This is a genomic window from Limosilactobacillus reuteri (assembly GCF_020785355.1).
In the GTDB taxonomy this organism is placed as follows: Bacteria; Bacillota; Bacilli; order Lactobacillales; family Lactobacillaceae; genus Limosilactobacillus; species Limosilactobacillus reuteri_I.
Window position 1 is genome coordinate 1 of sequence record NZ_JAJGVH010000046.1, and the last position, 43,719, is coordinate 43,719.

The window sequence follows — 43,719 nt, forward strand, 5'->3', positions numbered from 1 at the left end:
AGATGCTCTCCCAACTGAGCTAATCCTCCAAAAGTGACCCGTGCGGGATTTGAACCCACGATACCAGCGTGAAAGGCTGGTGTCTTAACCACTTGACTAACGGGCCATATTAAATTAATTAAAAGCGGGTAACGAGAATCGAACTCGCGACAACAGCTTGGAAGGCTGTGGTTTTACCACTGAACTATACCCGCATATCAGCGACGAATATTATATTATCAAGTTATCCTATAAAAAGCAATACTTTTTTCAAAAAAAGTTTATTTTATTTCAAAAAACTAATTAATGGCTGCGTTAATACTGCTTATTACAAAGTAAAAATCAAATTTTGACTACAAAAAAACAGCTAAGAAAATTACCTCTTAGCTGTTTAGCCAGATCGGGAAAACAGGATTCGAACCTGCGACCCCCTGGTCCCAAACCAGGTGCTCTACCAAGCTGAGCTATTTCCCGAAATAGTGCCGAGGACCGGGATCGAACCGGTACGGTTATCACTAACCGCAGGATTTTAAGTCCTGTGCGTCTGCCAATTCCGCCACCCCGGCATAATAGAACTGACTAAGCGGAAGACGGGATTCGAACCCGCGACCCCCACCATGGCAAGGTGATGTTCTACCACTGAACTACTTCCGCAAAAGTGACCCGTGCGGGATTTGAACCCACGATACCAGCGTGAAAGGCTGGTGTCTTAACCACTTGACTAACGGGCCATTTTTAAATATATCAAACAATTTTTCTCAAAATTGTTAACTCGTCTTTCACAACGTTATTAATAATACCAACTGATCTATAAAATAGCAAGAACTTTTTTTAGTTTTTTCTAAAAAGTTCTTGCTATTGTTATATTTTCCTTCTAAAAGACAGCAAAAAGACTGAAAAAATCTCATTTCCCAGTCTTTAAAATTTATATTCTTAAATCAAGTGTACCCCCTTATCAACATAAATGGTGTCGCCAGTAACTCCAGTTGATAAATCGCTCATTAAGAATGCACACACGTTCCCAATTTCGCTAATAGTTACATCTTCTCCATCAACAGTTCTTGCTTGGGACATCTTTAAAAGTTCATCATGACCTTTAATACCTGTAACTGCTAATGTCTTAACCGCTCCAGCAGAGATTGCATTAACACGGATTCGTTTTTGTCCTAAATCCCGTGCTAAATAGCGAACACTAGCTTCAAGGGCAGCTTTAGCAATTCCCATTACATTATAGTTAGGAATAGCACGTTCAGAGCCAAAATAGGTTAAGGTAACAATACTTGCAGGATTATTTAATAAATCTAACTGATTAGCAACTTTAGTGACAGCAATAAGGGAATAAGACGAAATATCTTGCGCGATTGCATAACCTTTGCGACTAGCACCAAGAATTGAGCCAGCTAATTCTTCTTTTTTGGCAAAAGCAATTGCGTGTACAATCCCATCTACTTTTGTAAAACGTTCCTTGATAGTTGTAAAGGCTTGTTCAATACTTTCATCATCCGCTACATCACATTCAATTAATTGATTTTCATCATCTACTAACCGTTGTAGGCTTTTTTTCATTCTGAAATTCTGATAAGTATAGATAATTTGGGCGCCTTGTTCAGCCATCATTTGTGCACATCCCCATGCAATAGAACGCTTATTAGCTACCCCCATAACAACGATCTTTTTTCCTGTTAATATATTTCCCATATTATCCTCCTTAAAACTTTCGATAACGTTTTTTTCTATTTGCTAGAAGTTGATTTGGTGATAATTCTTGCAGTTTGTTTAATCGCTTTAGTAAAACCTGCTCGATATTTTTGCAAGTTTGTTGGTGTTTTTCGCTTTCTGAAATAATTCCTTCGATAATCCCTTGTTTTAATAAAGCTTGCGGCACCATTTGCATTAATTCTGCCGCTTTATCTGCCTTCGTACTATCTTTCCACATAATGGAGGCAAACCCTTCAGGAGATAATATAGAATAAGTACTATTTTCTAACATCCATACCTCATCTCCACATGCCAATGCTAAGGCTCCCCCACTACCTCCTTCACCATAAATAATCGTGATAATTGGAATAGCAAGCTGACTTATTTGTAAAATGTTTTGGGCAATCGCACTTCCTTGCCCATTTTCTTCGGCTTCCTTACTAGGAAATGCTCCTGCGGTATTAACAAAACAGAATACAGGTCGCTTAAATTTAGCTGCTTGCTTAATTAAACGGAGCGCCTTGCGATAACCACTAGGCATTGGTGAGCCAAAATGCTTTATGATTTTCTCTTCTGTTGTTTTTCCTCGATCAGTTGTAATGACGGTAACTGTTTGCTGATGGAAAGTAGCAATTCCACCGATGATTGCAGGATCATCCCCGCCTGCCCGGTCGCCATGTAACTCAACAAAATCTGGGAAAACATTTTGAATAATCTCCATCCCCGTAATTTTATTGGCACTGCGAGCACGTTTAACAATCTCGCTTGCTGATAATTGTTCATTCATTAGCAACGCTCCCTGTTTTTAATAGCCATTCAAGCAGCTGTTTTTCATCTTGACGTTTTACAATTCGATCAATAAACCCATGATGCAGGATGTTTTCAGCTGATTGGAGGTCGACAGGAATTTGCTGGTGAATCGTCTGTTCAATAACGCGACGGCCAGCAAAGCCAACAAGTGCATGGGGCTCAGCGAGAATAATATCTCCGTCCATCGCGAAACTAGCAGTTACTCCACCAGTTGTTGGATCGGTTAATATCACGATGTATAAAAGTCCTGCAGCAGCATGCTCATTTATTGTTTGTGAAACCTTCGCCATCTGCATTAACGACATAATTCCTTCTTGCATCCGTGCCCCGCCTGAAGCAGTGAATAATACTACTGCTTGGCGATGGGTAGTTGCATATTCAAATAAGCGCGTTATCTTTTCACCGGTAACAGTTCCGAGTGATCCCATAATAAATGTTGGATCCATAATGCCTAGTGAAAATAGCTGATCATTAATCGAAGCTTCACCAGTTAGGACTGAATCATTCAGCTTAGTTTGTCTTTGAAGTTTGCTGATTTTTTCTTGGTATCCAGGAAAATGTAACGGATTCTTTGTCTGGAGATCCTTATCGAATTCTTTAAATGAATCCACTAACCATGAAAGTCGATGGCGAGCAGGTATTCGTAATCCATAGTCACAGTTGGGACAAACAGCATATTGTGTTAACTGCTTAGCGAATAGCAATTGATGACAATGTGGACATCTTAGCCACATTTGATCTGGGACCCTTTCATCAGCATTTTTATCTGCTTTGATGTGCCGTTCACTTAAAGTATTATTTTGATCATATAATTTCACGCTGTCAGCTCCTTTTTCCATTGTGGCAAGAAGGAGTCTTCAAGAAACGTTGTTGAAGCTGTTCCTGCCAAAAATTTAGGATTGTTTAGGATTGCTAAATGGAAATTCTGATTGGTTGTTACGCCCATAATTACCATTTCATTCAAAAGTCGTTTGATTTTTTCAATGGCTTCTTGGCGATCTTGACCAAGTGCAATTACCTTAGCGATCATTGAATCATAATAAGGAGTGATCTTGCTGCCAGGATAAATAGCAGTATCAATTCGCATCCCCAAATTACCGACTGGAAGATACAAGTAATTAATCGTCCCCGTCACTGGCATAAAGTTTTGCTTAGGATTTTCAGCATTTATCCGACACTCAATCGCATGTCCATGAACCTGAATATCCTGTTGGGTAAAGGGAAGTGGTTCATTCGCAGCGACAATAACCTGTGCTTTCACTAAGTCAATCCCGGTTACCATCTCCGTCACTGTATGTTCAACCTGGATACGAGTGTTCATTTCCATAAAGTAAAAGTGATGGTCCTTGTCCATTAGAAATTCTATTGTCCCCGTATTATGATAGTTAATCGCATTAATGGCTCGCATGGCAATTTGTCCTAGCGTTTTTCGCTCTTGTTCATTTACTAGGACACAAGGACTTTCTTCAATCAATTTTTGTTTATTCCGTTGAATCGAGCAGTCTCGTTCAGGAAAGAAAACAGCATTGCCAAAATTATCACGAAAGACTTGGACCTCAATATGTTTAACATTCTCCATAATCTTTTCAAGGTACATTCGGTCATCATTAAACGAAAGACGGGCTTCGTTTTGGGCCTCGCTAAATATTTGCCGCATCTGGTTATGATCATTAATTCGTCGGATCCCTTTACCGCCACCACCAGCAGCCGCTTTTAACAAAATTGGATACCCAATCTTGTTTGCAACCTCAACAGCGTCATTAACATTGGTAATATAATCATCACTTCCAGGAATTACAGGCACCCCTGATTTTTTCATTTGCTCTCGTGCGTGCTCCTTGTTTCCCATTAAGTCAATAACTGAGGCTTGGGGACCGATGAACGTAATTCCGCATTCTTCACACATTGTCGCGAATTCCGCATTTTCTGATAGAAAGCCAAAGCCAGGATGGATCGCCTGGGCACCTGTACCAAGAGCAGCTTCCAAAATGTTTTTCGCATTCAAATATGAATCTTGGGCACGGGCGGTTCCAACGCATACAGCTTCATCCGCTAGTTGAACGTGAAGACTTTCGCGGTCTGCAGTTGAATAAATAGCTACTGTCTTAATTCCTAGCTCCCGTAATGACCGTATTATCCTGACAGCAATTTCACCACGATTAGCGACTAGTACTTTGGAAAACATCAAACCACCTACCCAATCATAAAAGTTAATTCAGCTGTACAGGCTTTTTTACCATCGACCGTTGCAATGCCTTTACCAATTCCAATATTTTTATGAACTTTTTCTAGGTTGACTTCTAATCTTAACGTATCACCAGGGCGGACTACTTTACGAAATTCTGCTGACCGAATTCCACCAAAATAGGCTGTTTCCCCTTGGAACTCTTCTTGAGATAAGAGAGCGACAGCACCTGTTTGCGCCAATGATTCAACAATCAATGCTCCTGGTAAAACTGGATTTTTGGGGAAATGGCCATTAAAAACCTCTTCATTGATCGTGACATTACGCCGTGCGATTGCCTTCTTACCGGGGATTAATTCATCAACTTGGTCAATTAGTAACATTGGGTAACGATGAGGAAGGATTTTTTGAATTTCAGTTATATCTAAAGTTTTATTAGTCATTATCTTTATCCTCCTGAACTGAGAAAAGTGGTTGTTCTACTTCAACTAATTCTTCATTGCTTACACAAATTGAAGTAATGATTCCGTTAAAAGGGCTTTTTATCTCTGTCATCATTTTCATTGCTTCAATCACACAAACAACATCCCCCTTTTTTACATGGTCGCCACTTCTAACATAGGGATCTGCATCGGGGGTTGGTTGGAGATAGACAGTTCCAACTAGGGGCGCAGTTATATTTTGCGAAGGTAAAGTTGGTTGTTCGTTTGCTTTTTTCTTAACTGAAGTCGTTTGCTCTGTTTTTTCGGTTGTTATAAGATTTTCATGCTTGTGAGTTTGCTTGTTTTTGCTTAAATAGAGCTGAAAGGAATCTTGATTTATTTCTAATTCACGAATATCAGAATCTTCAAAATTTTGCATTAATGTTTGAATTTCTTTAAATTCCAAGATAGATCACTCCCATTTCTTAAAGGCTAAAACAGCATTATGACCACCGAAGCCAAAAGAATTGCTTATTGCGTAACGGGCGTTTGATGCGTTACTATTTTCTGCCGTCACAAGGTTAACTGAGCACTTCGGATCTTGATTAAAACAACCTATATTCAACGGTAATTGTCCCTTTTGTAAAGCGGCTACTGTTAAGACCGCCTCAATTGCTCCTGCAGCTCCAAGCAAATGTCCAGTCATTCCCTTTGTTGAACTGACACGAACATTGCTATCGGAACCAAATACCTGATTGATTGCTTTAGATTCGCCTTCATCATTAGCATGAGTAGCAGTTCCGTGGGCATTAATATAGGAAATTTCGCTAGGATTAATTTCAGCTTCTTTAATTGCCAGTTCCATTGCTCTTGCCGCTCCTGCACCAGTTGGATCAGGGGATGTAATATGGTAAGCATCCGAGGTAGCACCATACCCGACAATCTCGCCAAGAATGTTAGCACCGCGTTTTTGCGCATGCTCAAGATCCTCTAAAACAAGTGTTGCACCACCTTCACCCAAAACAAATCCTTGACGTGCTTTATCAAATGGCAAAGAGGCTTTAAGTGGATCAGTTGCTTGTGATAGGGCTGTTAATGCCGCAAAGCCAGCAATTCCGATCTCATTTACCGAAGCCTCTGATCCACCGGCAATCATTACTTTAGCGCGTCTTTCTTTAACTTGACGAAAGGCCTCTCCAATTGCATTAGTTCCAGTGGCACAAGCAGTCACAATCGATGTACAAATATTTTGCGCATTAAAGTGAATTGAAATATTACCGGCTGCCATGTTAGCAATTGACATTGGAACAAACATTGGTGATACCCGTCTAGGACCCTTATCATGCATTTTGATAATTTGCTCTTGAATAGTTGTCAAACCACCAATTCCAGATCCATAGATAACGCCCATGTCGACTGGCTTGGTATTTGTTTCGTTAATCTCCGCCATTTCCATTGCTTCAATAGCGCTTTGTAAGGCGTATTGAGAATAAAGATCCATTCGGCGCGCAGCTTTTCTCCCGATGACATCATTAGGGTCAAAATCGTCAATTTCACCTGCCACGGTAATTCCTGTCGGCTTGGCAGCAAATTTCTTGATCGCTTTAATTCCAACTTTGCCTGCAAAACTATTACTTATAAATTCTTGAATACCGTTACCGTTAGGAGCAACAGCACCCATTCCTGTTATTACAACTCTTGTCATTTAGTTCCTCCTAAATTGTCATGCCACCGTCAACTACAATGGTTTGACCGGTCAAATAATCATTTTCTGCTAAAAATTTTGCGGCCTTAGCAACTTCTTCTGGCTGTCCTAAGCGGTTAAGGGGGATGCGACTGAGAATTTGTTCTTTTACTCGCTCAGATAATTTTTCAGTCATATCACTAGCAATCATTCCGGGAGCAATTGCATTGCAACGAATTCCGCGGCGCGCTCCTTCTTGGGCAATAGATTTAGTAAGGCCGATTATACCTGCCTTGCTTGCCGCATAATTAGCTTGTCCTGTATTACCATGGAGCCCCACAATACTAGCAAGGTTAATAATGCAACCGGCTCTTTTTTTGAGCATCTTCTTAAAAATAGGTTGCGTTAACATAAATGTTCCGCGTAAATTAACATTGATGACCTGGTCAAAATCGCTCGTTTTCATCCCCATCATTAACTTATCATTCGTAATTCCCGCGTTATTGATAAGAATGTCGATCTTCTCGTATATTTGCCACGCCGCTGCTGCTAATTCACTAACTGATTCTTCGTTTGCAATATCGCCCTTAAGATAGTGATATTCCGTTCCTAGTAGATCTAGCTTTTCTTTAAACGCTTTTGGTAAGTCATCTTGACGCCCATTGAGAATTAACCGACTACCAGCCTTAGCGAACTCTAATGCAGTAGCTGTCCCAATTCCGCGTGTGCTTCCGCTTATAAAAACGACTTTATCTGTCCGTTCCATCTTTTTGCTCCTTTATAAATTTTTCATAATCAGCAAGATTTTCAATGTGTTGGGTATTTAACTGCTGGTCAACTTGGTGAGCGAAGCGAGATAACGTCTTTCCAGGACCAATTTCTAATGTTGTATCAATTTTCGCGTGCTTGACTAATTCCTTAACATTAGCTCCAAAGTGTGTTGGAATAGCTAATTGTTTTTCAAGAATTCCTGGAAGATCCTCACAATGGAATAAGCTGTTAGTAGTATTGCTAATGACTTCAATCTGTGGCTCATGGAAGTCAACCGTTTGTAACCGGTTATGCATCTGTTGACGTGCACCGTTAAAGAAGGGTGTATGAAATGCACCATTAACTTTGAGCAGAATCGTTCTTTTAGCAAGCTTGTCTTCTTCCATCTTTTTAAGGGTAGCCTTTAGGTCGGTTAATGCCCCGCCTACTACGATTTGTCGTGGGGAATTATAGTTGGCGATATAAACCCGCTGACCATTTTCTTGTTGAGCGGTGATTAGTTCTTTTATCTCTTGAAGTTGAGGGTCAAGGACAGCTGCTAATGTACTTATTTCCCTGTCCGCGTCTTGTTGCATAAAGCGCGCACGGTCCGCGACTAGTTTGATTCCTTCTTCAAACGAAAGTGAGTTACTAGCAATTAAGGCAGCGTACTCGCCTAAGGATAGGCCGACCATCCCCTTAATTGGTAGTTGAGGTAAATCACGTTTTAACATTTGGTAGATTCCATAACTAACTGTTACAATTGCTGGTTGAACATATACTGTTTTATTCAACTCGTTATGCTCGTTTTTCATAATTTTGAGTAAATCAAGCTCACAAACATCACTTGCCCAACTAACAATCCTTGAAAAAAGGGAGTCGGCCATAAGCTCGACTCCCATTCCCGATCGCTGTGCACCTTGACCGCTAAATAATATTCCGTAGTACATTATTTTTCATCCAATTGTTTCTTTACGAAATCAACAACGTCACTAATAGTCTCGATTCCTTCATCGGCATCTAATTCAATCTCAAACTTATCTTCAAGTTCATTCATAATTTCGAAAACATCAAGACTGTCAGCATCAAGATCATCTTTAATTCGTGCGTTCATTGTTACACGATTTTCGTCAACATCTAATTCATCAACAGTAATAGTTTTTACAGTATCAAAAATTTCTTCTTTAGTCATATTCATTCTTCTTTCTCTATTAATAGTTTAAAATTATTGTTCCTGTACTTAAACCGCCGCCAAAACCACTCATTGCAATAATGTTACCTGGTTTAACCAGTTCATGAGTAACAGCTTGAGTCAATAAAATTGGTTCACTAGCGGCGCCCGTATTTCCATATTCACTAATATTCATTGGAAACTTTGTAATTGGTTGCCCTAGTCTCTTTGCAATTTGATTAATTATCCGTTCATTTGCCTGATGTAATAAAAAATAATCGATATCGTCTAATTTTAAATTAGCTTGTTGAACGGCAGAAGCAATTGAACGCGGTACTTCATGAGTGGCAAAACGATATACATCACGGCCGGCCATCGCAAAAGGTGAAAGGGATGTTAGTTGCTTAGGGAAGCCAGCTTTAGGCGTTGTTTTTCCCGCAACAATTTTATCTCCCAAGTCACCAAATGTATGGAGATCACGGCCAAGAATTAAAGGAGTTGCCGTAGTTGTCTTTTGAAGTAACACTCCACCAGCCCCATCGCCGAACAATACGGCAGTACTTCGATCTTTCCAATCAATCAGTTTTGATAATACTTCTGCACCAATTACCATTGCATTTTGCCAATTAGAGCTTTTCAACATTAATTCAGCTGTATTCATGGCATAGATAAAACCAGTACAAGCTGCTGAAATATCAAACGCAATTGCATTTTTCGCCCCTAATTCTCCTTGAACAATGGCAGCAGTTGACGGCGTATAGGCATCAGGAGACATCGTTGCAATAATAATTAAATCAAGTTCAGTTGCCTTCAAATTGGCATTAGTCAATAATTGGTTACCAACATTAAGAGCCAAGTCTGAAGTATTTTCAATATTGCTGATATAACGTTGATGAATTCCAGTCCGCGTTTTAATCCACTCATCTGAAGTATCCATAATAGTTGATAATTGCTGGTTATTAATATTAAGTGGTGGATGATAACTCGCAGTACTAGTAATTCTTAAATTTTGCAATGTTTGTCAATCCTTATCTCTAAGCATGCTCATCCACAAAATCTTCTAAGTTTTGCAAGGCTTTTTTAACAACCTTCATTTCTTCATCATTCATTCCTTCGAGAAAACGTTCAACCATCATGTTATGAAAGGCCCGATGTGCACGATATAGTACCCGTCCTCTTTTGGTTAAACGTAACCGAACAATGCGGCGATCATCTTTATCACGAATTCTTTCAACATATCCTTTTCGAATTAAACGATCAGCCATTGAGGTCATTGTTCCTGGAGTTAGATGAAGCTTTTCTGCTACTTGAGAAATTGTTTGATGGTTATACATCGTAATTGCATCAATTGCATGCATCTCTTTAATTGTTAAATCATTGAATGTACTTTTCCGTAACTCATTTTCTTCAATCCATAGAATTCCGGAATAGACTTTGATTAATCCTTTATTGATTTTTTCGTAATCATTATCTTTACTCATAATATATTTCTTCCCTTCAATTTTATTCTATAGCCCCGAATAATTTGATTATCAAAATATATTATAAATGATAATGATTCACCATGCTAAATCTTTTCTTCTCGTTCAGCAACGATAAAGACAAGTTCTGCATTACAAGCTATTTTGTCGTTCACAAGCGCTTGTGTTTCCACAATTCCCATTGATGATCGAACTTTTTTCATAACAACATTTAGTTTTAATACATCACCAGGACGGACCATTTGTCGAAACCTCGCTTTATGAATTGCGCCAAGATAAGCTGTTTTCTTATAAAAATGCGGTGATTTTAATATCAAAATTGAAGCAGCTTGGGCCAATGTTTCGATGATTAAAACTCCAGGCATAACAGGATTATTAGGAAAATGACCGCGAAAAAATGATTCATTAATTGTGACATTTTTTGTTGCGGTAATCTTTTCTTCAGGAACTAATTCGTCTACATAATCGATGTAGCAAATCGGATATCGATTAGGAATTAATTCCATAATCTCCTGCGCATTCATTATTGCCAAAAAGATTCACCTGCCTTCAAAAAAATATTTCGAGTATCAAAATATTCGATGATCAAATTATATTCAAAAATATTTTGATTGTCAAATTATTTTTTGAAAGGTATCTTTTATAACTAGTCGAAAATAAAATTATTTATCATCTTCACTAGATGTTAGAAAGGGATTTCGGTTAATCATGATTTTTTGTAATTAATAGGAATTTTACTAATATGTCATTTAATCATTAACTATTAATCACCTTAAATTAAAATATTCCTTTACTATTTAATTGAGAATTGGTAAAATAATATTTGTTCGTTATTAACGGGAAATAGCTCAGCTTGGTAGAGCACCTGGTTTGGGACCAGGGGGTCGCAGGTTCGAATCCTGTTTTCCCGATAGGGTTTAGAGAGTCGTTGAAAGTTTTCTTTCAAGCGGCTCTTTTTAGTATCAAGGAGGATATAAAAATGGAAGCAGATAAATATTTAAAGCTAATTCAAGAGGAGCTTCAGAACCTTCCTGATTATGTTAACGAGTATTATTTGGGGACCAACCATGCAGTCACAACAACCTATCAGTACTTAACTGAAATTCGGCGATTCTTTGATTGGTTACGGTCAAGTGGACTCGTCTCTGTTAACTCTAATAAGGACTTGCCAATTGATACGCTGGCTAATTTACGGCGTAGTGATGTAATGCTATATATCGATTATTTGCAGCATACTACCAATGCACAAGGACGGTTAAATTCTCCCACTTCAATTAATCGTTCTATTAATGCATTAAGGTCATTGTATAAATTTTTAACAGTCACCGCAGATAACAATAATGGCGAGTCTTATTTTGACCGTAATGTAATGTTGAAAATTGACTCCCTTAATGATACAAAAACATTAAATTATCGGGCGCATACGCTGGCTTCACACATGTACCGGGGACAAATGAAATTTGATTTTATCACTTTCATTGAAGAGGAATACCCTAATAAATGTGATAAAAGAGCCCTCCCCTCTTATAAAGTCAATAAGGAACGAGATATTGCAATTATTGCTCTTATTTTAGGAACAGGCGTCCGGGTATCCGAGGCAGCTAATGTAAACCTTGGGGATTTGAACTTAAAGCAATCACTGCTAGATGTAACAAGAAAAGGCGGCCAGAGAGATTCAGTACCAATTGCACCTTGGGCTATTACTTATATCAAAGCTTATCAAGCGATTCGTGCACAGCGATACCACGCTTTAAAAAAGGATACTGCTTTCTTCTTAACCGTTTATCACAAGCAAACTCGACGGATGACAGCTAATGCCATTGAAAAAATGGTCAAAAAGTATTCAACTGCATTTGGACATCCTCTTACTCCCCATAAATTACGCCATACCCTTGCTTCTGAAATGTATGAGGTAACGAAAGATCAGGTATTAGTAGCCCAACAGTTAGGACAAAAAGGAACATCTGCTACCGATCTATATACCCACGTTGACCAGAAACAGCAACGTGATGCTCTTAAAGAAATTAGTGAAACTTCATATAAAAAAACAAATGAATAAAAGGCTTTTCTATAAAGATAATCTTCGCTATAATGTTAAGCGGTGTATAAATTTTTTATGGAGGAGAAAATTTTGGGCTTTATTACCTCATTATTTGGAAAGAAGCAATATGTTTGTCCATTTTGTCATGAGCACTATACTTTTTCTGCGATGCACGCACGCAAGCTAGCCGACAAAGATGGGCAAATTCATTGTTACTACTGTCGTAAGGTCTTACAACAATTGCATTAGTATTAATGATAATTCGCTTTTTTACAATAAAAACTTTCAAAATAAAAAACCGTTAAGCTGAATTTAAGGCTTAGCGGTTTTATTTTAAAGTATTTAGTTAAATCGACGTTTGTTAATTCCTGCAAGACCAAACATACTAAGCAATGTTTATTCCCCTCTGAGACGAATTGTCACGACTTACTACTCATCAAAATGAATTTCAGTTCGTCTGAGAGGCAAAAGCTGTTTTTACCCCTATTTTTGCATTATTTTAAAATTAGTAAGACTCTTTTGATAAAAGAGTCTTACGTTAACCGAGAATAAACGTTGATATAACAAGTTTTTAAAATCCTATATTTTCGTGTAAGACTGTTGTATAATTTTATTGAAAAAGTGTCTCACTAAAAAATTAGGTCATTTTTGCTATTTTTGGCGGACAAAAAGGAGTTATTTCATTTTATGTTATATAATGCAGCATTAGTTTTAGAAGGTGGCGCATTCCGTGGCCAATACACTGCCGGAATTGTTGATACATTTCTCGCTCACCATATTGAATTTCGAAGTGTAATTGGCGTTTCTGCAGGTTCGCTTTGTGGAGTTAATTTCGTCTCTAAGCAATATGGACGCGCAGCCAATATTAATATTAATCATCGGCACGATCGCCAATATATCTCGATGGCTCGCGTATTTAAAAAGCAAATAATTAATCTTGATTACCTTTTTGAGGATCACGGATATTCTTGGCAGAATTTTAATGAAGCAGCCTATCGTCGGTCAGCATCTCATTTCACAGCCGTCGCTACTTCAGTAAAAACAGGAAAAACAGTTTTATTTACGGATCCTGTTGGTGAGGAGCTAACCAATGCCCTCAAAGCTTCCTCATCAATGCCATTTCTTTCAGATCCACAGGAAACTTCACAAGGTCCTTGCCTTGATGGTGGGATCACAGATTCAATTCCATTTGATATTGCACAACAACAAGGTTATGACAAGATTGTTGTTGTTCGAACCAGGGATGTTAACTACCGAAAGAAGCCGTCCAGTTCTGCTGTAAAGAAGTTATACGACATGGTATATAAAGATTATCCCGAATTTGCTAAAGCAGGGATTAATCGTCCCCTTCTCTACAACCAACAGATTGCTGAAATCAATCGTTTATCTTGTGAAGGAAAGCTCTTTAACATTGCTCCTTCTAAACCAATTAAGATTAAGCGGATTGAGGGAAATATCAAGAAGATTCGAGCACTTTATGAAACTGGGCGGAAAGAAGGAGAGGAAATCGTCCCTGCTTTAGTTGATTACCTCGCAAATTAACAAAGGAAGAAATATTATGTCAACTAAAAAACGAGTTTATATTCCCAAAAATAAGACTAATGGTCAAATCAAGGGTAAACGGAAAATATGGGTAGAAAATGTTAAATTTTTGACCCTTGAAGAATATGACCAGTTACGTGAAACAATTAAGTTGCATTCGCGTCCTGAATTGGTTAATCGTAACCTATTACTAATTGCAATTGCCCTTAATAATGGATTACGAGCATCAGACGTTGTAACATTAAGAGTTGGTCATGTTCTAAATAAAACTAAAACCCGTGTTATTGAACAAAAAACTGGTAAAGCTAAAACACTATTTTGGAATAATTGCCTTGCCGAGATTATTGATTACCTTAATGACTTAGATTATAAAGATGAAAATGATTACCTTTTCCCTGGGAAACAAGAAGGTCATTTTTCAGTACATGGTTTTTACGAGATGTTGCAACGAATGGCTAGAAAAACGGAAAATAATAAAATCGTTGCTAAGATTGGAACACACTCTTTTAGAAAAACTTTTGGTCGACAACTCTATAAGAAAGGTGTTAACGTTGAAATCATTTCGCAGTTATTTAATCACTCCTCTGAACGAAATACGCGCCACTACCTAGGGATTGAACAAGAAGACCTTGATAAAGTTGTTCAAAATTTCAAATTTGAATAGTTATTATTCTGAATATTATGTAAACTAAAATATTTAGTCATTTTCCTAATAGACTTAGGAATATAATTCATTAGGATTAAAGTAATAAAAAGTATTGGATGTGACTAAATGAATATAAAAAGTGTCCCAAAGAAGCAACTATGGGGAATTGAATTAAATCTGATTTCTCTCCTATTTAGTAGTATTAGTCCGGTTCTTAATAAATTTTCACTTACTAGCTTGAGTCCGGTTGTTGGGGGAATTTTCACTAGTGCGTTTGCTGCAATTTTTACTTTTGCAACAATCTTCATTACTCGTCAGCATGTTTCTTTAACCAATCTTAAGAGCCTGTGGTTATGGCTTTTGGGTGGAACAAATGCAATCGGAATTATTCTTCAATATATTGCTCTCTCAACCTTAAGTCCAATCACAGTTACCCTTATCGCTCGGATGTATTTAGTTTATGTTTTCTTCCTATCTTATATCTTCTTAAAGGAAAAGATTACAAAGTGGGATTACTTAGCAATTATTCTTTGCATTCTCGGTTCTTTCTTTATTTCAGGAAGCCGACTTCAATTTAGTGATAACCTTCTTGGATTGATTTGTGCATTCATCTACCCACTAATGTATGCCGCCAACAATATCGTGGCTAAGTATCTAGTCAGTGATGAAGAGCCAAATAATGTCTTATTCTTTAACCATTTTACTTCGGCTCTTTTACTTTTCTGCTATGCTCTCATAACAGGAACGTCATTTAGCCATATTTCTAGTCAAGCAGTTGCATTTAACTTTGGTGGAGCATTCTTTAATGGCTTCATGTCACTACTTCTTTTCTATACTAGCTTACAGTTTATTACAGCTGGTAAAGCAAATATTGTTCGTGCACTTGGTCCAGTAATTGTTATTATTTACTCTTCATTTTTCTTTCCTGTTCAGGTAACTCCTTCCCTAGTTTTAGGAGCTATTTTAGTAATTTTAGCTAGTACAATTGTTACCTTTACAAGAACAAATCACGAATAATCGTAATATAAAAGCATCAGAATTTCCCTGTAAAGAAATCTGATGCTTTTATTATATCTTCTTATATACTAATAAACCCTTGCACGGCGCCGATAGACAATAAAACGACGGAAAATATATTGCCAAGGTAGTGTTAAAGCGTGGACTAACCGGGTGTATGGGAAGTAACCAAAAATTGCTAATCCACAGAGAACGTGAATTTTATAAATTAATGGCACTGAACGCATCAATTGCCATTGAGGATTAAGAACAAAGAGGCTTCTTGCCCATGGACTAATCGTTGTTCGATAATTGTAATCGATAAATGCACCCGTAATAGTACATGCTAGACCTAATGCAATTGTAATCAGTAAAGCCCAGTCGACAATAATATCATTGATATCACTTGTCTTATAAACACGAGAACAAGTCATTCGTCGATAAGTAAGAATCGCAATTCCCACAAATGCAAGGACCCCTGCTGGAATTCCCATCATCAATGACCCAAAGATGTGGTACATATGTTCAGTGATCCCAAAATAAGCTGTCCAACTTGCTGGGATAAACATTCCTAAGCAGTGACCAAAGAAAGCTAAAATAATTCCAATGTGGAAAGTAACGCTTCCGATCATTAGCCATTTCTTTTCAAAAAGTTCGCTTGATTTGGCAGTAATTGAGGGATGGAAATATTTAAATCTAACAAATGTTCCAATGAAAAATGATGCCAACATTATATATGGATAAATAACCCATAAGAAAATTGACCAGCCATTATGCATCTTCTTGCACCTCCATTTTAATACACGAACCAATTAATGAACGTGTAAGCCTGATTAACTGAATATAGGGACTATCACTATCTATCACTGCATTTTTTAAAAGGGTATAAGTTCCATCTTCAATCACACTTAATGCTAATTGGATATCCTGACGACGCGGATCATTAGTATAATCGCCATATGCTAGAAATTCTAACAATAAAGGCAAATAATCAGAAAGTTCACTAGTCGCCTCTGATATACCAAACATCTCATATAGCATTTTCAACCGTGCTAAAATGGTTCCTCGTTCACGGGAATCAGTCATCTTGTAGTATGACATATAAAGAGTATAACGTCGGTTCATTTCAAAAAGGTGAGCATACATCTCTTGGACTTCGATTGAAGATAGTGCGGCTAATTCATCAAAAAGGCTTAATAATTCTCCCCGCGTTGCAGTTGATAATGCGTTATCTGTAAGTAATAATTGGCGAATCTCTGGTGAAAATGTTTCCGTCTCAGGATAGTCAATCAAGCGTGAAAGAATGGCAAATGTATCTTTTAAATCTGTCAATCGTCTAAAATCAATCACGCCAAATCCCTCCATAGAAACTATCAGCATAAATCTGATTAGTTGATTTGCCAGCTTCTGCCTTCTTAAACATACTCTTGTGTTGGGGAGCTAATGCACAGCCTTCACATTCATCATAACCAAGACTACCTTGTTCGGTTTGTGCATCTTCCATTTCTGCCTTTTGGCTACTTGGAATAACAAAGCGGTCTTCATATTTAGCAATTGCCAGTAAACGATAAAGTGATGTTGCACGTTCTTCTGTTAAGTCAACTCGTTCTAGTTTACTGCTATCAAAATCCCGACCACTAGTCTTAGCACGCATGTATAGCCGCATCATTGCTAGTTTGTATAAGGCTTTCTTGATGACAGGAACGTTTCCAGCAGTTAATAGACTTGCCAAGTATTGAACAGGCACCCGCATTTGATCAATTCCTGGGAAGATCATTTCAGGATTCTTTATTGAGTCCCGTCCCTCAAAGTAACTCATAACTGGTGATAGCGGCGGAATATACCAAACCATTGGCATTGTCCGGTATTCTGGGTGAAGTGGGAAGGCAATCTTTTCTTTTACTGCCATTTTATAGATCGGTGACTTTTGTGCAGCTTCAATCATCTCTTCAGAAATGCCATCCTTGAGTGCTTGCTTGACAACTTCAGGATCGTTGGGATCGAGGAATAAGCCAAGTTGTGCTTCATACAGCTTACTCTCATCAGGATTTGATGCTGCCTCTTCTACTCGATCAGCATCGTATAGAATGGCACCAATATATCGAATTCGACCGACACAGGTTTCGGCGCAAACAGTTGGTTGACCTTCTTCAATTCGTGGATAACAAAAAGTACATTTTTCAGCCTTATGAGTCTTCCAGTTAAAGTAGACCTTCTTATATGGACATCCAGTCATGCAAAAACGCCATCCTCGACAGCGTTCTTGGTCTACTAAAACAATCCCATCTTCATCTCGTTTGTACATTGCACCTGATGGACAAGAGGCTACACAAGGCGCATTTAAACAGTGCTCACATAATCGGGGAAGATACATCATAAATGCCTGCTCAAAGTTATTTTTGATATCCCCTTCAATTTTTTGCATGTTAGGATCCTGTTGGACATATTCAGTTGATCCTGCTAAGTCATCATCCCAGTTAGGACCAGTGGTTAATTCCATTCCTTCGCCAGTAATTTGCGACTTAGGACGAGCAACAGGTTGGTGCTTTTGTTCAGGGCCAAATAACGTCTTATAGTCATAGGTCCATGGTTCGTAGTAGTTATCTAATTCTGGCATATCATTATTGTAAAAAATCTTGCCAAGAGCAATTTTATTTAATTTGCTTCCAGCACGTAATTTTAATTTACCTTTTGAATTAAGGGTCCACCCTCCATGGTATTGATCTTCATCTTCCCAGCGTTTTGGATAACCAACACCCGGCTTAGTCTCAACATTATTAAACCACATGTATTCAGCGCCTGGGCGATTAGTCCATGTATTCTTACAAGTTACTGAACAGGTATGACAACCAATACACTTATCGAGGTTTAAGACCATGCTGATTTGTGCTTTAATCTTCACTCCAGTTCACCTTCTTCAGTTTTCTTACATTTGCATAAAGATCACGTTGGTTTCCAGTTGGTCCATAGTAATTCCAACCGTAACTCAATTGTCCATATCCACCAACCATATGCGTTGGCTTAACGTGGATTTGCGTTGGTGCATTATGTGATCCCCCACGATTACCGGTAATGGTAGAAAGAGGTTCGTAAATTTCGTTATCTTGGGCGTGGTACATGTACATTGACCCCTCAGGCATCCGAACAGAAACAACCGCCCGCGCAGTAACAACCCCATTACGGTTATAAACTTCAATCCAGTCATTATCTTTTACCTTGATCTTATCGGCATCTTGGGGACTAATCCAAATAGTTGGACCACCCCGGAATAATGTCAACATTTCAAGGTTATCGTAGTACATCGTATGAATATTCCATTTACCATGAGGAGTCATATATTTAAGTGTAACTTCATCTTTTACTGGCGGAACATCAACATCTCCTGGGGCCATTACAACCGGTGGCAAAGATGGTTTATAAGTTGCCATATTTTCACCAAATTCACGGAAAATTTCATGATCAAGGTAGTAATGCTGACGTCCTGTAAGAGTAAATGTAGGAACATTTCGTTCAGTCATTAATGAAAATGGTGTGTAGCGAGCTTCACCATGTTTAGCAGAAGTTCCGATTGGTGTTGGATAGGCTTCTTGTGGTTGAGCAGTGATTTGCTTAAACGACATTGAATCATCAGCATGACCACGACCAATATCTGTCAAATGTTCACCAGTCCGTTCTTGCTTCTTTTCCCAAGCTCGATCAGCGAGTTTACCATTGGAAGCAGTTGACATCCGTAAGATTGCATCACATACTTTTTCGTCTTCATCAAGTAATGGACAGCCTGCACCAATGCCTTCACTAGCAATTCCATTCATGTCTTTGAGGTAATCATATTGATCATCAACTTTATAGTTATAATTATTTACTATATTAGGACCAAGAGTGATGTATTTGTCATAGATCTTAGTATAATCACGGGCAACTAATTTTAAAGAAGGCATGGTTTTTCCAGGGATTGGTTCTGTTTCACCGTTCTTCCAATCTTTAATTTCCCCGTATGGTTGAGCGATTTCCCCTTGAGTATTATGTCCTAGTGGTGCGCTCTTAAGATCATAGAAGGTTCCCGGCATGTATTTCTTTGCCATTTTAGAAACAGTCTTAGCCAAGAGCTTGAATTGTTGCCAGTCAGACTTTGATTCCCACATTGGACTAACTGCTGCATTAAATGGGTGAATAAATGGATGCATATCAGTTGATGAAAGGTCCTTCTTTTCATACCAAGTAGCAGCTGGTAGGACAACATCGGAGTACATTGGTGTTGAAACCATTCGAAAGTCCATATCAACAACAAGATCTAACTTACCAATTGCTCCTTTATCACGCCAAATCATATCCTGGGGCTTAACTCGATCATTAGGTTTAGCAAGCAATCCATTTTCAGCGCCTAATAAATGTTTCATAAAGTATTCGGCACCTTTGCCAGAAGAAGCAAATAAGTTTGAACGCCATAAGAAGAACGCTTTGGGTTGATTTTGGTTAGCATCAGGATCTTCAGCAGCAAAATGTAAAGAGCCCTTCTTCAATTCATCGACAACTTTCTTTGAAATTTCATTAATATCAGTTGTATTGTAATCTTTTGCAAAAGATAACGGATTACGATCAAATTGTGGGTATGATGGTAACCATCCTAAACGAATTGCCATTTGATTATAATCAGCATTATGTAAGTAGGAATGTTTACTCTTCCAAACAGGTGATTTTTGAGCTTGGTTATCAATTTCTTCATAACGCCATTGATCAGTTGCAAAGTAATACCAAGTAGTACCTTGCATTTGACGGGCACCACCTTTTTCCCAGTCATTAGCAAAAGTAATATTTGCCCAACCTTCTTGTGGACGGAGCTTTTCTTGACCAACGTAGTGAGCCCAACCACCACCAGTCATACCAACACAACCACACAACATCAGCATATTAATAATGTTTCGATAGTTCATATCGGCATTGAACCAGTGGTTGACCCCACCACCCATGATTACCATACTCCGCCCTTCATTTTCGGCCGCGTTTTGGGCAAATTCACGAGCAATTTGAATAACTTGCTCTGCTTTTACTCCCGAACGGCTTTCCTGCCAAGCAGGAGTAAAGTAGCTCTCAGCATCCATTGAATCTTTAGCAGCAAGTTCATCATTACCAGTCCGATTAATTCCCATTTGAGCCATCATCAAATCATAAACATTAGTTACCAAGTGTTCTTTGCCATCTGTGAATTTGAGCTTTTTAACTGGTAAATGACGTTGCACAACGCTGTTTCCGTCATTACTAAATGCTGGAAAATCAGCAATAATTTGTTCAGTTTCGCCATCTTGATCATTAATAGAGAGTGCTGGATCAATCTTATTACCATTTTGGTCTAATAATTCAAGATTCCATTTTTCCTTAGCATTATATTCTTGTCCCATCGTTCCATTTGGAACAACAATCTTGTGGTTATTTTGGTCATAAACAACTGTCTTCCATGCTGGATTGACAATCGTATCATCAGCAACTAAGTCACTAATCCGGACGAAGCGACCTGGTGTATAGTGATCACCATTTGCTGTACTTGGTTCCAATTCAACCATGAATGGTAAATCAGTAAATCGCTTGGAATAATCAATGAAACGTTTAACTGGGTGCTTTTGGTAGAATTCATCTAAAATTACATAAGTCATCGCTTGAGCAACAGCAGAATCACTACCTGGTTCTGGTGCAAGCCAGTCGTCAGCAAATTTCACATTTTCAGCATAATCAGGGCTAACTGCCACAATCTTTGTTCCTTTGTACCTAACTTCTGTCATGAAGTGTGCATCCGGCGTCCGTGTTAATGGGACGTTTGATCCCCACATAATAATGTAGGAACTGTTATACCATTCCGCAGATTCAGGAACATCAGTCTGTTCACCCCAAACTTGGGGTGATGCAGGTGGTAAATCAGCATACCAATCATAGAAACTCATTTGTTCTCCACCCATTAAGGCAATGAACCGTGCTCCGGCACTGAAACTCATCATTGACATTGCAGGAATTGGGGTAAAACCACCAATGCGGTCAGGCCCATACTTCTTAATTGTGTATAAGCAAGCAGCTGAAATCATTTCTAATGCTTCATAACGATGAACACGAATTAAGCCACCGTGTCCTCGGACCTTCTTATATTTTTTAGACTTTTCTGGATCTTCGACAATACTTGCCCACGCATCTAAGGGATTTTCATGTTCTTCCTTGGCAGCAGTCCAAAGCTCCCATAATTTGCCACGAATATATGGATACTTAATTCGAACTGGACTGTATTCATACCAAGAGAAACTAGCTCCCCGAGGACATCCCCGTGGTTCATATCCTGGAATATTAGGGCCGCATGATGGATAATCTGTGGCTTGGTGTTCCCAAGTAATAATTCCTTGCTTGACATAAACATTCCAAGAACATGAGCCTGTACAGTTAACTCCATGAGTTGTTCGGACAACTTTGTCATGCGCCCATCGCTGGCGATAAAGCTTTTCCCAACGACGACTATTTTCTTCAAGTTGTGTAAAGGTTCCATTAAACTTATCAACCTTGTTAAAGAACCGTGACTTCATCGTTGATTGACCTCCTTTATTGAATGGCTTACCAATATTAAAAATAAAGTAAGTCTTTTCCCTAATGTAAAGATTAGCACCATAACTGCTATACTACGACTAGGGAAATACCTATATTTTGAACTAAATGAGGTGCTAATATCCATGAATCGTTACGATCGTCAAGAAAGGGTACATCAAATTGGTAGTATTGGTCAGCAAAAAATTAGCCATGCAACTATTATGATTGTCGGTGTAGGGGCATTGGGAAGTTATACAGCCGAGCAACTTGTCCGTGCTGGAGTTAAAAGACTTGTCTTGATTGATCCTGACACTGTTGACGTAACTAATCTTCAACGTCAATCGCTTTTCACCGAAGAAGATGCTAGCCAACAGCGGCTTAAGGTCGAAGCAGCTAAAGAACATTTACATAAAATTAATTCAGCATGTCAAATTACTGCGATCCCAGCGCCGATTACTGCTGACCTTATTGACGAATATCAGTTTACCCTTTGTTTAGACTGTCTTGATAATTATCAAGCACGGGATCTATTAAACAAATTAGCAATCATCAAAAATTTTGATTATCTGTTTGCCAGCTGTGCAGGAACCTATGGGAACGTAATGGCGATTTCGCCACAAAATCATCCCTGCTTGAACTGTCTTTTTCCTAATATTAATGAATTAAAACAAAACGATTGTGATTTAATTGGGGTTAATACTGCTTTAATTCCGATTGTAGCGGGACTACAGGTATCTTTAGCGCTTCATTATCTGGTTGACAAAACACAGGTTAATTTTAATGAATTGATCACGGTTGACAATTGGTCAATGCAATTTAGTAAGTTTGCTATTAATAAAAATCACCATTGTCCCGCTTGTGCTAAGCCTAGCAGTATTTCTTTAGAAGAAGAATCAGGATCAGAATTACATATGTTATGTGGAGAAAATGCATATTATACAGTCAAAGAGAAAACTATTAATTTTGGCAGACTTAAAGAATTTTTGGCTAAAAAAGAGCTCTTAATTAACGCAAATCGATTGTTTCTTCATTTTAAATGGGAAAATCGTCCAGTAAGTATATTCAAGAATGGTAAGATTGTTATGTATGACTTACCTACTTCGGCGATTGCCCAGAAACAGTTTAAGTCGTTAAATATTTTGATGAAAGAAGACCTATTATGAAAAAAATCGCAATTTTAACGGTTAGCGATAGCCGAACATTAGATAGCGATACTTCTGGAAAATTAATTGCTACGAAGATGGCTAACGCGGGCTTATCAGTAGTTGATCGGGTAATCGTTAATGATGATATTGTCAATATTCAAACTGCCTACCTTCAACTAGAACAACAAACTCCTGATATCATCATTACTAATGGTGGAACAGGAATTGCTCAGCGTGATGTTACTATTCCGGCTATTCGTCCACTCCTCAAACGCCTAATTCCGGGGTTTGGGGAAGCGTTTCGCCACATATCTTTTGATGAAATTGGTACTCGGGCGCTTGCATCACAAGCCCTAGCCGGATTTAATTTCCGCAATCAGCTTACCTATTGTTTACCTGGTTCCCAGAATGCCTGTCAAACGGCTATAAACAAACTAATTTTGCCAGAATATGAACATTTATTATTTGAAAGCAGTTCTCAACGAAAGGAAGTTCATCACCATGCTCACTAGAAGAATTCCAATCTCAGTTGCCGAGGCACAGAAAAAGATTAACGAAATTCCCCTTAAAACCGCTACAGAGATAATCCCGTTATCAGAAGCTAACCACCGTGTTTTAGCTAAAGATGTTCATGCTAATTATGATTATCCTCATTTTCGACGGGCTGGAATGGATGGTTATGCCATTTTAGCCAGCGATGATCATGATTTCCCTCGCGAATTTAACGTCCGAGGAGAGATTCAAGCTGGAGCAACTTGGGATCAACCATTACAATCGGGGGATGCGGTCCGAATTATGACTGGTGCATATGTTCCTTCTGATGTAGGGAAAGTAATTCGAATTGAAAAAACGCGGCCCGCTAAAGATGAAAATAAGGTTCAAATTATTACGACTGAAAGCAAGACTAACATTACGGAAGCTGGTACTGATGTAAAAAGCGGTGATATCGTTTTAGCAAAAGACCAGGAAATAAATCCCGGTGGCCTAGCAGTTTTAACGGCTTTTGGTGTTCAAGAAGTAACAGTTTATAAAAAACCACGGATTGCAATTATCGCCACTGGAACTGAATTATTAGGACCTAATGCCACGATTGAACCGGGAAAGATCTTTAATAGTAATGGTATTATGTTAAAAAATCTTGTAGAAGAAACTGGTGGGATTGTTGATTTTGAAACCCAATTACCAGATGATGCTGATCTTATCAAGCAGACTCTTGAAGAACAAATGGCAACGCATGAAATTGTAATTACTGATGGTGGTGTTTCAGTCGGTGATTTTGATTTTATTGGAGATGAAGCACGTAAAGCTGATGAATTGCTTTTTAATAAGATTAAGCAACGACCAGGAAGCGTTACGACTGCCTTTGTTCAAAATAATACGTTAATAATGGCCCTTTCTGGAAATCCAGGAGCTTGTTTTACTGGCTTTTACCTTTACATGGAACCACTGATTCGCCGTTATCAACACCAAGCAAGCCGAATTAAGCAAGTGCGGGCAATATTAGCAGCCCCATATAATAAAACAAATGGGTTCGACCGTTACCTTCGTTGTACTTATGAATTCAAAGAGAATCAATTTTATGTTTATCCAAATGGAATCAACAGATCTGGCTCATTAGCTAATCTCCAGACGACGACCTGTTTAGCACTGATTCCGCATAGTACGACTCCAATGAAGGTCGGAACGGAGACTGACGCATGGCTATTACCCTTCAAATAATCGGTCATAAGAAAAGCGGGAAGACTCTTATCACTACGACTTTAATCGAAAGACTTACAAAAGAAGGATATCGGGTAGCTGCTCTTAAACATGATGTCCATAATGCTACAATGGATGTGCCAAATACTGACAGTGCTAGAATGAGTAACGCTGGAGCTAAGCAGGTTATCTTACAATCTGCCACCGAATTTTTCTTTCATCAAAACAGTAATGTGCCGCCTTTAACGGAAATGGTTGAGATGTTAAGCATTGCTAATGATTTTGTCTTGATTGAAGGTCATAAGGAAGCCACTCAATATCCGCAACTTTTATTATTAAAGCCTGGCGAAGATCCTACTAATATTGTCCCTACTCCCCCTCTTAAAACAGGTAGTATCTTTAATGGAACAACCGCTGACTTGCTAGGAAAAGATGCAATTGTAAGTTGGTGCTATAACTACTTAAAACAAATAAAGGGGGATGCAGGATGATTGGATTAGTATATGCTGGAGGTAAATCTACCCGTTTTGGGAAAGATAAAGCTACTTATCATGTTCCAGGATTACCAGCTACCAATATAGAGCTAGCAGTCGAGAAATTAACACTCTTTTGTCAGCAGATCGTTGTTTGTGCTAATGAAATAAATCGAGCGCATATATTAAAGTTGGTTGGTCAAGTACCAACTGTGCAGATTATCTGTGATATTCCCCCTTATGATCATCATGGTCCCCTTTCAGCAATTATTGCTTGTACTAGTCATTTTTTAACTATTCAGGACTATTTAACTGTGGCTGTTGATTATCCTTATCTCACAAAAGATTCCCTTGCTGTTCTTGCTCGTACGTCCAACTCTTATATTGCAACAAGTCAGCATAGTCATTATTCATTAGCTCATTTTTCAATTAGCAATGAACAAGTTACTACTTGGGTCGCTGATAATGATGACTGGCGATTACGTAGTTTCATCACTAATAAATGCGTCTGTCACCCCCTCGTATATCGGTCAAGTGCCGAATTTTCAAATTTAAACTATCGTGAGGTTGATTTAAATGAAAAGTAAAGATTCAATGACAAATCCTGATTTTCAAAAACTCATTTCCCTTGTCTTAAATGACTTAGCAATCAGACGAACAATGTTAGAAAATCGGGAACAAGAAGTAAACCAACAAATGAGTTCACTGGAAAAAGATGCTGAATTAGAGCAATTGGATGACCAAATTCAACAAATTCAAGCTGATTTTGATCATTACCGCGAATTCCAGGATCCGGAATTTGATTTTAGTGCAACCAAGTATTTCCAGGGACCATCGATGGGGTTACCACGACATCCTTAAAACCTAGATGGTAGGGCTAAAGAAGCAGAGCTTTTCTTAGCCCTGCCTTTTAAGTTGTCTATCGTTGCTTCTAACCAAAGAAAGCGTTATTATATAAAATAGGAATATTATGATAACAATTGGGGAATTTTATTAGGGAGGAAGCAGATCGTGCTTGAAACAGCTAATTGGATACAAAAATATTTTAATCAATCACCAGATGCAATCTTCTTATTTAAAAATGATGATCTTTTAGTCAGTAATGAGCCGGCACAACGGTTAGTTACTATGCTTAATTTAGATGTTAATTACCTATTACAAATTGGCAAAAACGCTTGGTCACAACTAGAAAATGATGACTGTGCGTCATGTTTGATTAAAAAGCGGTTACAGGGAGCTGTAGTTCCGATAACATTTCATTCCAATGCTACTCATCCCCTTCACTTTTCAATGGTTTATCGTCCTCTTGATGATAAAGAAAATGTCTTTGCCTTGACTCTTGAAAATCGTGAGCAACAGCAACGCCTTTCGCAGATTGAAGAGCACCGAATTCTCAATCAATACATAAATGAAGCACACGAAAAGGAACGGCAAAAAATCTCACAAGATCTTCACGATAGTGTTGCACAGGGAATCTACGCCGCAATAATGGGCATTCAAAGATTAGCAACGGTGCAAAATCAAAGAAATACTGAGCAATTTCAATCAATGAGTGCTGCAATCGAAAAGCAGTTACAAACGACTCTTAAAGAGATTAAAGGGCTCGCACTTGATATTCGCCCCTCAGTTCTTGACAATTTTGGCTTAATTCCGGCAATCAAAGCTTTGGCGAAACGCCTTCAAAGTAGCACCGGAATCACGATTGATGTTATAGCCCTTACCTCCGCTGAAAAATTACAAAAAAATATCCAAAACGTTCTTTACCGCATTACACAAGAGGCAATTAATAACGCAATTAAACATGCTCATTCAACAGAAATAAGTATTATTGTTACGGATCACGATAATTACCTTCAGTTAGAGATTCTTGATAATGGAATTGGATTTGATATTGATCAGCATAGTGGATTTAATGGGCATTCACTTGGATTAATGAATATGAATGAACGCGTTAAGGCATATAACGGGGCCTTTACAATTACATCAAAAATTAATAAGGGAACGACAGTTAAGGTAAAGTTTCCCTATAATAATGCTTTAAATAAGGATATGGTGAGAACAAATGTATAACGTTTTAGTTGCAGACGACCACGCAATTGTTCGCTCAGGAATTTCATACTTAGTTAATCTTCAACCGAATTTTACGGTGGTTGATGGGACAGCGAGTGGAACTGATACATATATTCGAGTTGAACAAGGCGGAATTGATATCTTAATTATGGATTTAAGTATGCCCCCTGGCGAAAATGGCCTAATTACTACTCGTCGAATCCATGATAAGTTTCCAAAAGTTAAAATTATCATTCTCTCGATGCATGAAGAACAGGAATATATCAACAAGGCAATGGCAAATGGCGCAATGTCTTATATTTTGAAGAGTTCACCAGATAGCGAAATTGTTAATGCCCTAAAACATGTTATAAATGGCGAGAAGTACCTTGATGCAAACATCATTGTTAGTAAGACAGATATTAGAGAAATAAATGCATCTGGTAATACCTTAAAACTAAAGGGCTACAATAGTCTTTCAAAAAGGGAGAAAGAAGTCTTTCCGCTTATTGCTTTAGGGTATTCAAATAAAGAGATCTCACAAAAGATGTTTATTTCAACAAAGACAGTGGAAGCACATAAAGCAAATATTTCACGCAAACTTCACTTACATGGACGGGTTGAACTAGTACAATATGCTATTCATCACCATTTAATTGACCTTTAACTAGGCGGGGATTCTTAATTAGGAAGAATCCCCGATTTTATTTACTTCGATGTTTTTCTACAATAAAAGAAACACGATTAAAGGAGTGAATTTCTAATGGCTACAAACCTCAGTCGAGATGATGAGTTACAGGGAATTCTTAGTGATGTTGCTCGCAAACGTTTTACTAACAGTCGCCAAGTTAATCCCGTTTCCAACCTATTTTTAACAACTAAATACGCCGTTGAAAAACAATATATTTCAGGGGCCGTTATTGACGAGTCATTTAGTTCAACATTAGCAGAAATAAATTTAAAAAATGCTGTTTTAACTGATCATGGTCGCAATAAGCTTGCACAACTTCTCACTCAATCAACAAAGGAGAATTAATTAAGATGGATATTCAAGATAAGCTAAAACGAGATTACGAAAATAAATCGATCTATACTGCAGGCTTTTACGCAGACCCAGACAATGAACTTGCAAATCGCAAAAAATTGTTTGATGCCTTAAAATCATTAGTCAAGAATCAAGCAGCAACAACCCCGTTTGCTTTACAAATCATGCTTACAAATGGTGAAATTAATGTAATGCCCCTCGGACTTGTTGACCTTGAAGAACTTAAAAAATATGAAAGTGAACAACGATCCAAGCATGGATTAGATGAGCATAATGATGATATTCCTCTCCTAATTCAATATGCCCCTCATGCAGAGAAAAAAGAAGTAGTTAAAAAAAGAATAGGCACCGTTCAAGATCTTTTTACAAACTTTAACGAGCAAATTGAAAAGATATGGCAAACTGTTAAAGAATTTATGCAGGATAATTTTGCTTTATTAACAACTATCGAAAAGGATTTGATTGCAGATAGTCAGAATGTGATGCATGAGTATCGAATTACTTTTTCCAGGATGACTGAAGCGGAACGAAAAGAAAAGCTGGGGTTTAGTGTTCCGGAAGATGAAATTAGCCAATTCTGCCGCTACATGGCTGATATGCATGAAGTTCAAGCAATCGTATTATCTGCGGGGGCCTTTGCTAACCATGAGCTTCTTGGTAAAAATTCCTTTACTGAAATGATAAGCGATAATATTCGACGGAGTACTCTCTTTTGGGTTCTTGATAATACCTTCTACGAAATTTACTATTATTTCTACATGAGTAATGACAATGATAAACTCCATAAGCGACTTAAACATCAACGAGAAGCTCTCATCGTTAATATGCGTAATGATGCTTTTCATCGTGCACAAGAATTTACTGAGAAACAAATTAAAAATGTTGATTTTAATGAGTATTTCAGTGATATCTTCATCCCCGTTGCTGAACAAATAATTGCTGAAGTAAATAAATTTAAGGACTGATATTGTGAATTTAACACCAGATGAACGGTTGGTGGATGCATTAACAACCGTTATTTATCAATATCCTCCAATGGTTCGCGAAATGATTAGCTTGAGTACTGGTGAAGAAGAACGGCGGCTAAGGTTGTCGCTTTTTGAGGCTTTTAGTTATTTCAACGAAAAAGATCTCACAATTGATCAAATCACAGCTGCTCAACTACCAGAACTATTGGCATTAACAACTCATTTAAATCCTCCTTCTTTTCAACCAAATAACCTAACTCCTGGAGAATTCGCTAGTCAAAAAGCCTATTCATATGTTACGAGCTATTTAATGAATCGATTTGTCCGTTCACTAAGTACTGTGGGTAATCCTCCACAAGTAATTGAGGAGTTGACAACTGACGCTGGGGATGTGATGCTTGCACAGATTCAACGACTACAGTTTAACTATAATCAACAATTTAAGGTGGCTGACTATTTAGCGGATGTTAAAGCACGATTGGGATTGCTGGGAGCAATGACTGCAAAACAAAGTGCTGTTCTTAGCGGAGCAAGAAATGAAGTTGTTTCACTAGCTGGACAGATTGGTCAAGCCTTTGGTACTGCTAGTTATATTACACATGAGTTTCAACAGCTTAGTAATGATCTCAACTCGTTTGTAAAGATGATAACAAGTGGGCAGTATCCCCTAGCGCTTTTATTCGCTCGCCAACAAAATCCACAATGGTTTAGTAATTTCTTCGCTTCAGATCATCGTCCTTCACAAGCGATGTTTAAGCAAGCTCATCAATTAGCACTTGGACGAAGCGATGATGTCAAACAACTGATTGATGATATCTTCTCCCAGTTAATCCTTGATATTGAAGTATTACCGGCTGGTCAAACTCAGGATAAATTGCTTAGCCTAGCTGAAGAACTAAAAAAGGAATAATTTAAAACTGAAAATGGAGATTAAGGAAAAATTATCCTCATCTCCATTTTTTCAATGTATTATTTAACGATGTGAACATCACCATGAATATAATGTTTCCATAGAGCAAACCAGCAAATTACACCGGTTAACGCTAAGAGCGCAATTCCAAGCTCATAACTGCCTGTCCATTGGTAAATATAACCAATAATTAATGGCGGGAAGAATCCTCCTAGGCCACCAACAGCTCCAACAAAACCAGTAACCGCTCCCGTATTACCTTGAGATACATATGGAACCATTTTGAAGACAACCCCGTTACCGATTCCTGCAGAAAGACCAACCAAAACAATTCCTGCGATAAACATAAATTGATTGTGAAAACTAAGCATAATCCAAATAGCAAAAATAACAATTGCTACAAAGACCCATTGTAATAATGCCATTGGTCGCTTTCTATCGGCAAGGTAACCACCAAATGGACGAACTAACGTACATACAAAAGCAAATAATGCTGAATAAAGACCGGCAGTAACAGGAGTATAATGAAACATCCCGGTTAAGAACGTTGGTGTTAAGTTTGTAAATGCAACAAATAAACCGAATGTCAGAAAGTAAAACAGTGATAGGTACCATGTTCCACTGTCCGTAGCAACAGACAATGCTCCCTTAATCGTTTTACTTTTATCAACTGGCATTTCCTTACAAAAGACTGCAAAAAGAACACCAAAGATTACTGTAAGAATAATCAAAAAGTAGTAAACACTATCGAATCCCGCTGCCTTGGAAATGTAAGGTAAAGTCATTGCAGCCACAGCGTTCCCCATGTTCCCCATTGAAACAATTCCAAGGGCTAGCCCCTGCTGTTCTGGCGGGAACCAAACTGAAGCATAAGAAACTCCAACGGCAAATGATGTTCCTGACATCCCAATAAGCAATGCTGCAAAGAGTAACATTCCAAATGAATGGACATGCGGAATCATAATTAATGGAATTAAAATAAAGGCCATCAAAATCAAATAAACCTTTTTTCCACCGTAACGATCGCTTAAGATCCCTACTGGAATTCGCATAATTGATCCCAAAAGGACAGGCGTTGCTAATAACAACGTTCGCTGCGATACATCCAAATTGAACATCTCAGCAACTTGGGATGCAAGTGGCGCAAAGTTAGACCACGACATAAAACAAACAATCATTGCAAGCGTGGAGAGGATTAATGCAGTATAAGCATTTCGCCTACTCCCATGAGCAACATCTTTAACACTTGACATAATCAAGTCCTCCTCCTATGTAATTTAATTCTAACTATCTTCTAGAATAATCTAGCCACCACTAACCGGCGGAATGATTGCGATTTCATCATCGGCCTCTAAGGTAATTAGATCTGCGTTAACAAATTCTTGATTAATTGCTATCCGCGAATTTGCTAAAGTTGACGTCAGTTGTGGTGCTCGCTGGCTAATTTGCTTAAGAAGGTCGTCTACTCGAATAGGATTAGCAACATCAAGAGTGATAGATGGCCCTAACTGATCTTGTAAAAACGCAAACAATTTAACGTTAATTTCCATTAGTTTCCCCACCTTACCTTATCTGTATCATATTCCTTTTTCCAGATTGGTACTTCATGCTTAAGTGTATCAATCACATATTGGCACCATTTGAATGCTTCTGCACGATGAGGAGCCGCTACACCTACAAATACCGCGATATCAGTAAGCGCCAATTCGCCAGTCCGGTGAGCGACAACAACGCGACCTCCTTGTTTTTCAATCGGTGCTGCAATTTTTTCTAATTGTTTTTCTGCCATGGGATGATAAGCTGAATACTCAATCTTAGTAGTCTCGATCTCGCCAGTCCATTGACGAACAGTGCCAACAAACATATCAATTCCTCCGTACTCTGGAGCAACGAGCTGTTTATACATCTCACTTACATCGATGGGCTCATCACTTATTCGTAAATAATGCAACAATAATCACCCGCCTTTATCATGCTTATTATTACACACGATAGTAGCCCTTTAGAATTAGTCAAATCCCTAATAATAGGATTTTAAGAGACTTGTTATACTAGCACCTGAATGAAAGGACGATTAATCAATGAATACTTTAATTCTCTACGATACACTCTACGGTCATAACTTCGAATTAGGAAACTTTATTCACCAAACTATCCTTCCGTCTGCCATTTTTCTTTCTTTTAGGGAAGCCCTTCAAGTAAAATTGGATAGTATCGACTTGCTTATCCTCTGTCCCTGTACTTATGGCGAAGGACAACTGACGACATCTGGAGAAAAGTTCTATAATTATCTTTGTCAGTTTTCTGTTCCAAGGCTGGTTTATTATATTGCAGGTGTAGGAGATAAAAATTTTGGCTCAGTAAAATTTGCTAACGCAGTAAATACTTTTGATCACCAACTGCGGAAACATGGTGCCTCACCATTAGCATCTTCATTAAAAATCGACTATGAAGACCTGCCAACTGCTCAGCAAACAGTTACTGATGAAATCACTAATTTCTTAAGAAAAGGAAGAGATTCTAATTACTAAGCATCGTTATCATCTAACACTTTTTACTGCAATTTTATTGGTTATTATTACAGTAGTTTTCGCTCTTTCTTGTGGGCGAATCTATTATTCACCAATCATAATCCTTCAAACGCTATTTCATCCCCAAAGCAATCCTGCCGCAGCAAACATTATTTTTAACCTTCGCCTTCCCAGAATCATCGGTGCGCTGTTAATTGGCGCTGGCCTAGCAATGGCTGGTTGTTCTTTCCAGAGTGTTTTTCATAATCCTTTGGTCTCGCCTGATATTTTAGGGGTATCATATGGTTCGGCTGCCGGGGCTGCAAGCGCAATTCTCTTAGGTTATGGTATTGGACTTACCCAGCTCTTTGCTTTTGTTGGTGGAATTATTGCAGTCAGTTTGACTTTATTGATTGCCCATACCCTTCATCAACGGGGCACCTTAATTTTAGTATTAGCTGGAATTGTGATTTCTGGTTTTATGCAGGCATTGGTTGGATTACTAAAGTATATTGCTGATCCAGATTCACAATTGCAAAGTATTGTCTACTGGCAACTAGGTAGTTTAGCAAAAGTTGATTTTTCGAATATTATTGCTGTTCTTCCATTTTTGATTATAGGTACACTAATTCTGTTTGTTCTTCGCTGGCATATGACAATCCTTTCGCTCGGTGATCAGCAAGCCCGTTTAGAAGGAATTAATGTGGGGATGGAACAACTACTGATAATTACCGCCAGTACGTTTCTAACTGCTGCAACAGTTTGTCTTAGCGGAAATATTGGCTGGATTGGACTTGTAATTCCTCATATTGCTCGACTTTTAGTTGGGGATAATACAAAAGAAAACCTTCCCCTTGCAGCAGTTATCGGTGCACTCTTTTTGTTAATTGTCGATACAATGGCTCGATCCCTATCGGTAGGGGAAATCCCATTAAGTATCCTAACTGGCTTCATCGGCGCACCTTTATTTGTTTATATTCTAATTAAGAAGAAGGTGCAATTAAATTGAAAGTCCTCGAAGTTAATAACCTTAGTTTTGCCTATTCAAAAGCACATCCAGTCTTTCACAATGTTAACTTTAGCCTCGAAGCTGGAGAGATATTTACGATTCTTGGCCCTAACGGTGTTGGAAAATCAACTCTTCTCCACTGTTTAGTCGGACTTTTGGCACCAAATGAAGGAAACGTAATAGTTGACGGAAAAGAGTTTGGGACTGTGAAGTACAAAACGCTTGCACAACAAGTTGCCTATGTTCCTCAGGATTATCATATTAATTCCAATTTAACAGTGCTTGATTATCTATTAACTGGTCGTGCGCCTTACCTTTCTTTTCTTCAAACCCCGCATCAGAAAGACGTTCAACTTGCTGAAAACTATTTACAACGTTTTCATCTTTCGCCTTTTCGTGACCATCCCTTGATTTCATTAAGCGGTGGTCAGCAGCAGCTAATTGTGATTATTCGAGCCCTACTTCAAGAACCACGCTTGTTAATTCTCGATGAACCTATGGCCGCCCTTGATTTAAGTCGACAGTACGAAATATTAAAACTAATTCAAGACTTATCTCAGCAAAAAATCACCATTATCCTCACTACCCACCTTCCAGACCATGCCTTAATGTTACCGACTACAATTGGCCTTCTTGATTCGAATGGTTCCATGATTACTGGGCCGTATGAGGAGTTAATGACAACTGAAAAGCTAGAAACGATCTATCATGTCCCACTAACTCTTGCTTATCTTCCACAATTACAACGATATACTTGTCAAATTAAGATATAGTAAAAAAACTCTCCTAACTTGGATAATTTCCAAATCGGGAGAGTTTTTTAGACTAATTTTCACCGGCTAAAATTTGCTTTGCCTGTTTAGCTGTTAACTTGTAGTGGTAATATTTTTGATAGAATTTTTGCACTTCAGACACCATGTTAACATTCTTCATTTCTTGGGGATGAAGAGTCTTAGCTGCCCATAAGACTTGAAGTGCTTCTTCTGCACTATAACGATCCCATGGGAAGGTACCTTGAGGATTTCCGTATACTTTGTTTTCTCGCACAGCCTTCAATTGGTTTAGCTGACGATTGGCACGTAATGCTTTTCGCGCTTGGGCAGTAGACGTACTACCAACGATAATTACATCCGGATTTACTTTGATTAATTCTTCAGGCGTGACTGAAATCTGATTTCCCTTTTTAGAAATAGCATTCTTTCCACCTGCCAGTTTAATCCATTCGTTAACAATTGTTTTTTGCCCGTCAACCTTGGTGAGATCTGTTGAATTAACAATATGAAGAACCGTTGGCGTTGATTTGCGGCTCTTCAAATGCTGCTTAACAAGGTTAATATTGTTTGTTAATTCTTTGTTGTATTGTCGAGCAATCCTTGGAGAATTTCCCCCTAAAATATTTGCAGTTAATGTAACTGATTTCTTTAACCCAGCAAAATCGGTATACATTGCATTAACTGTTGGTAATTTTGCTTGACGGGATTCCTTTATTTGAGCTTGATCGGAGGCAATTACAACGTCCGGTTTTGTCTTTACCAATTCTTCAACTTGAATTTGATTGCCTGCTAATGGTGCAGCAACTTTAACAATTTTTGGATCTACTACTGTGAACCAATGTTGTTTCTTAACAAGGGGAGTAGTGGCGACTAACTTATTTTGTCCTCCTAATAACAAAACAACCTGATTATTAGCATGCCATAAGTCGGCAACTCGATTAACTTTATTGGGAATCTTTACTTTTTTTCCCGTCATATCGGTTACGGTTCTTGTTGAACTGGCCATCGCTGAACTGCTAACAATACTACTAAACAGTAAAAATATTGCTAAAAACTTCAATAATTTTTTCATCATAGTCTCCTATATTTTATTTATGTTTAATTATAGCTGCGTTAAATATAAATAAAATAAGGGTTTTTATCTAATTCCCTAATATTTTCTTACTTGTTTTCGTATTAAAATCAAAGAAAATGGAGGAATATTTATGAAGCGAAATCTTAAATCAGCAGTATATAAACACCTAAACTTTGCTAATGATTTTCAAAATTTCTTTGATTTTCCGGATTTTCGTGAAATGAGACCAATTATCCGAGAAGCAGTTCAGCAACTTGCTAAAGATCGCTTTTCACAACCAGTCTTACCTGTTAAAATTGAGCATCAAGCACTTGCGATTGAACAACAATTAGAACGAGAAACTAGAAAATATCAGCAACAAGACGGTTTCTATCCTAACCAGCAGTCTGAACTTCATAATTTAATTCGGCTCTATACTAACCTCTTACAAACGATCAGTAAGCGTAAAACAATTGACCAAGAGATTGAAGATGTTATCTATGCCGTCAACCAAACTCGTGAAAGTCTCCGTAAACTAAAAAGGCTTGAAGGTTCTGGAGATTTATATGAGGATAATCAAGATAAGGAACTTGTACCGGGAACCTTTTATGATATTGTAACGCGACAGCTAATCCGTCCTTACTTGTTAAATCCACAGGGAAAGATGATTCCGAAAAATGTTAATTATGAGGGCCGCCAATTAGTAGTTCAAATGATTACTTATTGTTACCGTGATTGGGATTCTTATCTTACTCACCAATACGATGAACAATATAACATCAAAAATGAACGTGGCCTAACAAGCAACGAGTATTACGATAAATTAGAGGAAAATGAATTGAAATATGCTGACCATGCCTATGCTGAGGTGATTGCAGATACATTTAACGAATTTAAAAAAATTCTTGTTCCTGAATATCTTGCCACTTTTGATATTATGTCAACTAACATCGAGAAAATTCTCATCCAATATCCTCGTCTCCGCCTGCAGTTCAATCAGGTAATCGCGAAAAATTTTAAGCTCGATACCCATGGGAAAATGCACGTAATGGATGCCCCACTCCAAGATATAAGAAATAAGTATAACTACTACCGTGAAAACTTTAGTTAGGAGATTTTAGATTATATGAAACCCAAAATTACACCTGAAATGAAATTGGGGATGAAAGAGTTTGAAAATACCATGTTTATGCTCAAAGCAATCCCTCGTGAAGAAAATATCAATCGTTTTGCGCTTCAAGGTAACCTCACCCCAGAACGATTAGATAACATTGCCTGGTTCTTACCGGCATATCTTTCAGCCGATTTCAACCTCTTCTTTGTTTTTGCTCCAAACATCAATAATCGTTGGGCAATTAGCTGCTCACAAGTTCATATTGAGAATGATAACCAAATTACAGCAATGAGCGAAACTGTTCCAACGGGCCTTGGCTTGAATGCAGTAAATGAATTAAGTCCTAGTTCCGCAATTGAACTGGTAGCTTATCTAAAAACACTCGAAGTAAATGGATTAGGTTATTTCGACGAAGAAGTAGGTAAAGAAGATGTTGATCGATAATTCTTAAATAGCTACTTTTTTACAATTAGTGCATAAAAAACACCCTTCACATTTTCGTGAGGGGTGTCATCATCCGTTAATATCAGATATCTAATGTGCCTGTTATAGTTGCCCTTTATTTGTCATTAAACTGACAATTATGTTCACAAAACAATATTAATCTCTAAACTTTAAATAAGATAACTTACAACTCTCTATATCGAACTTTTACTAAAAAACCACCCATAATTCAAATCATTCGATAATTTGAATCCCTAATAACAAGCTTTATTATAAAATTAAATAAAACAAGTATTCTCGAAGTAATTTTTGATGGAGCACCTTCAAATCCATCAAAAATCTTCCCCAATGAACTTTAGGTCTCTTTCTATCAACTATAAATAAAAATCAATTTAGAATGTAACTTTACCGAAAGTAATTTTTCTTAATTTAGCGCTATTAATCATAAATTACTTTATATATTAAAACTAACAATTATTTTATACGCATATTACAAGTTATTTAGTACGGTCGAAGGAGTATATGAACTGTATTCAGATACTCTAATTTATTTTTGGGGTAAATGTATTATCATTTAAGAATGGAGTTAACATTTTAACTAAATTGATTAATTTTATAGCATTCTCTAATGAATAAGTGATATTCAAAGGCCTATACTAGTTCATTTTACCCGTAGGTTTTCTAATAAAAATAATTAGTAAATATTAATCAACTCCTCTTAATTATTTTTAAAATTTATATTGCATTTTCTGGTCTATTATCGCATAATTGCTATACATAGCTGTTCGAAACATACAATCTCATATCCTGTGATAATTATAATTCATTAATAAATTCAAAAAAATGATGAACATCAACTTTTGAAATTTTAATAAAGGAATAATAGCTATGAAAAATAAAGATTATATACATCGTGTCCCACTATTTACTGATTTATCTAATGAGGGTAAGAAGTATCTTGAAAGTTTATTACATCACAAAACTTTTGACAAAGGAGATCTTATTTTTTCACCGAATTCACAAGATGAGCTAATTATTGTTGTTTTAGGCCAAATGAAAGTTTATAAGTTGAATAAAGATGGAAAAGAACATATTATCCGAATTATCGGCGCTGGAGATTACGGTGGAGAAAATTATTTGTTCGATCTGCAAAATACAACAGTTTACGGAATTGCTCTAACCAAGACTGAAGTATGCATCCTTTATAAAGCAGATTTTCATAAACTACTAAAAATAGACCATCAAGTTGGACAAAATCTTTTAAAATTAAACGCTAAAAAATCAGTTGAATTAGAAAGACAAGCACAATTACTATCTTTTTATCGCGTTGATGTTAGGTTAGTAGCCTATTTAGAAGATCTTTATAATATTAATGAAGAAGAAAATTCTATTACCCTACCGATGTCACTAAAAGACCTCGCAAGTTATTTAGGTACTAGTGCTGAAAGTCTCTCTCGTTATTTCAAGGATTTTGAAACAAAGGGCTGGATCGAACGACATCACAGAAAAATTATTATAAAGCCGGCTTTTTGGGAGGAGTTTAAGTAGGACTTATGCAAATAACATAATTTTAATAGCTATTTATATCCTAACTGTTGATATTAACTAAATTTAACATTGAAATAGAATGAATTTTGAAGAAGTCTTATCATTCAATTGATTTAAGCTCTTCATAAGCAAAAAGATGGCGACGTTGAGAAAAAACTTTTCTCGCATCTCCATCTTTTTTATAATTCTTCAGTTTGTTTATACAGCTTTGAGATTACTTTTGGCGGTAAATTACTATTTTCAAGGAAGTTAAGCAACTCATCACGGTTAATCATTCCTGCTTGAATTCCACTTATAATCTCATTTGACAGTTTAGGATCTTCCAAATTAATTTCCATTTCAGCAACCAGTTTAGCAATATCTTTGGTCCTTAACAATTCATAATTAGACCATCCCCGATTCCACGGACGCCGGATATTTGTCGCAATTAATACTAACAGTTTAATCAATGGTTCATTAGTTTTATCCTGTTTAACACTAAGACCGTGTTCCTCGTTTAAGAATGCAATAACCTTATTGATGGCCTCATTTACACTTGATAATTCAAGCCCATAAGCACTCATTTTCAATTGATAAAGTGATAGGAAAGCAGCGCCTTTAACATCGTCCCCAGATAATCCATATTGGTTAGCAAGCAACTCTTCTAAATCTTGTTGATAGTTACTGATATTGGCAAATGGATTAAATTTATTGTCAATTAAGACTTCTTTTTCTGGAATATAGTATGGAAGGCCCTGTTGATGTTTATAAAATGAAGGAAGCCTATCTCCATCTTTAATAAGAAGTGGACTAAAGATGAAAATTTCAGGAGCAATATCAACATCCCTAAATTCTTCTCTAAAGTCAATAATAAAATATTCCATCGTCATTTCATTGAATTTATTTTGAATGTATTGGTCGAATCGTTCTTTATCAATTGATGGATTTTGACCATGAATAATTTGGTAAGCCTGTTGTGCAGAAATAAGGCCATACAAGGCAACGAATGATTTGAGATATTCATCAATCATTTTATCAGTTTGTGGATCGAATACTACTGGAAGTTTATCTGATTCACTAAATAATGAAGCAAGAAAATCTTCTATCGTTTGATCTTCCTCCTCATCTTCATCAAAGTCGACCGGGTCTTTTTGCGTGTATACGAGAATGTCATCGTATTCATTGTCACTAATGATGTCTTTATCTTTTAAGTACTTTGCTAGTTTTTTCAACGAGGCCTTAATATTCGTTCGTTCTGTTTTGCCTACTCCGTGAAATTCTAATTCATCAACACTAGTCTGAACATAGATGTTGAAAAGAGTGCTCAAACGATAGGCAGCCCATTCATTAAGATAAAATTGCAGGTTATCTTGATAGCGGCGAACAGTTTTAGCACTATAATTATGTTTAGCATCAGCAAGAAAGAGGTCTAAGAGTTGATTATTTGCGTCTTGGATTTGTTGGATCGTATTATCAACCTCATCGGCAGTAAGATCTTCTCCATCTAACTGACTTAATCTTCTTAACTTATTAGAAATTTCTTTTAAGTACAGTTCTTCTAAATTTACGTGTTTAATGCTAAACGGTTGAGCCATTTCGATTACCTTAACCGTCTCGCCTTCACCAACATAAATTCTACCTTTTTGCTGCACCTTTTTAAGCAATGCTTTTGCTAAGTCCGTTTCATTAGTGCTAGTTTTTTGTGGCTTTATGACATCTTGATAAAAATTAGTTATAGTTTTTATTTGTAAAGGGTGAATCGTTTTACCGATTTGCCAATCCCCACCGGTGGCTAAGTAATCTGTCAATGATTCGGCAGACAGTCCTAGTTCTTGCCAAATTATTGCTAGTTGCTTCTCAAAGCGCTCTTTAATCGTCTGTTTATTTTTAGCATTTACATCAAATAAGACGATTGCCATGGTAGTAGCATCATTTAAGAAAATCATATTCTTTTTGCGTTTAGCGGTGTAGTAAGTAGCATGCCATGAAAAAAGCGGATTAGCTAATGATCCTGCCACAGCCTCTTCGCTCATTGCTTGTTGATAAGTATTAAATAGCTTTTGTGCTTTCTTTTCGACGTTAATAAACACTTAGTTTCCCCCATCTCTTTTCGTAATCATTACATTTCCATCTTCTGGATTTCCATAGACTTCATAAGCGCCATTGAGCTTAATTTCCCGATAGTCTTGACCGGCATAATTTCCTTTAATCGTATACTTTCCATCTGGTAAGGTGCCAACAGGTTGGAAGAGCTCTGGTACCGGCTTTTTGTCTGTGACGATAATTTCAAATTCGCCGTCTACTCCCCCATTGCTAAATGTCAACTTTTGACTAGTATCATCATTAATAATGACAACTTCAGCTTTATCAGTAGTCTGACGTATTTCTTCTTCCATTTCTAAATTCTCCTACCTTTTTATTTATTACATTTTACAATTATCATTCCCATTTTGCCAATTATCTTTATTGATATTCATAAAGAATAATTTGCGGTATACTATTAATAGACAATTTATTGCATTAGGGGTGCCCATAGTGCTGGGCTGAGATATGCAGAGATGCATGGACTCTAGAACCTGTAAGTTAACGCTTGCGTAGGAAAATGCACCGGACTTTAATACTCAAAGTAGGTGTATTTCCTACCTTGAGTATTTTTTATTTAAGGAGCTAATTTTATGGTACAACGTCAAATTGACTGGTCACTAATCGATCGGGTTCGTGCTAAAAATCCGATTGTTCTTAACCTGGCCAATTTAGTAACAATTGATAAAGTTGCCGATGCCGTTAGTGCTGTCGGAGCGTCGCCAATCATGTCTGTTGAACCTGCTGAAGCGGATGAAATGGTGATGCTAGCAAATGCCCTTTCTATCAATCTCGGAACGATTAATGAGCAGCAGGCAACACAAATTAGAACGGTTCTGCAAGCTGCCACGCCACTAAAGCCCCTCGTTTTAGACCCAGTAGCAGTAAGTGCGGTTCCATCTCGCTTAGAGTTTGCCCATTCATTGCTAAATGATTTTCATTTTGATGTTATTCGTGGTAATGCCAGTGAAATTGCTGCTTTAGTAGAGGCTGACAATACTAGTCATGGAATTGATGCAGGTAAAGTTCCTAACCAGGTTCAAATTGCCGAAACGTGTGCTCGACGTTACCATTCAATTGTAGTCTTAACCGGTGAAACCGACCTTATAACTGATGGGCAAGTTATCTATGAGAACCCCTTTTCTGCCGAGATGTTAACGATGAATGTGGGTAGTGGTGACATGCTTTCTAGTATCATCGCTGCATTTTTAGGGACTACTACTAATACTTGGGATGCTTGTATTGTTGCAACGGTTTTGGTATCTGCTGCTGGGGTATTAGCTAACCGTTATTCAGTAGGACTAGGTTCGTGGCAAGTACAATTTTTTGACCAGCTTTCGATTATGGATACGAAAGCATTACTAGAATTTTTTGCAGAAAGTGAGGAAGATTACCTTGATTAATGATTATCCCCAGGCTCTAACAATTGCTGGAACTGATAGTGGCGGTGGTGCTGGTATTCCAGCAGATGTAAAAACGATGCAAATGCGAGGCGTATACTCAGCGATGGTAGTTGTAGCAGTCACAGCTCAAAATACATTGGGAGTGCAAGATGCCCTGCCAATGCCTGAAAAATTAATTGATGAGCAATTTGCTTCAATCGCTGATGATTTGAAAATTAGGGCTTGTAAAACGGGGATGCTTGCTGACCCTATTCGCGTAAGAGCAGTTGTACGAAATTTAAAAAAATATGATTTCGGGCCACTTATTGTTGATCCGGTCATGGTAGCAAAGGGTGGCGCAAAGTTGCTTAGTGATGATGCGATTTCAATTGTAAGGGATGAACTTATCCCCCTCGCCTCCCTGGTTACGCCAAACATTCCAGAAGCTTGTGAGTTGACGGGAATCGCAATAAGGGATAAAAATGATATTAAAAAGGCTGCCCGCGAATTGCAAATGCGTGGAGCAAAAAATATTCTCATAAAAGGTGGCCATGCAGAATCTTCAGACAAGGCTGATGATTATATTTTATTTGAAGATGGTAATGATATGTGGTTAACTGCTCCCCGTGTTAATACTAAAAATACTCACGGAACTGGTGATACAATTTCTGCATGTATTACTGCGGAAATTGCTAAGGGTCACTCCATGGAACAGGCGATTATGATTGGGAAGACATATGTTGAAAAGACGATTAGCAAGGGTATTAACGTTGGTCATGGTCATGGGCCACTTAATCACTGGGTTAAAATTGAAGGAGACGATCTAAAATGATGTTTGATCCAAAAATGTTACAAGTATACTTAGTTGGCGGAACACAAGATGTTCATAATGATGTTGTTAAATTTCTCGAAAAAGTGGAGCTAGCAATGAAAAGTGGTATCACTGCTTTTCAATATCGAGAAAAAGGAAATTCGAAGTTACGGCCTAATGAACGAGTAGACTTAGGGTTAGAATTACGGACCTTATGTACGCGCTATGGAATTCCATTGATTGTTGATGACGACTATGAATTGGCCCAGCAAATTAACGCTGATGGAGTTCACGTTGGGCAAAATGATACTAAGATTGAACAGGTATCTGTCGCTGTAGGTCATCAGATGTTCATTGGCTACTCCTGTAATACACCAGAACAAGTTGAACGTGCTAATACAATGGACTTTATTGATTATATCGGTTGTGGTCCTGTTTTCCCTACAAAATCAAAGCCTGACGCCGATACTGCCATTGGACTCAATCGTCTTGAACGTTTAAACATGATCAGTGAGCGTCCGGTAGTTGCAATTGGGGGTATCGATGAAGAAAATATGAAAGTTGTTCACGACACAGGAGTTGCAGGTCTAGCTGTTATTTCCTTAGTCTTTAATAGCAAAGATCTTGCAGCGACTGTAAAGAAAATGAAGAATTTGTATAAATCGAGTAGGAGATAATTGATTAGTTCAATTATCGACCTCTCACACCACCGTACGTACGGTTCCGTATACGGCGGTTCGACAACTTAATCACATTGAATTG

Annotated in this window: 48 protein-coding genes, 7 tRNA genes and 1 riboswitch; of the genes, 26 read left to right on the top strand and 29 right to left on the bottom strand. The window is 37.7% G+C overall.

Features of this window, described 5'->3' with window-relative positions; all coding sequences use genetic code 11:
• Positions 1-34: 34 nt before the first annotated feature.
• The 19 genes from LMB56_RS01655 to fabZ (LMB56_RS01745) all read right to left on the bottom strand — a co-directional run bounded on the left by LMB56_RS01655 (position 35) and on the right by fabZ (LMB56_RS01745) (position 10,713).
• Positions 35-106: transfer RNA gene (locus LMB56_RS01655), tRNA-Glu, on the bottom strand.
• Between the two features lie 17 nt (positions 107-123).
• Positions 124-194, bottom strand: a tRNA-Gly gene (locus tag LMB56_RS01660).
• A 185-nt stretch (positions 195-379) separates the two neighbouring features.
• Positions 380-453: transfer RNA gene (locus tag LMB56_RS01665), tRNA-Pro, on the bottom strand.
• Positions 454-459: 6 nt separating this feature from the next.
• Positions 460-545: transfer RNA gene (locus LMB56_RS01670), tRNA-Leu, on the bottom strand.
• Positions 546-561: 16 nt separating this feature from the next.
• Positions 562-633: transfer RNA gene (locus LMB56_RS01675), tRNA-Gly, on the bottom strand.
• 5 nt (positions 634-638) lie between these two features.
• Positions 639-710 (bottom strand) — tRNA-Glu (locus LMB56_RS01680).
• Between the two features lie 202 nt (positions 711-912).
• Complete coding sequence (gene fabI, locus LMB56_RS01685; protein WP_229283384.1) at positions 913-1,677, bottom strand: enoyl-ACP reductase FabI; 765 nt, start codon at positions 1,675-1,677, stop codon at positions 913-915.
• A gap of 10 nt (positions 1,678-1,687) precedes the next feature.
• Complete coding sequence (accA, locus tag LMB56_RS01690; RefSeq protein WP_229283385.1) at positions 1,688-2,464, bottom strand: acetyl-CoA carboxylase carboxyltransferase subunit alpha; 777 nt, start codon at positions 2,462-2,464, stop codon at positions 1,688-1,690.
• Positions 2,457-3,305 (bottom strand): acetyl-CoA carboxylase, carboxyltransferase subunit beta, encoded by an 849-nt coding sequence (gene accD, locus LMB56_RS01695; RefSeq protein WP_229283386.1) that lies wholly within the window; start codon positions 3,303-3,305, stop codon positions 2,457-2,459. The genes accA and accD overlap by 8 nt, the downstream gene beginning before the upstream one ends.
• Positions 3,302-4,672 carry an acetyl-CoA carboxylase biotin carboxylase subunit gene (accC, locus tag LMB56_RS01700; protein ID WP_122481179.1) on the bottom strand — a complete coding sequence of 457 codons (1,371 nt, stop codon included), beginning with the start codon at positions 4,670-4,672 and terminating at the stop codon, positions 3,302-3,304. The genes accD and accC overlap by 4 nt, the downstream gene beginning before the upstream one ends.
• Positions 4,673-4,680: 8 nt before the next feature.
• Positions 4,681-5,115: a 3-hydroxyacyl-ACP dehydratase FabZ gene (fabZ, locus tag LMB56_RS01705; protein WP_229283387.1), complete on the bottom strand. Its 435-nt coding sequence runs from the start codon at positions 5,113-5,115 to the stop codon at positions 4,681-4,683.
• A complete protein-coding gene (locus LMB56_RS01710) occupies positions 5,108-5,560 on the bottom strand; it encodes an acetyl-CoA carboxylase biotin carboxyl carrier protein (RefSeq protein WP_035156358.1) in 453 nt (150 codons plus the stop codon). Before LMB56_RS01710 ends, fabZ (LMB56_RS01705) begins: the two co-directional genes overlap by 8 nt.
• Before the next feature lie 6 nt (positions 5,561-5,566).
• Positions 5,567-6,799 carry a beta-ketoacyl-ACP synthase II gene (gene fabF, locus LMB56_RS01715; protein ID WP_229283388.1) on the bottom strand — a complete coding sequence of 411 codons (1,233 nt, stop codon included), beginning with the start codon at positions 6,797-6,799 and terminating at the stop codon, positions 5,567-5,569.
• A 10-nt stretch (positions 6,800-6,809) separates the two neighbouring features.
• A complete protein-coding gene (gene fabG, locus LMB56_RS01720; RefSeq protein WP_229283389.1) occupies positions 6,810-7,544 on the bottom strand; it encodes a 3-oxoacyl-[acyl-carrier-protein] reductase in 735 nt (244 codons plus the stop codon).
• On the bottom strand, positions 7,528-8,478 hold the full coding sequence (locus tag LMB56_RS01725) for an ACP S-malonyltransferase (RefSeq protein WP_229283390.1): 951 nt from the start codon (positions 8,476-8,478) through the stop codon (positions 7,528-7,530). The genes fabG and LMB56_RS01725 overlap by 17 nt, the downstream gene beginning before the upstream one ends.
• Positions 8,478-8,720, bottom strand: coding sequence for an acyl carrier protein (locus tag LMB56_RS01730; RefSeq protein WP_035151133.1), 243 nt, complete (start codon positions 8,718-8,720; stop codon positions 8,478-8,480). The genes LMB56_RS01725 and LMB56_RS01730 overlap by 1 nt, the downstream gene beginning before the upstream one ends.
• 19 nt (positions 8,721-8,739) lie before the next feature.
• On the bottom strand, positions 8,740-9,714 hold the full coding sequence (locus LMB56_RS01735) for a beta-ketoacyl-ACP synthase III (RefSeq protein WP_229283391.1): 975 nt from the start codon (positions 9,712-9,714) through the stop codon (positions 8,740-8,742).
• Positions 9,715-9,733: 19 nt separating this feature from the next.
• Entirely contained in the window at positions 9,734-10,180 is a 447-nt protein-coding gene (locus LMB56_RS01740) for a MarR family winged helix-turn-helix transcriptional regulator (protein WP_229283392.1), read from the bottom strand.
• A gap of 86 nt (positions 10,181-10,266) precedes the next feature.
• A complete protein-coding gene (gene fabZ / locus LMB56_RS01745) occupies positions 10,267-10,713 on the bottom strand; it encodes a 3-hydroxyacyl-ACP dehydratase FabZ (RefSeq protein WP_003667749.1) in 447 nt (148 codons plus the stop codon).
• 304 nt (positions 10,714-11,017) lie between these two features.
• Between fabZ (LMB56_RS01745) and LMB56_RS01750 the strand changes: the two genes are divergently transcribed.
• The 6 genes from LMB56_RS01750 to LMB56_RS01775 all read left to right on the top strand — a co-directional run bounded on the left by LMB56_RS01750 (position 11,018) and on the right by LMB56_RS01775 (position 15,426).
• Positions 11,018-11,091: transfer RNA gene (locus tag LMB56_RS01750), tRNA-Pro, on the top strand.
• 68 nt (positions 11,092-11,159) lie between these two features.
• Complete coding sequence (gene xerS / locus LMB56_RS01755; protein WP_003667748.1) at positions 11,160-12,239, top strand: tyrosine recombinase XerS; 1,080 nt, start codon at positions 11,160-11,162, stop codon at positions 12,237-12,239.
• 72 nt (positions 12,240-12,311) lie between these two features.
• Complete coding sequence (locus LMB56_RS01760) at positions 12,312-12,470, top strand: hypothetical protein (RefSeq protein ID WP_003674018.1); 159 nt, start codon at positions 12,312-12,314, stop codon at positions 12,468-12,470.
• Between the two features lie 438 nt (positions 12,471-12,908).
• A complete protein-coding gene (locus LMB56_RS01765) occupies positions 12,909-13,763 on the top strand; it encodes a patatin family protein (RefSeq protein WP_229283393.1) in 855 nt (284 codons plus the stop codon).
• A gap of 16 nt (positions 13,764-13,779) precedes the next feature.
• On the top strand, positions 13,780-14,427 hold the full coding sequence (locus LMB56_RS01770; RefSeq protein WP_003663651.1) for a site-specific integrase: 648 nt from the start codon (positions 13,780-13,782) through the stop codon (positions 14,425-14,427).
• Between the two features lie 108 nt (positions 14,428-14,535).
• On the top strand, positions 14,536-15,426 hold the full coding sequence (locus LMB56_RS01775; protein WP_229283394.1) for a DMT family transporter: 891 nt from the start codon (positions 14,536-14,538) through the stop codon (positions 15,424-15,426).
• 68 nt (positions 15,427-15,494) lie between these two features.
• Here LMB56_RS01775 and narI read toward each other — a convergent pair whose 3' ends face one another.
• The 4 genes from narI to LMB56_RS01795 are packed head-to-tail and all read right to left on the bottom strand — an operon-like array spanning position 15,495 to position 21,962.
• The gene (narI, locus tag LMB56_RS01780) at positions 15,495-16,184 is read right to left on the bottom strand and encodes a respiratory nitrate reductase subunit gamma (RefSeq protein WP_229283395.1); all 690 of its coding nucleotides are present in this window, start codon (positions 16,182-16,184) and stop codon (positions 15,495-15,497) included.
• Positions 16,177-16,755: a nitrate reductase molybdenum cofactor assembly chaperone gene (gene narJ, locus LMB56_RS01785; RefSeq protein ID WP_229283396.1), complete on the bottom strand. Its 579-nt coding sequence runs from the start codon at positions 16,753-16,755 to the stop codon at positions 16,177-16,179. Before narJ ends, narI begins: the two co-directional genes overlap by 8 nt.
• Positions 16,748-18,307, bottom strand: coding sequence for a nitrate reductase subunit beta (gene narH / locus LMB56_RS01790; RefSeq protein ID WP_229283397.1), 1,560 nt, complete (start codon positions 18,305-18,307; stop codon positions 16,748-16,750). The genes narJ and narH overlap by 8 nt, the downstream gene beginning before the upstream one ends.
• Positions 18,297-21,962 (bottom strand): nitrate reductase subunit alpha, encoded by a 3,666-nt coding sequence (locus LMB56_RS01795; protein ID WP_229283398.1) that lies wholly within the window; start codon positions 21,960-21,962, stop codon positions 18,297-18,299. Before LMB56_RS01795 ends, narH begins: the two co-directional genes overlap by 11 nt.
• A gap of 144 nt (positions 21,963-22,106) precedes the next feature.
• Here LMB56_RS01795 and LMB56_RS01800 point away from each other — a divergent pair, with 144 nt between their 5' ends.
• The 11 genes from LMB56_RS01800 (at position 22,107) to LMB56_RS01850 (ending at position 30,251) form a co-directional block, all read left to right on the top strand.
• Positions 22,107-23,126: a HesA/MoeB/ThiF family protein gene (locus tag LMB56_RS01800; RefSeq protein WP_229283399.1), complete on the top strand. Its 1,020-nt coding sequence runs from the start codon at positions 22,107-22,109 to the stop codon at positions 23,124-23,126.
• A complete protein-coding gene (locus LMB56_RS01805; RefSeq protein WP_229283400.1) occupies positions 23,123-23,620 on the top strand; it encodes a MogA/MoaB family molybdenum cofactor biosynthesis protein in 498 nt (165 codons plus the stop codon). The genes LMB56_RS01800 and LMB56_RS01805 overlap by 4 nt, the downstream gene beginning before the upstream one ends.
• The gene (locus LMB56_RS01810; protein WP_229283401.1) at positions 23,610-24,827 is read left to right on the top strand and encodes a molybdopterin molybdotransferase MoeA; all 1,218 of its coding nucleotides are present in this window, start codon (positions 23,610-23,612) and stop codon (positions 24,825-24,827) included. The genes LMB56_RS01805 and LMB56_RS01810 overlap by 11 nt, the downstream gene beginning before the upstream one ends.
• The gene (gene mobB, locus LMB56_RS01815; RefSeq protein WP_229283402.1) at positions 24,806-25,297 is read left to right on the top strand and encodes a molybdopterin-guanine dinucleotide biosynthesis protein B; all 492 of its coding nucleotides are present in this window, start codon (positions 24,806-24,808) and stop codon (positions 25,295-25,297) included. Before LMB56_RS01810 ends, mobB begins: the two co-directional genes overlap by 22 nt.
• Positions 25,294-25,866, top strand: a complete 573-nt coding sequence (locus tag LMB56_RS01820) for an NTP transferase domain-containing protein (RefSeq protein ID WP_229283403.1) — start codon at positions 25,294-25,296, stop codon at positions 25,864-25,866. Before mobB ends, LMB56_RS01820 begins: the two co-directional genes overlap by 4 nt.
• The gene (locus tag LMB56_RS01825) at positions 25,856-26,140 is read left to right on the top strand and encodes a hypothetical protein (protein WP_229283404.1); all 285 of its coding nucleotides are present in this window, start codon (positions 25,856-25,858) and stop codon (positions 26,138-26,140) included. Before LMB56_RS01820 ends, LMB56_RS01825 begins: the two co-directional genes overlap by 11 nt.
• A gap of 150 nt (positions 26,141-26,290) precedes the next feature.
• The gene (locus tag LMB56_RS01830; RefSeq protein ID WP_229283405.1) at positions 26,291-27,349 is read left to right on the top strand and encodes a sensor histidine kinase; all 1,059 of its coding nucleotides are present in this window, start codon (positions 26,291-26,293) and stop codon (positions 27,347-27,349) included.
• Positions 27,342-27,995 (top strand): response regulator, encoded by a 654-nt coding sequence (locus tag LMB56_RS01835; protein WP_122481163.1) that lies wholly within the window; start codon positions 27,342-27,344, stop codon positions 27,993-27,995. The genes LMB56_RS01830 and LMB56_RS01835 overlap by 8 nt, the downstream gene beginning before the upstream one ends.
• Positions 27,996-28,091: 96 nt before the next feature.
• Positions 28,092-28,364 (top strand): hypothetical protein, encoded by a 273-nt coding sequence (locus LMB56_RS01840; protein WP_229283406.1) that lies wholly within the window; start codon positions 28,092-28,094, stop codon positions 28,362-28,364.
• A 5-nt stretch (positions 28,365-28,369) separates the two neighbouring features.
• A complete protein-coding gene (locus LMB56_RS01845; RefSeq protein WP_229283407.1) occupies positions 28,370-29,338 on the top strand; it encodes a hypothetical protein in 969 nt (322 codons plus the stop codon).
• Positions 29,339-29,342: 4 nt separating this feature from the next.
• Entirely contained in the window at positions 29,343-30,251 is a 909-nt protein-coding gene (locus LMB56_RS01850; protein ID WP_229283408.1) for a polyprenyl synthetase, read from the top strand.
• A gap of 59 nt (positions 30,252-30,310) precedes the next feature.
• Here the strand turns inward: LMB56_RS01850 and LMB56_RS01855 are convergent, their stop codons facing one another.
• The 3 genes from LMB56_RS01855 to LMB56_RS01865 are packed head-to-tail and all read right to left on the bottom strand — an operon-like array spanning position 30,311 to position 32,202.
• Positions 30,311-31,504: a nitrate/nitrite transporter gene (locus LMB56_RS01855; protein WP_229283409.1), complete on the bottom strand. Its 1,194-nt coding sequence runs from the start codon at positions 31,502-31,504 to the stop codon at positions 30,311-30,313.
• A 51-nt stretch (positions 31,505-31,555) separates the two neighbouring features.
• On the bottom strand, positions 31,556-31,801 hold the full coding sequence (locus LMB56_RS01860) for a MoaD/ThiS family protein (RefSeq protein WP_218046782.1): 246 nt from the start codon (positions 31,799-31,801) through the stop codon (positions 31,556-31,558).
• Positions 31,801-32,202, bottom strand: a complete 402-nt coding sequence (locus tag LMB56_RS01865; protein WP_153702131.1) for a molybdenum cofactor biosynthesis protein MoaE — start codon at positions 32,200-32,202, stop codon at positions 31,801-31,803. The genes LMB56_RS01860 and LMB56_RS01865 overlap by 1 nt, the downstream gene beginning before the upstream one ends.
• Before the next feature lie 130 nt (positions 32,203-32,332).
• Here LMB56_RS01865 and LMB56_RS01870 point away from each other — a divergent pair, with 130 nt between their 5' ends.
• The 3 genes from LMB56_RS01870 to LMB56_RS01880 are packed head-to-tail and all read left to right on the top strand — an operon-like array spanning position 32,333 to position 34,543.
• Positions 32,333-32,782: a flavodoxin domain-containing protein gene (locus tag LMB56_RS01870; protein WP_229283410.1), complete on the top strand. Its 450-nt coding sequence runs from the start codon at positions 32,333-32,335 to the stop codon at positions 32,780-32,782.
• Positions 32,775-33,770, top strand: a complete 996-nt coding sequence (locus tag LMB56_RS01875) for a FecCD family ABC transporter permease (RefSeq protein ID WP_411377877.1) — start codon at positions 32,775-32,777, stop codon at positions 33,768-33,770. The genes LMB56_RS01870 and LMB56_RS01875 overlap by 8 nt, the downstream gene beginning before the upstream one ends.
• Positions 33,767-34,543, top strand: a complete 777-nt coding sequence (locus LMB56_RS01880; RefSeq protein WP_229283412.1) for an ABC transporter ATP-binding protein — start codon at positions 33,767-33,769, stop codon at positions 34,541-34,543. Before LMB56_RS01875 ends, LMB56_RS01880 begins: the two co-directional genes overlap by 4 nt.
• Before the next feature lie 52 nt (positions 34,544-34,595).
• On the opposite strand, the gene LMB56_RS01885 is transcribed toward LMB56_RS01880, so the two are convergent.
• Complete coding sequence (locus LMB56_RS01885) at positions 34,596-35,615, bottom strand: ABC transporter substrate-binding protein (protein WP_229283420.1); 1,020 nt, start codon at positions 35,613-35,615, stop codon at positions 34,596-34,598.
• A gap of 133 nt (positions 35,616-35,748) precedes the next feature.
• On the opposite strand from LMB56_RS01885, the gene LMB56_RS01890 reads away from it, so the two are divergent.
• The 3 genes from LMB56_RS01890 to LMB56_RS01900 all read left to right on the top strand — a co-directional run bounded on the left by LMB56_RS01890 (position 35,749) and on the right by LMB56_RS01900 (position 38,703).
• Positions 35,749-36,708: a hypothetical protein gene (locus tag LMB56_RS01890; RefSeq protein ID WP_229283413.1), complete on the top strand. Its 960-nt coding sequence runs from the start codon at positions 35,749-35,751 to the stop codon at positions 36,706-36,708.
• A gap of 15 nt (positions 36,709-36,723) precedes the next feature.
• Positions 36,724-37,155, top strand: a complete 432-nt coding sequence (locus LMB56_RS01895; RefSeq protein WP_229283414.1) for a hypothetical protein — start codon at positions 36,724-36,726, stop codon at positions 37,153-37,155.
• Positions 37,156-38,043: 888 nt separating this feature from the next.
• Positions 38,044-38,703 carry a Crp/Fnr family transcriptional regulator gene (locus LMB56_RS01900; RefSeq protein ID WP_229272577.1) on the top strand — a complete coding sequence of 220 codons (660 nt, stop codon included), beginning with the start codon at positions 38,044-38,046 and terminating at the stop codon, positions 38,701-38,703.
• A 179-nt stretch (positions 38,704-38,882) separates the two neighbouring features.
• Here LMB56_RS01900 and LMB56_RS01905 read toward each other — a convergent pair whose 3' ends face one another.
• Positions 38,883-40,772, bottom strand: coding sequence for a DUF6933 domain-containing protein (locus tag LMB56_RS01905; RefSeq protein WP_229283415.1), 1,890 nt, complete (start codon positions 40,770-40,772; stop codon positions 38,883-38,885).
• A complete protein-coding gene (locus LMB56_RS01910) occupies positions 40,773-41,078 on the bottom strand; it encodes a hypothetical protein (protein ID WP_003663603.1) in 306 nt (101 codons plus the stop codon).
• Between the two features lie 116 nt (positions 41,079-41,194).
• A riboswitch (TPP riboswitch) is annotated at positions 41,195-41,300 on the top strand.
• 57 nt (positions 41,301-41,357) lie between these two features.
• Here LMB56_RS01910 and thiM point away from each other — a divergent pair.
• The 3 genes from thiM to thiE are packed head-to-tail and all read left to right on the top strand — an operon-like array spanning position 41,358 to position 43,634.
• Positions 41,358-42,167: a hydroxyethylthiazole kinase gene (gene thiM / locus LMB56_RS01915; protein ID WP_229283416.1), complete on the top strand. Its 810-nt coding sequence runs from the start codon at positions 41,358-41,360 to the stop codon at positions 42,165-42,167.
• Complete coding sequence (thiD, locus tag LMB56_RS01920; RefSeq protein ID WP_229283417.1) at positions 42,160-42,978, top strand: bifunctional hydroxymethylpyrimidine kinase/phosphomethylpyrimidine kinase; 819 nt, start codon at positions 42,160-42,162, stop codon at positions 42,976-42,978. Before thiM ends, thiD begins: the two co-directional genes overlap by 8 nt.
• A complete protein-coding gene (gene thiE, locus LMB56_RS01925; protein WP_229283418.1) occupies positions 42,975-43,634 on the top strand; it encodes a thiamine phosphate synthase in 660 nt (219 codons plus the stop codon). Before thiD ends, thiE begins: the two co-directional genes overlap by 4 nt.
• Positions 43,635-43,719 lie beyond the last annotated feature (85 nt).

What these genes read in the sequence shown, in the direction of transcription:
- fabI (WP_229283384.1), bottom strand. Translation starts at nt 1,677, where the DNA reads ATGGGAAATATATTAACAGGAAAAAAGATCGTTGTTATGGGGGTAGCT.
- accA (WP_229283385.1), bottom strand. Translation starts at nt 2,464, where the DNA reads ATGAATGAACAATTATCAGCAAGCGAGATTGTTAAACGTGCTCGCAGT.
- accC (WP_122481179.1), bottom strand. Translation starts at nt 4,672, where the DNA reads ATGTTTTCCAAAGTACTAGTCGCTAATCGTGGTGAAATTGCTGTCAGG.
- fabZ (WP_229283387.1), bottom strand. Translation starts at nt 5,115, where the DNA reads ATGACTAATAAAACTTTAGATATAACTGAAATTCAAAAAATCCTTCCT.
- fabF (WP_229283388.1), bottom strand. Translation starts at nt 6,799, where the DNA reads ATGACAAGAGTTGTAATAACAGGAATGGGTGCTGTTGCTCCTAACGGT.
- fabG (WP_229283389.1), bottom strand. Translation starts at nt 7,544, where the DNA reads ATGGAACGGACAGATAAAGTCGTTTTTATAAGCGGAAGCACACGCGGA.
- LMB56_RS01725 (WP_229283390.1), bottom strand. Translation starts at nt 8,478, where the DNA reads ATGTACTACGGAATATTATTTAGCGGTCAAGGTGCACAGCGATCGGGA.
- LMB56_RS01730 (WP_035151133.1), bottom strand. Translation starts at nt 8,720, where the DNA reads ATGACTAAAGAAGAAATTTTTGATACTGTAAAAACTATTACTGTTGAT.
- LMB56_RS01740 (WP_229283392.1), bottom strand. Translation starts at nt 10,180, where the DNA reads ATGAGTAAAGATAATGATTACGAAAAAATCAATAAAGGATTAATCAAA.
- xerS (WP_003667748.1), top strand. Translation starts at nt 11,160, where the DNA reads ATGGAAGCAGATAAATATTTAAAGCTAATTCAAGAGGAGCTTCAGAAC.
- LMB56_RS01765 (WP_229283393.1), top strand. Translation starts at nt 12,909, where the DNA reads ATGTTATATAATGCAGCATTAGTTTTAGAAGGTGGCGCATTCCGTGGC.
- LMB56_RS01770 (WP_003663651.1), top strand. Translation starts at nt 13,780, where the DNA reads ATGTCAACTAAAAAACGAGTTTATATTCCCAAAAATAAGACTAATGGT.
- LMB56_RS01775 (WP_229283394.1), top strand. Translation starts at nt 14,536, where the DNA reads ATGAATATAAAAAGTGTCCCAAAGAAGCAACTATGGGGAATTGAATTA.
- narI (WP_229283395.1), bottom strand. Translation starts at nt 16,184, where the DNA reads ATGCATAATGGCTGGTCAATTTTCTTATGGGTTATTTATCCATATATA.
- LMB56_RS01795 (WP_229283398.1), bottom strand. Translation starts at nt 21,962, where the DNA reads ATGAAGTCACGGTTCTTTAACAAGGTTGATAAGTTTAATGGAACCTTT.
- LMB56_RS01800 (WP_229283399.1), top strand. Translation starts at nt 22,107, where the DNA reads ATGAATCGTTACGATCGTCAAGAAAGGGTACATCAAATTGGTAGTATT.
- LMB56_RS01805 (WP_229283400.1), top strand. Translation starts at nt 23,123, where the DNA reads ATGAAAAAAATCGCAATTTTAACGGTTAGCGATAGCCGAACATTAGAT.
- LMB56_RS01810 (WP_229283401.1), top strand. Translation starts at nt 23,610, where the DNA reads ATGCTCACTAGAAGAATTCCAATCTCAGTTGCCGAGGCACAGAAAAAG.
- mobB (WP_229283402.1), top strand. Translation starts at nt 24,806, where the DNA reads ATGGCTATTACCCTTCAAATAATCGGTCATAAGAAAAGCGGGAAGACT.
- LMB56_RS01820 (WP_229283403.1), top strand. Translation starts at nt 25,294, where the DNA reads ATGATTGGATTAGTATATGCTGGAGGTAAATCTACCCGTTTTGGGAAA.
- LMB56_RS01825 (WP_229283404.1), top strand. Translation starts at nt 25,856, where the DNA reads ATGAAAAGTAAAGATTCAATGACAAATCCTGATTTTCAAAAACTCATT.
- LMB56_RS01835 (WP_122481163.1), top strand. Translation starts at nt 27,342, where the DNA reads ATGTATAACGTTTTAGTTGCAGACGACCACGCAATTGTTCGCTCAGGA.
- LMB56_RS01840 (WP_229283406.1), top strand. Translation starts at nt 28,092, where the DNA reads ATGGCTACAAACCTCAGTCGAGATGATGAGTTACAGGGAATTCTTAGT.
- LMB56_RS01845 (WP_229283407.1), top strand. Translation starts at nt 28,370, where the DNA reads ATGGATATTCAAGATAAGCTAAAACGAGATTACGAAAATAAATCGATC.
- LMB56_RS01855 (WP_229283409.1), bottom strand. Translation starts at nt 31,504, where the DNA reads ATGTCAAGTGTTAAAGATGTTGCTCATGGGAGTAGGCGAAATGCTTAT.
- LMB56_RS01860 (WP_218046782.1), bottom strand. Translation starts at nt 31,801, where the DNA reads ATGGAAATTAACGTTAAATTGTTTGCGTTTTTACAAGATCAGTTAGGG.
- LMB56_RS01870 (WP_229283410.1), top strand. Translation starts at nt 32,333, where the DNA reads ATGAATACTTTAATTCTCTACGATACACTCTACGGTCATAACTTCGAA.
- LMB56_RS01885 (WP_229283420.1), bottom strand. Translation starts at nt 35,615, where the DNA reads ATGAAAAAATTATTGAAGTTTTTAGCAATATTTTTACTGTTTAGTAGT.
- LMB56_RS01890 (WP_229283413.1), top strand. Translation starts at nt 35,749, where the DNA reads ATGAAGCGAAATCTTAAATCAGCAGTATATAAACACCTAAACTTTGCT.
- LMB56_RS01895 (WP_229283414.1), top strand. Translation starts at nt 36,724, where the DNA reads ATGAAACCCAAAATTACACCTGAAATGAAATTGGGGATGAAAGAGTTT.
- LMB56_RS01900 (WP_229272577.1), top strand. Translation starts at nt 38,044, where the DNA reads ATGAAAAATAAAGATTATATACATCGTGTCCCACTATTTACTGATTTA.
- LMB56_RS01910 (WP_003663603.1), bottom strand. Translation starts at nt 41,078, where the DNA reads ATGGAAGAAGAAATACGTCAGACTACTGATAAAGCTGAAGTTGTCATT.
- thiM (WP_229283416.1), top strand. Translation starts at nt 41,358, where the DNA reads ATGGTACAACGTCAAATTGACTGGTCACTAATCGATCGGGTTCGTGCT.
- thiE (WP_229283418.1), top strand. Translation starts at nt 42,975, where the DNA reads ATGATGTTTGATCCAAAAATGTTACAAGTATACTTAGTTGGCGGAACA.